This window comes from Streptomyces sp. NPDC008092 (assembly GCF_042957285.1).
Taxonomy (GTDB): Bacteria; Actinomycetota; Actinomycetes; order Streptomycetales; family Streptomycetaceae; genus Streptomyces.
The window spans coordinates 67240-121851 of the sequence record NZ_JBIBHY010000002.1 but is presented as its reverse complement, the minus strand read 5'-3'; the positions used below and the strand labels follow the sequence as shown (position 1 = coordinate 121851).

Below are 54612 nucleotides of genomic sequence, written 5' to 3'. Positions count from 1 at the left end.
GCGCAGCGTGCGCAGCCGTCCGGTGAGCCGGTGGACCTCGATGTCCCGGTCCATCGCGGCCCGGCCGGTGCCGCCCGGCGCTCTGAGTTCGGCGTCGAGGCGGTCGGACAGTTCGGCGACCGTCTGCGCGAGGCACTCGCCGACGGCGGCCAGGTGCCGCTCGTCGTCGGCGATCAGGGCCGGGTCGGCCTTGGCGGAGAGCCGTTCGGGCAGGTCGAAGGCGCTGGTGGTCAGGGGGTTCACAGCATCAGCTCCGTGGGGAGGCCGTGCGGCCGCGGGCACGCACGGCAGGACGTCCGAGGGGGGACGCGACGAACATGGGGGGCGGGGACGGCGGCCGCCGTCCGGGGTCGTTGCGGGGTGCGGTTCGTGCGGCACCACGGGGCCGCCGTGGCTGGTCGCGCCCACGCGGCGGATCCGCACCGTCGTGCGGCGGGCCCGCGCAGGGGGCGCCGCGGTGGCCGTGGGCGCGGCTCAGGCGCCGTCGAGGAGCAGCCGCGCGGCCTCGGCGGCTCCGTCGGTGCGCATCGTGCCGGCCACGGCGGCCGCACGGGCCCGGGTGGCGGGGGTGAGGGCGGTCGCGAGCGCGGCCGCGAGCGAGTCGGCGGTCGGGACCGGGCCGTCGTGGGCCGCGCCGATGCCGAGTGCGGCCACCCGGGCGGCCCAGTGCGGCTGGTCCACGAGCTGGGGGACGATCACCTGGGGCACACCGGCCACGGCGGCCGTCGTCGTGGTGCCCGCGCCCCCGTGGTGGACGACGGCGGCGACCCGGCGGAACAGCGCCTGGTGGTTGACCTCGCCGACGGCGAAGCAGTCGGCGCCGTCGCCCGGGGCGAGGTCCGCCCAGCCGCGGCCGATCAGCACGCGCCGTCCCTGGGCGCGTACCGCCTCGACGGCCACCCGGGCGGTGTCCGGCGCGCCGCGCATGGCCATGCTGCCGAAGCCGACGTACACCGGCGGTGGGCCGGCCTCCAGGAACGCCACCAGGTCGGCAGGCAGCGGGCGGGTGTCCGGCAGCAGCCACGCGCCGGTCTGCACGAGGTCGAGGTCCGTCATCTCCTGCCACGGGGCGAACCCCGGCTCGGCCGCCAGCCACGGCCGGCCGGTGAGGACGTGGTCACGGACGTTGTCCACCGGGGGCAGGCCGAGCGCGGCCCGGTGGGTGTTGAGCGCCTCCCCGTACAGGGCGTTCACCCGCTCGGCGTCCACCTTCCACAGCGTCGGCAGGTCGGCGTCGGCCGGGGCCGGGCGGCCGGGCCGGCCCGCGGGCGGGAAGCGCGAGGACGGCAGCCCGGCCGTGTGGAAGCAGGCCAGCACGTAGCGGATGCCCAGCTTCTCGGCCACCGACCGCGCGCCGGCCGGCATCAGACCGCTCGCCACCAGCACGTCGCATCCCGCGGCCGCCGGGCCGACCGTGTCGAAGTGCGCGGCGACCAGCTCGGGCGCGAGCTTGAACGGGTCCTCCGGCGCCGGGTTCGGCCGGGTCACCAGCGCGCGCACGGACGGCCCGAACGGCACGTGCGGCACGCCCGCACGGGCCAGCAGCTCCGCGAACTCCTCGTCCGGCGGGGCGCACACCCGCGCCTCGGCACCGAGCTCCCGCAGCGCCGCCGCGAGTCCCGCCAGCGGTTCCACGTCACCGCGAGACCCATATCCCATCAACAGCACACGCATGTCGCGTATCCCCCAAATACCGCAGTTCCTGGCTTCGGCCTGCGATTCTGCGGGACGAGGGGGGCCTTGCCGCAAGCCCCCCGGTGCGCTATACGTTAAGAAGGGCAAGGAGAAGAACTCCTCGCCCTGTCTTCCGGGGCCGCCGATGTGCGGCCCTTTCTGCTGTCACGGCGCGCTCAGCCAGGGCCGGACCTGCTTGCGGGCCTCGTGCAGCCGGGACTTCAGGGTGCCCAGCGGGATCCCCACCCGCTCGGCGACCTCGGCGTAGTCCAGCTGGCAGATGTCCCGGTAGACCAGCGGCGCGACCAGCTGCGGGTGCTCCCGCTCCAGCCGGTCCAGCGCCTCAAGGAGATCGATGCGGGACCCGGCGATCACGCTCGTCGTGCGCGGGTCGACGTGCTCGGCCGGTTCGATGGTCGCCGGCTGCTCCGCGGCCCGCCGCTTCAGGTCCCGGTACTTCTGCCGGGAGCAGTTGGCGACGACCGTGTACAGCCAGGTACTGAAGCGGCTGCGGCCCTCGAACGTGGAGATCTTCCGGGAGATCTGGAGCAGCACGTCCTGGGCCGCCTCCTCGGCGTCCTCCCGGCACGGCAGGAACCGTCCGCAGCGCCGTACGACGTCGGGCCAGACCTCGGACAGCAGCTGGTTCAGGGCCACCTGGTCGCCGCCGGCGGCCCGCCGGGCGAGGTCTTCGGTCAGCGCGGCGTCCGGCACGGGAGGTCCCCCTCGAAGTCGATCTCAGGACAGGCATGATAGTCGTATGCAACCCCTGGAGCGGATCGGCCGCTATCGCCTCGAACAGCGCCTGGGCACCGGTGCCTTCGGGACGGTCTGGCTCGCTTACGACGACCAGCTGGACGCCCCGGTCGCGGTGAAGGTGCTCGCCGACAACTGGTCCCACCGCCTCGACATCCACGACCGCTTCCTGTCCGAGGCCCGGCTGCTGCGGCGGGCCGACTCCAAGCGCGTGGTGCAGGTCTACGACATCGGCGAACTCCCCGACGGGCGGCCGTACTTCGTGATGGAGTACGCCGACGCGGGCACCCTGGCCGACCTGCTCGGCGGCGGCCCGCTCCCGGTTCCCGACGCGCTGCGGCTGACCGCGCTGGCGGCGCGCGGCGCGGCGGACCTGCACGGGGCGGGGATCGTGCACCGGGACATCAAGCCGACCAACGTGCTGCTGCGCACCGCGCAGGACGGCACCCGGCGGGTGCTCCTCGCCGACCTGGGGCTGGCCAAGAGCCTGGCCCAGGCGTCGGGGCTGACCCTGGCGGCCGGTTCGGCGGGGTACCAGCCGCCGGAGCAGGCCCGGCCCGGCGAGGGCATCGACGCCCGCGCCGACGTCTACGCGCTGGGCGCGGTGGGCTACGAGCTGGTCACCGGCACGGTGCCCGGGGCGCCCGGGCAGGTCGTGCGGCCGGAGCGGCTGCGGCCGGGCCTCGGGGACGACGTGCAGCGGGCGCTGATGCGCGCCCTGGAGCCGGACCGGCAGCGGCGCTGGCCGTCGGCGCAGGCCTTCGCGGACGAGCTGGACCGGCTGGCGGCGGCCGCGGCGGCCCGCCGGCCCCGGCGTCTGGACGGTGTCCGCAGGCGGCTCAACGCGGTCACGCTGACCGTCGCCGCGGTCCTCGCGGCCGGGGGCACGGCTCTCGCGGTCACGATGGTCGACCGGAACGGGTCGTCCGGGGACGAGACGCGGGTCGCCGACTCCACCGGGCGGGTGGTGGCCGAGGTGCCCTCCGGGTGGGCGGGCGAGCTGCGGAACTCCGGCTGGAACCCGCAGGCCCTGGGGCTGGCCTCCGGGCACGAGCCGGGTCTGGAGGTCGCCGACGACGTCTCCGAGTGGCAGGACCTGACGACCGCGGTGAACGGCGTGTTCATCGGCGTGAGCGAGAAGGGTGACGTCGCCGCCAAGGTGAACGCCCTCTCCCACTCCGGCTGCCACTACGACGGCAGCCGTGCCTTCACCGGCACCGACTGGAAGGGCCGCGTCCGCAGCTGGAGCGGCTGTTCCGGCGCGGGCGGCTCGATCCAGGAGGCGGCGCTGCGCCCGGCCGGCGGGGAGAGCGGGCCCCAGGTGTACGTGCAGGTGCGGCAGAAGGGCGCCGTCGACGAGAGCACCACGGACGGCATCCTCCGGTCCCTTCGGGTCACCTGACCCGGGGAATTCCGGCGTGCCCCCGAACTTTTCCGCCGTTTCTCGCATCGGATGGGAGTGACGGCGCACGGAGCGCCTCCGGCACGCCTCGCAGGCGTGCCACGACACATCCAGGAGTGGTGAGACACATGGCGCACACGTACCGGTCCGTGCGGCGCGGGGCGGCCCTGCTGGCGAGCACGGTCGCCGCCCTGGGCCTGCTGACCGCTTGCGGCAACGGCGGTCAGGGCAAGTCCCCGGAGTCGGTGTCGGGCACGGCGGCGCCCGCGACCGGCAACGCGTCGAGCACGGACAGCTCGGGCACCTCAGCCGTCCCGTCCGGCACCGGGTCCTCGTCCGGGTCGCAGACCGGCAACTCGGCGACCGGCGGCGGTTCGCCGACCGGCGGCACGACGACGAGCAGCGCCGCCGGGACCCGCTGCCACACCTCGGAGCTGACCGCCTCGGTGGGCGGCAACAACCCGGGGGCCGGCCAGGAGAACTTCCCGATCGTGCTGACCAACAAGTCGGGCCGCACCTGCACCGTGCGCGGCTACCCGGGCGCCGCGTTCGTGGACGCCGCCGGCACCCAGCTCGGCCCCGACCCGCAGCGCGAGTCCGGCAGCACCGCCGCGACGGTCACGCTCAAGCCGGGCCAGAGCGCCTGGGCCGGGCTGACCTTCTCCAGTCCGGAGATCAGCGGCGCGAAGACGGCGACGCCGGCCGCCCTGCTGGTCACCCCGCCGGACGAGAAGGACTCGCTGAAGGTCACCTGGAAGAACGGCGCCGTCCCGGTCTCCGGGAACGCCTCCTCGGTACGCCTGAACGTGTTCAGCGCCGGTACCGGCGCCTGATCACCTCCTGACCCGGACCCCGCTGCCCACTCCCCCGGGCAGCGGGGTTCGTCATGTCCGGGCCACGACTGTCACAGGAGTGCAACACGCACGGCCGGCTCCGATCTTTTCCGCCGGACCGCCCATCGAACCCGTCGACCACACAGCAACGGGGCTCCGCGAGGGGCCGGGACGACGGAATCGGGGACGGACATGAGCGGCATCTCTCGCAGGCGGGTGCTGACGGCGGGCGCGACGGCGGGGGCCCTCGGCGCCCTCGGCGCGGTCTCGGGGTGCTCGAACGGCAACTGGACGCTGGGCGGCAGCAGTTCGGGCGACGGCGTCAAGGACGGCGGCGGCAACGGCGCGCCCGCCAAGCCGCTGAAGCTCATCGGCGACGGCTCCACCGCCGACACCGGCGCCCAGCCGCACCAGCCGAAGGCGGCCCGGATGGCGCCCGGCAGCAAGCCGCCGCAGTTCGTGGTGTTCTCCTGGGACGGGGCGGGCGAGCTCAGCAACAAGCTGTTCTCCCGCTTCCGCAAGGTGGCCGCGGACCACGGCGCGAAGATGACCTTCTTCCTCTCCGGCATCTACACCCTGCCCGAGTCCAAGAAGGACCTCTACCGCCCCCCGCAGCACCAGGTCGGCGCCTCCGCGATCGGCTACCTCTCCGACCGGCACATCCACAACACGCTCCAGCAGGTGCGCGCCGCCTGGCTGGAGGGCCACGAGATCGGCACCCACTTCAACGGGCACTTCTGCGGCAGCGACGGTGTGCGCAACTGGTCCCCCGCCGAGTGGCGCAGCGAGATCGACCAGGCGATGGACTTCGTCACCAAGTGGAAGACGAACACCGGCTTCACCGACCTGGAGCCGCTGCCCTTCGACTACCGCAAGGAGCTGATCGGCGGCCGCACCCCGTGCCTGGAGGGCCAGGCCAACCTGCTGCCCACCGCGGCCGCGCTCGGCTGGAAGTACGACGCCTCCTCCCCCGGCGGCCTGCAGATCTGGCCGGGCAAGGTGCAGGGCAACCGCATCTGGGACTTCCCCCTGCAGTCCATACCGTTCCCCGGGCACTCCTTCCAGGTCCTGTCGATGGACTACAACATGATGTACAACCAGTCCGCCGGCAATCCGCTGGGCGACAAGACCCAGTACGACGCCTGGCGCACCCAGGCCCGGGACAGCTACGTGGCGGGCTTCGAGCGGGCGTACACCACCAACCGGGCGCCGTTCTTCATCGGCAACCACTTCGAGCGCTGGAACGGCGGCATCTACATGGACGCCGTCGAGGAGGCGATCGGCAAGATGGCCGAGTACGACGACGTGCGCTTCGTGTCCTTCAAGCAGCTGGTGGCGTGGCTGGAGGCGCAGGACCCGGCGGTGCTGCGGACGCTGCGCACGCTCAACCCGGGGCAGGAGCCGACCGGCGGATGGGGAGAGTTCCTGGGCGCGGCGGGTACCCGGTCCTCGTAACCGGGCCCGTCCGCCTCCGTCTGCTTTCATGGGCGGGCCGTACTTGATCACGCCTCCGAGGGACACACCCTGAACACCCCGCTCGCCGAGACCCTGTCCGTCCTCCTGCTCGCCGCCGTCCTGGCCTGGGCCGTGGTCCGGCCGCGCGGCTGGCCGGAGGCGGTGCTCGCCGTACCGGCGGCGGGGATCGTCGTCGCCACCGGGGCGATCTCCCTCGACCACGCGCGGGCGGAGGCCGAGCAGCTGGGGCCGGTCGTCGGTTTCCTCGCCGCCGTCCTGGTGCTGGCCCACTTCTGCGACGTGGAGGGCCTGTTCCAGGCCTGCGGGGCGTGGATGGCCCGGTGGTCGGGCGGGCGGCCGGTGCGGCTGCTGACCGCGGTGTTCGCGCTGGCGTCGGTGATCACGGCCGTGCTCAGCCTCGACGCCACGGTGGTGCTGCTGACGCCGGTGGTGTTCGCGACGGCCGCCCGGTCCGGGGTACGGGCGAAACCGCATGTCTACGCCTGCACGCACCTGTCGAACACCGCCTCGCTGCTGCTGCCGGTGTCGAATCTGACGAACCTGCTGGCGTTCGCGGCGAGCGGGCTGAGCTTCACCCGGTTCGCGGCGCTGATGGTGCTGCCCTGGCTGGTGGCGATCGGCGCCGAGTACCTGGTGTTCCGGCGGTTCTTCGCCCGTGACCTGTCCTCGGCGGCCCCGGGCTCCGCGGATCCCGGCGAGCCGCCCCGGCTGCCGCTGTTCGCGCTGGTGACGGTGGGCTGCACGCTCGCCGGGTTCGTGCTCACCTCGGCGGTCGGCATCGACCCGGCGTGGGCCGCGTGCGCGGGCGCCCTGGTCCTGGCCGGGCGGGCGCTGCTGCGGCGGCAGGCGACCCCGCTGACGGTGGTGAAGGCGGCCGCGCCCGCGTTCCTGGCGTTCGTGCTGGCGCTCGGGATCGTGGTGCGGGCGGTCGTCGACAACGGGCTCGCGGACGCCCTCGGCCAGGTGCTGCCGGGCGGGACCGGGCTGCCGGCACTGCTCGGCATCGCCGCGCTCGCCGCCGTCCTGGCGAACATCGTGAACAACCTGCCGGCGGTGCTGGTGCTGCTGCCGCTCGCGGCACCGGCCGGGCCGGGCGCGGTGCTGGCGGTGCTGCTCGGGGTGAACATCGGACCGAACCTCACCTACGCCGGGTCGCTCGCGACGCTGTTGTGGCGCAGGATCGTGCACCAGCACGACCACGGGGTGGACCTCGGGGAGTTCACCCGGCTGGGGCTGCTCGCGGTGCCGGCCGCGCTGTGCGGGGCGGTGGTGGCGCTGTGGGGGGCGCTGCAGGTGGTCGGGGTCTAGTCGGGCATCCGGCCGGGATCTGGACAGGAGGCCCAGGAGGCCATGGAGATGCGGGTGATCGTCTGGCTGGTCGAGGGGACCTGGCCGGCCTGTGTGGACGCGGCGCGCGGTCATGCGCCGGAGGCGTCCGAGGTGGTGCTGCTGCACGTGGCCGAGCCGGGGGTGGCCGGGCTCGCGCACGGCGCCTTCGCGGGGCTGCTGGGCCGGGCCGGCTCGGAACCGGACCCGGAGTCGCGGCTGGTCGAGCTGGGCGGGACGTCGGCGGCGGAGCTGCTGGCCGCGGCCGCGGACCGGCTGGGGCGGCCGTGCACCAGGCTGGAGCGGGTCGGCCGGGTCGAGCGGGAGGTGGTGGCGGCCGCCGCCGACGCCGGTCTGCTGGTCCTGGCCCGGGACGGCGACCGGTCCCGGCCAGGGCCGCACAGCCTGGGCAGGGCGGCGCGGTTCGTCGTCGACCACGCGCCCTGCCCGGTGCTGCTGGTGTGGCCGGAGGGTGCGCCGGAGCTGACGACGATGCCGCCCCCGCCGCCGCACCCCTGAGCCCGTGCGGGCTCAGTGCCCGTGGTGGCCCCCGCCGCCGTAGCCACCGCCGTAACCGCCGCCGTAGCCACCGCCGCCGTACTGGCCGTCCCCGGAGCCGTAGCAGTAGCCGGGGTACTCGACGCACGGGTCGTAGCCGGGGGTGCTCGACGGCGTCGGCTGCGCGGTCGTCCGGGACGCCGACGGGGTCGGCGTCGGCGTGGCGGGCCTGGCCGCCTTGGTGGTCGGGGTGGCGGACGCGGTCGGGGTCGGCGTCGGGGTGGTGTCGGCGTCCCAGTTGACGATCTGCATCTGCAGGTCGGGCTGGGAGGTGTCCATCACCCAGCGCTGGGCGCCGGCGTTGGTCCGGTTCTTGACCACCAGCGCGCCACCGCCGTCGGTGGCGGCCGGGGCGAGGGCCAGGTCCTGGTCCCAGCGGGGCACCAGCGCGCCCTGGAGGGTGAAGTCGTAGTGGACGCTCTTGGCCTTGGTCCCGGCGGTCGCCGCGCACGGGGAGAGCTGGACCGAGTAGCCGAGGTGCGAGTCGAGGCACAGGTCGGGGGCGGCGGCGTTGCGCAGCAGTCCGTCGCCCTCGTACGTCCACTGCTGGCTGGCGGTGGAGGAGCACTCGGCGAGTTCGGTCTCGGCGCCCTTGACGGCCTTCTTCCCCACCACGCCGATGCACAGGCCGGAGGCGATGTTGTGCAGGCGGCCGCGCAGGGTGCCCTGGGTGGTCCGGCTGGTGCCGATCCAGGACGGGCCCGAGCTGGCGGAGCCGGCCGGGGTGGCGGACGGCTTGGCGGTGGCCGAGGTGCTGTCGTCGCCGGAGCCGAGCACCGACCACAGCACCAGCGGCAGCACGACCAGGCCGCTCACCGTGCCCACGGCCACGGCGAGGTTGCGGCGGCGGACCCGGCGGGCCTCGCGCTGCTTGGCACGGCGGGAGGCGGCCGGGTGCACGATCAGGTCCTTGCCGGGGGCGGCGGGCGGCACGAACGCCTCGCCGCCCGTGAACCCGCCGACGGGCGTGGTCCCGGGCCCGACGGGCTCCTCGGCCGGGCGGGCCCGGTGCTCCATGTAGGCGCGGGCGCCCCAGCCGAGCACGGCCTCGGCGAGGGCGGTACCGAGGCCGCCGTTGAACTGGTGGAGCTGGTCGGCGGTGTACCGGCAGTGCTTGCAGCCGTTCAGGTGCTGCTGGAGGTCCCGGTCGACGTCGATCCCGCCGCGCCGGAAGGTCACGTCGATCATCCGGACGTAGCGCTGGCACTCGTCCTCGTGGGCGAGTTCGCGGTGCACCTGGAGGCATTCCTCGCGCATCCGCTCGCGGGCCCGGCGCAGCTCGACGTGCGCGTCCTGCTCGTCCAGGCCGAGCAGTGCGGCGGGCGCCGCCAGGGGCTCCGACTCGACCTCGGTGTGCCACAGCACGGTCCGCGAGGACGGGGTGAGGCGCTGGAAGGCGCGGGAGAGCAGCCGCCGGTTCGCGGGCGGGAGCAGCCGGGAGGCGGCCCGCTCGCCCTTGCCGACGCGCAGTTCGGGGTGGAGCAGTTCGCCGCGGCCGTCGTTGTCCCATTCGGCGGCGATACGGCGGACGGTGACCAGGAGCTGGGGGCGCCAGGCAGCGGTCGGCCCGGCCTGGCGGAGGGATTCACCGAAAAGTCTGGTGAATGCGGCGGTGGTGAGCATTCCCGCGCCGCGCGTCCCGTCGGTGCACAGACGGGCGTAGGCGAAGGCCGCTTCCCAGTGCCGGTCGAGAAGTTCACCGACGGGGTGCAGGGCGGGTGCCGTACCCGTCCACTGCTTGAGCTCGGCGCTGAGCTGCTCGTCGGTGACGTCGAACGGCCGGGCGGGGGTAGGGGAATTCCCCAGGCCTGCGTCATTCACGGCTGCATTCCTTCCAGACGCAACGCGGGATCCGGTCCATACCGACTGGTATGCGACCGGTATGCGGCCCGGCCGACACCAAGGCCGGATGGGCTTGCAAGGGGGGTTCGGCTCGCGGGGGCGGCCTCGTGCACGCGGCGGTCGAAAACAATTGCCCGCATGCCGACACGGCACACCTTTGCACAGGCCAGCAGGGCAGAACAAGGGATTCCAGGGTTTTGCGCATTGCCCGTAGGCCGCGGTAATTTGACGATTCGTCAATGACGGAGCCCGCGCTTTGTCGCCGTATCGACATCGCAATTGCCGCGGGGAATCGGGGCCGACCGCCCCGGTATCGTCACCAACCATTGAACCACGGCCCGACCTGCACAACCCGCCGGGCCGCCGGCGCCCGTGAACCAATGGCCGGGTACATTACGGCCGTTCACCGGAGCGGTAGGCGCCGGGCGGAACACCGTACCTTTCTCGGAAAACCCGGTTGAAGTGGAGCGGGCTGGGAAATCCGGACGCGGCGGCGACCCGCTCGACGGTCAGGTCGGTGCTCTCCAGCAGCCGGGCCGCGTGCCGCAGCCGCGCCTCGCGCAGTGCGCGCATCGGCGGCACGCCGGTCTGACCGGTGAAAAGGTGGGCGAACCGGGACGGCGACAGCGCGACACGCCCGGCGAGCGAGCGGACCGTGTGCGGGGCGCCCGGGTCGGCGGCGATCAGGTTCTCGGCGCGGCGCACCCGCGCGTCCCCGGCGTCCCGGCCGGGCGCCGCGGGGTGCGCGCCGGCGGTCGCGAGCAGGACGGCCTCCTCCAGCGCGCACAGGGCGAGTTCGCGTGCGGCGGTGCCGTGCGCGACGGCGACGGGGGCGTCGCCCGGTGCCGGGGCCGGCGGCGCGCCGGTACCGGTCCAGCGGGAGTCGGCGAGCACGCGGTGGAACACCGCCTCGATGCGGGCGTGGGTGCCGTCCGGGGCGGCGACGGCGTACACGCCGTCGCCGAGGGCGCCGGGACCCAGCCACGGCATCCAGTGGGGGCGGACCTGGCAGTGGGCCCACCAGAACCGCCAGCGTCGGGCCCCGGGCCCGACGCCGTAGCCGTGCGGGACACCGGGGGCGAGGACGACGAGGTCGCCGGGGCGGGCCGGGGTCTCCACCGCCCCCTGCCGGAGCAGGCCCCGGCCGTCCGTGGTCCAGGTGAGCAGCCAGCTGCCGGATCCTTCCGGACGGTTGACCCGGTAGCCGGGGCCTTCGTCGTAGCGGCCGGTGACGACCATGCCCGGCGGCGGGGCCGGGTCGGCAGTGCCGGGCAACTCCGCAGCGCTCATGGGCATCCTCTCCGGGAGTGCGTCGGCCTAGCGTGACAGGTCCAGGGCACCGGACCGAGGAGGGCGGGCATGACAGCCACGGGCATCGACGCGACCATCCGGCGGCAGTTCGAGGCGGACGGGTTCACCGTCGTGAGGAGGTTGTTCGGGTACGACGAGATCGACGGGCTGTGCGCGGAGTTCGCGGCCCTGCACACGGCGGGGCGGGTCGTGCCGGGGCACTTCGAACCGAGGCCGACGGCGGATCCGCTGCACCGGTATCCGCGGGTGATGCAGCCCCACGAGATCAGCCCGCTCGCACGCCGGTTCCTGCTGGACGCGCGGCTCCGGGTGGTCCTGGAGGCGCTGTTCGGGGAGGAGGTGCTGGCCGCGCAGAGCATGTTCTACTTCAAGCCGCCGGGGGCCCGGGGGCAGGCGCTGCATCAGGACAACTTCTATCTGCGGGTGGAGCCGGGGACGTGCGTCGCCGCGTGGGTCGCCTGTGAGGCGATCGACCGGGAGAACGGCGGCCTCGAAGTGGTGCCGGGGACGCACCGGATGGACCTGTTCTGCCCGGAGGAGTCGGATGCGGGGCTGTCGTTCGCGCGGGAGTACGTGGCACCGCCGGAGGGGCTCGCGGCGGTGCCGGTCGATATGGGGCCGGGGGATGTGCTGTTCTTCAACGGAAGTCTGGTGCACGGGTCCCAGCCCAATCGCTCCGCCGGGCGGTTCCGGCGGTCGTTCATCGGCCACTACGTGGGGAGGTCGGCGGAGCGGATCGGGGGGTACTACCGGACGTTGTCCATGGGTGGGGAACCGGTTCCCCTGCTGGAGAGCGAAGGGGGTGGTCCGTGCGGGACGGAGCGGTTGTGATTCAGGGGCGGCCGGGTCGGGATTGATCGCACAGTTCCTCCCCCAGCCTTCGGCCGGGGGTACCCCCAGCGCCCCTGAAGGGGCTTCTCAGTGGCCGGAGACGGGATGGGGGCCGTAGGGCTCCTGGAGTTCTTCCAGTTCCTTGTCGCTGAGCTCCAGTTCCACCGCGGCCACCGCGTCCTCGATGTGGTTCGGCTTCGACGCGCCGATGATCGGGGCCGTCACCGTGTCCTGGTGGAGGAGCCAGGACAGGGCCACCTGGGCGCGCGGGACGCCGCGGTCGCCGGCGATGCGGGTGACCGCCTCCACGATCGTGCGGTCGCCTTCCTGGTAGAGGCGGTTGCCGAAGTTGTCCGTGGAGCTGCGCTCGGTGACCGCGCCCCAGTCGCGGGTGAGGCGGCCGCGGGCCAGCGGGCTCCACGGCAGCACGCCCACGCCCTGGTCGGCGCAGAGCGGCAGCATCTCGCGCTCCTCCTCGCGGTAGAGGAGGTTGTAGTGGTTCTGCATGGAGACGAACTTGGTCCAGCCGTTCCGCTCGGCCGTGTACTGGGCCTTGGAGAACTCCCAGGCGTACATCGAACTCGCGCCGATGTAGCGGGCCTTGCCCGCCTTGACGACGTCGTGCAGCGCCTCCATCGTCTCCTCGACCGGCGTGGCGTGATCGTAGCGGTGGATCTGGTAGAGGTCGACGTAGTCGGTGCCGAGACGGCCGAGGCTGTGGTCGATCTCGGTGAGGATCGCCTTGCGGGACAGTCCGCCGCCGTTGGGGCCGGGGCGCATGCGGCCGTGCACCTTGGTGGCGAGGACGATCTCGTCGCGGCGGGCGAAGTCGCGCAGCGCCTTGCCGACGATCTCCTCGCTGGTGCCGTCGGAGTAGACGTTGGCGGTGTCGAAGAAGTTGATGCCGGCCTCCAGCGCCTGCCGGATCAGCGGGCGGGACGCCTCCTCGTCGAGGGTCCACTCGTGGGTGCCGCGGTCGGGCAGGCCGTAGGTCATGCAGCCGAGGCAGATCCGGGACACGTCCAGACCGGTGCGGCCGAGCTTCACGTACTCCATCGTTGTCTCCCGCCGTCGAGATCACGTCGTACACAGGCGAGCGTACGTCGGCCGGTCGTCCGGTCTCCTGCGGTGGCGGTGGTTATCGGACGCCGTCGGGCAGCTCCAGCAGGTCCAGCGCGCGTTCCCAGGTGAACTCGGGGCGCGGGCCGTCCGCTTCGGTCTCGCCGGCGTACGGGTCGCCGAAGCGGACGCCGAGCGCGCGCAGCCGGGTCAGGCTCTCCTGGTAGGCGGGGTGGGCGGCCAGCGCGCCGGCGACGCAGGGCAGGACGGCGATCGGGACGCCGAGCCCGAGGGCCTCGCAGAGGGTTCCGACCGCGAGGGTGTCGGCGAGCCCGGCGGCCCACTTGTTGACGGTGTTGAAGGTGGCGGGGGCGACGACGACGGCGTCCGGCGCCGGGAAGGGGCGCGGGTCGGAGGGGCGCCGCCAGGCCGACCGGATCGGGCGGCCGGTGCGCCCCTCGGCCTCGGCGGTGTCGAAGAACCCGTTCATGGCGACGGGCGTGGCGATGACCCCGACCTCCCAGCCGCGCTCCTGGGCCGCGGCGATGAGCCTGCCGACGCCCGCGGCGACGCCGGCGGCGCAGACGACCAGGTAGAGGAAGGGCTTGCGGGGCTCGTCGGTCATCCGGGAACCCTATGCGGGCGCTACCGGAGCGGGAAGGACAGGCCCCGCTCGGACTCCGGGCGCGGACCGTGGATCCGGCGCTCGTGCTCCTCGATCGGCACGTCGTTGATGCTGGCCTCGCGCCGGGTCATGAGTCCGTGCCCGTCGAACTCCCACAGCTCGTTGCCGTACGACCGCCACCACCGGCCGTCCGCGTCGTGGCACTCGTACTGGAAGCGGACGGCGATGCGGTCGCCGTCGAAGGACCACAGGTCCTTGCGGAGCGCGTAGTCGAGTTCCCGGGCCCACTTGGCGGTGAGGAACTCGACGATCGCGGCGCGGCCGGTGACGAAGGTGCCGCGGTTGCGCCACACCGAGTCCTCGGAGTAGGCGAGCGCCACCCGTTCGGGATCGCGGGTGTTCCAGGCGTCCTCGGCGGCCTGGACCTTCTGGACGGCGGTCTCCCGGGTGAAGGGCGGCAGGGGCGGGCGGTCGGCCATGGTCTCCTCCTCGACAGTGGGAGAACGTGCGTTCTCCGGGTCGCTGCTACCGTATGAGAACGCACGTTCTCTCGTCAAGGAGTGGCCCATGGACAGCGCGGTCGCACGTGAGCAGGCCCTGGACGCAGCCGAGCGGCTGTTCTACGGGCGCGGGGTGCAGTCCGTCGGCATGGACGACATACGCGGTGCCTCCGGCGTCTCCCTCAAGCGGCTCTACCAGCTCTTCCCCGCGAAGGAGGAGCTCGTGACGGCCTATCTGGACCGGCGCGACGTGCGCTGGCGGCAGCGGCTCGCCGAGCACGTCCGGCGGCACGAGGACCCCCGGGAGCGGCTGCTCGCGGTCTTCGACTGGCTGGAGGAGTGGTTCGGGGGGGCGGACTTCCGCGGGTGCGCCTGGATCAACGCGTACGGCGAGCTGGGCGCCACCTCCCCGCGGGTGGTGGACCGGGTGCGGGGCCACAAGCAGGCCTTCCGGGACTACCTCGCGGAGCTGGTGGCCGACGCCGGGCTGGACGCCGCGCTCACCGGGCCGCTGTTCCTGCTCGCCGAGGGGGCGATGGTCACCGCGGGCGTCACCGGGAGCACGGAGCCCGCGGCGGAGGCCCGCGCGGCGGCCCGGGTGCTGCTGCGCGCCGGGTGAGGTCAGCCCAGGGCGGCGAGCCGCGAGAGGGCGGTGCGGGCCCCGGCGAGGGAGGCGGCGGCGGCTTCCTCCTGGCCGGCCAGGAAGGGCAGCAGGTCGACGCGGGTCAGCTCGGCGGCGACCGGGTGGAGGTGCTCGGGCCGGACGCCGAGCCGGGCCGTCCAGGCCTTCAGGTACGGCAGCTGGAAGTCCAGGTCCGCACGGCCGGTGTCCGGGCCGTAGCCGCCGCCGCGTGCCAGGACGGCCACCACCCGGGTGCCGGAGAGCAGGCTCTCCCCCGTGTCCGGGTGGGCGAAGGCGCCGGGGAAGGTCACCCGGTCGATCCACGCCTTGAGGGCCGCGGGCACCGCGAAGTTGTACATGGGGACGCCGAGCAGCACCGTCTCCGCGGCGGCCAGCTCGGTGACCAGGGGCAGGGTCGCTTCCCACTCCCGGGCCTCGGCCCGGCTCTCGACCAGTGCGGGCACCTTGGCGGGCGGCACGAAGCCCTCCCGCTCCACCCGGCGGCCCAGGGTGGTGTAGGCGCCGGTGAGCGGGGGCACCGGGGTGGCGGCCAGGTCGCGGTGGCGGTACTCCGCCGCCGGGTGCCCGGCGCGCCAGGCGCGGGCGAAGTCCGCGGTGAGGCGCCTGGTCACGGAGTCGGCGGTCGCGTCGGCGCTGGAGTCGATGTGCAGCAGCATGGGGTGGTCACCTCGGTCGGTCCGGATACGTCGACGGGGTGACGGAGTACGCGGCGGAAAGGTGACCCATGGACCGGCACGACGAGCTGGCGGCGGAGTTCGAGGCGCGGCGCGGGCGGCTGCGGGCCATCGCCTACCGCATGCTCGGCTCGGCCGGGGACGCCGAGGACGCGGTCCAGGAGGCCTGGCTGCGGCTGAGCCGCGCGGGCGGCGCCGACGTCGGGAACCTCACCGCCTGGCTGACGACCGTCGTCTCCCGCATCTGCCTGGACCTGCTGCGCGCCCGCACCGCGCACCGCGAGGAGCCGTACGGCGAGGATCTCCCGGAAATCGCGGCCGGCGACGGCCCCGAGGAGGAGGCCGTGCTCGCCGAGTCGGTGGGGCTCGCCCTGCTGGTGGTGCTGGAGACGCTGAGCCCGGCCGAGCGGGTGGCGTTCGTGCTGCACGACCTGTTCGGGGTGCCGTTCGAGCGGATCGCGGCGATCACCGACCGTTCGCTGCCGGCCGCGAAGAAGCTCGGCAGCCGGGCCCGGCACAAGGTGCGGGGCACGCCCGCGCTGCCGGCCGCCGAGCAGGACCGGCACCGCGGGGTCGTGGAGGCGTTCCTGGCCGCCGCCCGGGGCGGTGACCTGGGCGCGCTGCTCGGCCTGCTCGCCCCGGACGTGGTCCGGCACGCCGACCCCGCGACCCTGCCGCCGGGGGTGGCGGCGGAGCTGCGGGGCGCGCGGGCGGTCGCGGAGGGCACGGTGCTGCTCCGCGAGCGCGCCCGGTTCGCCGGGCCGGCCCTGGTGGACGGCCGGGTCGGCCTCGTCGTCGCCCCGCGGGGACGGCTGCGGTACGTCCTGCGGGTCACCGTCGAGGGCGACCGGGTGGCGGCGTACGAGGTGGTCGCCGACCCGGTGCGGCTGCGCGGCCTCGAACTGGCGGTGCTCGACGTGCCGGCGGCTGCCTAACCCGTCGGCTCCTCGACCGTGATGGCGTGCACCGGGCAGGCCCGGGCCGCCTCCCTGACCAGCGGGTCGCCGCCGCCGTCTTCCATGCCGGGGAGCAGGGTGCTGAAGCCGTCGTCGTCCTGGGTGAAGACGTTCGGGGCGGTCAGGGCGCACTGCCCGGCGCCGATGCAGACGTCACTGTCGATCTCGATGTGCATGGCAGGAGCCTCTTACCAGGTCACGGGGAGTTCCAGCATCCCCTGGATCGTGTCGCCGGGTTTGAAGGGGATCTCCTCCGGCGGTGCGGCGAGCCGCAGGTCCGGGAGCCGCTCCCACAGGGTGCGCAGGGCGATCTCCAGCTCGGTGCGGGCCAGGTTCTGGCCCAGGCACTGGTGGATCCCGAAGCCGAAGGCCACGTGGTGGCGGGTCGGGCGGTGCCAGTCGAGGGTGTCGGGGTCGTCGTAGACGGACTCGTCGCGGTTGATGACGGAGGTCGCGAAGAGCACGCCGTCGCCCTTGCGGACGGTGGTGGTGCCGTCCACCTCGATGTCCTCCAGGGCGACGCGCAGCAGCCCGTCGGCGATGGACAGCATCCGCATCAGTTCCTCGACGGCGGCCGGCACCAGTGCGGGGTCGGCACGCAGTTCGGCGAGCCGCTCGGGCTGCTGGAGCAGGGTGAAGGTGCCGAGCGAGATCATGTTGGCGGTGGTCTCGTGCCCGGCGACCAGCAGGATGAGGGCGAGCGAGACGACCTCGGCGCGGTCCAGGGCGCCGTCCCGCAGCCGCTCGTGGACGAGGTCGTCGAGGACGCCGTCACCGGGGACCGCGTCCCGGCTCTTGCGGTCGGCCAGGTCGCCGAGATAGGCCTCCAGCTTCTCGCGCGCGTCCAGGGAGTCGGCGGGCTCCGGACCGCGCAGCAGCCGCCGGGACTGCGCCTCGAAGAACTCGTGGTCGGCGTAGGGCACACCGAGCAGGTCGCAGATCACCATGGACGGCACGGGCAGCGCGAAGGCGCTCACCAGGTCGGCGGGCGGCCCCGCGGCGATCATCCGGTCGAGCAGGTCGTCGACGATCCGCTGGATGGCCGGCCGCATCACGGTCGCCCGCTTGAGGGTGAAGTCCGGGATCAGCATCCGGCGCTGGATCTGGTGCTCGGGGTCGTCGAGGCCGAGCAGGGCGAGCCGGCGGCGCTCCCGGGCCACCGCGAACCGGGCGTTCGGCATCGGGAAGTCCGCGCGCCGGCGGTCGCTGGAGAGCCGGGGGTCGGAGAGCAGCGCCCGGGCCGCGCCGTGACCGGTGACGGCCCAGACGGTGCGGCCGTCGTAGAGGGTGACGCGGGACAGCGGGGTGCCGTCGCGCAGCGGGTCGTAGCCGGTGGGCGGGTGGTAGGGGCACGTGCGGTCCTGCGGCCAGGCCACGGGGTCGGCCCGGCCGGCGGGAGAAGTGGGTTCCGTCAGGTCCGTCAGTTCTTTCATGGAAGACCTCGCAGACGAGTGTCGTACGTCGTGCCGATCTTCATTAGATGCTTGGGGCACCTATGGGGCGACCTGAAGTTCGGCCAGATCGCTGCATCGGGTGATCTGGCCGAACCACGTCCGGTCGGGGGACGGTTCCGCGCCGAAATTCGCTTGCCGGTGCGGCGCCGCGGGCCCCAGGATCTGCGCATGAACACTCCTGACGCCGTTGTGCCGCTGACCACCGCGACCTTCCGTCGGGTGCGGGTCCAGCAGCAGCCGGGGCGTCCCTGGAGGCCCGAGCCCGCACGCGCGTGACGGCCGCGCTCGTCGCCGGCCTGCTCGCCGGGTACGGGATCGCCGTCCCGGTCGGCGCGGTCGGCACGTATCTAGTGTCCCTCACGGCTCGCACGTCACTGCGGACCGGCGCCTGCGCCGCGCTCGGCGTGGCCAGCGCCGACGGCCTGTACGCCCTGCTGGCGACCGTCGGCGGCGCCGCGCTGGCGGCGGCGCTGGTACCGGTGCTCGGACCGCTGCGGCTGGTGTCGGCGCTGGTGCTGGTGGGGCTCGCCGTGCGCGGTGCGGCGGACGCGCTGCGCCACTACCGGGAGCGGCGGCTCGCGACCCGGGAGGAGCGGCCGGTACCCGGCCCCGGACGTGCCTATCTCGGCCTCCTCGGGATCACGCTGCTCAACCCCACGACGGTGGTCTACTTCGCCGCCCTGGTGGTCGGCACGCGCACGGCCGAGGCGGTACGGCCGCCGGAGCAGGGTGTCTTCGTCCTCGCGGCCTTCGCCGCGTCCGCGAGCTGGCAGCTCCTGCTGGCGGGCGGCGGGGCGCTCCTCGGCCGCGGCCTGACCGGCCACCGGGGCCGCCTGGTCACGGCGCTGCTGTCGAGCTGCGTGATGCTGGGGCTGGCGGCCCGGATGGTGCTGTCGCCCGGCTGACGTCCGGTGCCACCGGGGCAGGGGCGAGATCCCGTCACGGGCGGTGTCGTACGGATGATCCGGAGCACTTCACGTGTTGAATCGTGCTGTCAGTCTTGGAACCGACGAGGGGACGGACCTCATGCCTCTTGAGGGCGAGTACGAGCCCAGCCCGACCGCCTGGGTGCGCGAGCAGGTCGAGTTGTACGAGAACTCGGGCGGGAAGGAGGGCACGACCCTGATGGACACCGGGATGCCCGTCATCCTGCTCACCACCCTGGGGGTGAAGAGCGGGAAGATCCGCAAGACGCCGCTGATGCGGGTGGAGCACGACGGGACGTACGCCGTGGTCGCCTCGCAGGGCGGCGCGCCCAAGCATCCGGTGTGGTACTTCAACGTCAAGTCGCACCCGGCCGTCGAGCTCCAGGACGGGCCGGTCAAGCAGGACATGACCGCACGCGAGGTCACCGGCGCGGAGAAGGACGAGTGGTGGGAGCGGGCCGTCGCGGCGTACCCGCCGTACGCCGACTACCAGAAGAAGACCAGCCGGGAGATCCCGGTGTTCGTGCTGGAACCGAAGTAACCGGAACCGATGTGGCCGGAACCCGAGGCGCCGGAACCCGAGCCGGGGAACTGACGGTTCCGGGAATTCATTCCGGCCGGGAACCGGCGGAATTTAGAAAAATCTGTTTCGGGGAGGCATGAACCGGCTTCCGGCCGGGCAGCCGAATATCAGGCCCCGCCGCGTTCCCCCGTCGCGGCGGGGCTTTCATGTGCCCCCTCCTGCACGGAGCGCGCGGCCCTCTCGTCCGGACCGTCTCCCGTCCGGCCGTTTTCCGATCCGGCTGCTTCCGGCGCGACGGAAACCGGGGAACGCATTCCGCAGGGCTCCCGGTCGGCCGTAGGGCGGCCCCCCCCTGACGAGGAGGACGCATGAGCAGCGACGACGGCAACAGCGCACTGGGACACAAGGCATTCGACCGGTCCCCCAGCCACTTCACGGACCGGATCACCGCGGACGGACGGGACGGCTGGCCGGTGGCACCCGGACGCTACCGGCTGGTGGTCAGCCGCGCCTGCCCGTGGGCGAGCCGGGCGGTGATCTCGCGGCGGCTGCTCGGCCTGGAGGACGCCCTGTCGCTCGCCGTCACCGACCCGGTCCAGGACGACCGCAGCTGGAGGTTCACCCTCGATCCGGGCGGCCGCGACCCGGTGCTCGGCATCAGGTACCTCAGCGAGGCCTACGACCGCCGGGAGACCGGCTACCCGGGCGGGGTGAGCGTGCCGGCGGTCGTGGACGTGCCGAGCGGGCGACTGGTCACCAACGACTACCAGCGGCTGACCCTGGACCTGGCCACCGAGTGGACGGCACTGCACCGGGCCGGGGCGCCGGACCTCTACCCGGCACGGCACCGGGACGAGATCGACGCGGTGATGGCGGAGGTGTACGAGGACGTCAACAACGGGGTCTACCGGGCCGGGTTCGCACACGAGCAGAAGACGTACGACGAGGCCTGCGCCGGCGTGTTCCGGCGGCTTGAGCTGCTCGCCGAGCGGCTGGCGGGGCGGCGCTACCTGGTCGGGGACACGATCACGGAGGCCGACATCCGGCTGTTCACCACGCTGGTGCGGTTCGACGCCGTCTACCACGGCCACTTCAAGTGCAACCGCTTCAAACTCACGGAGAGCCCGGTGCTGTGGGCGTACGCCAGGGACCTCTACCAGACACCGGGATTCGGTGACACCGTCGACTTCGACCACATCAAGCGGCACTACTACCAGGTCCACACCGGGATCAACCCGACCCGTGTCGTGCCCCTCGGCCCGGATCTCGCCGGGTGGCTGACGCCCCATCACCGGCAGGAACTCGGCGGCCTGCCCTTCGGGGACGGGACGCCGCCCGGCCGGGTGCGGACGGCCGAGGAGGTCGCGGTCGCGGGGCGGCCCTGAGAACGCGGAGGCAGGCATGGCCAGGCGCACGAAGAAGCTGAAACTCCCGCTCGTCTACGCACCCCTCGGCTTCCTCCTGAGCTGGGCCGGCGGGGCGCTGGGCGCACTCGCCTTCCGCCGGACCTGGCTGGCGCTGCGCGGCGAGGAGCACGCGCCGGACGCCCTGGACCGGGACCGCGGCTGGGGCGAGGTGCTGCTGGCCGCGGCGGTCCAGGGCGCCGTCTTCGCGGTGGTGCGCAGCGCCGTGGACCGCACCGGCGCGACGGCCATAGAGCGCTCCACCGGGGTGTGGCCGACGGCCGGCAAGGAAGGCCGGGACCGGGTCGGCCCTCCGGGAGCGGGGCCGGACGCGGCGTGACGCGGTGCCCGGTAGGGCCGGCGTGACCGCGCTGCTCGTACGGCCCGGCCGTGCCCCGCTGCCCGGTATGCGGATTCAGCCGTCCGCCGGGCCCTTCCCGGTGCACAGGTGTGCCAGCCGGGCCTCGGCCGCCGTCAGCAGCAGGTCGAGGGCGGCCGGATAGGAGCTGCCCCGCATCGAGGCCACGAGGTGGCGGGCGGTGGCCGCGATGTTCGGGTGGCTGGTGGCCGGCAGCCGGGCGTAGGTCGCCCGCCACACGTCCGCCTCGGCGTCCCGGGCGGGTCTGGGCAGGGCGGTGTTGGCGGAGTCGAGGGCGCCGTAGGCGAGGGCCTGGTCGACGAAGGCGTGGTAGACGCGGACCGCCTCGGCGTCCGGGAAACCGGCGGTGCGGAGTATCCCGAGGATGGTCTCGACGGCCTGGATCTCGTACGTCCGCCCGGTCACCCGGTGGGCGCTGAGCACCGCCGCCCGGGGGTGGGCGAGGGCGCCGGCGTGCATCCGCAGGCCGAGGTCGCGCAGGTCGGCGCGCCAGTCGCCGGTGGGCCGCCAGACCCGCAGGGTACGGCCGATCAGCTCGTCCGCGACGGCGAGCATCAGGTCGTCGGTGTGCCGGAAGTAGCGGTAGAGGGAGCTGGGATCGGCGCCCAGGGCACGGCCGAGGCGGCGCACCGACAGGGCGTCCGCGCCGTGCTCCTCGATCAGCCGCATCGCGGTCTCGACGATCAGCTCCTCGGAGAGGACCACGCCCTGTTTGGTGGGGCGCCGGCGCCGCCGGGCGGCGGCCGGGACGACACGTTCGCTCAACGGACCTCCTGATGACGTGCGGGCACCTTATGACAACACCGTTGACCTGTGAAGGGCGCCGGCAGTTTCATGTCCCGTCACCGGGGCCGACCAGTCCGGCCCCCAGGTGCGAGCGGAGTGTGCCGGCCATGACCGACCAGCCCTACACAGCGGACCCCCCCGAGTTGCGCAGATCCCTCGGCGTCCTGGACGGCGTCGCGGTCGCCGCCTCCAGTACGGCGGCCACCACCAGCATCGGCATCGGCCTGGGGGTGACGGCCGGGGTGGTCGGGCTGCACCTGCCGGCCATCATGCTGCTGGCGTTCCTGCCGGTCCTCGGCATCGCGGGCGCCTACTCCCGGCTGAACCGGGTGGAGCCGAACGCGGGCAACGGCTACGTGTGGGTGGGCCGTTCGCTCAACCCGTGGCTCGGCTTCCTGGTCGGCTGGGTGAACATCGTGGCGACGGTGGCGTTCCTCGCGTACACCACGGCGGTCACGGGATCCGCGCTGCTGCAACTGGCGGGCGAGGCCGGCGTGCACCGCATCGGCTCGCTCGCCCTCGACCCCGGTTCGACGGCGCAGACCACGGCCCTCGGCATCGTCGCCCTGGCCGCCGTCACCCTCACCGCCGTGACCGGCATCCGCACCGCCGCCCGCCTGCAGACCGGGCTGCTGGTCTTCGAGTACGTGGTCCTGCTCGGGTTCTGCGGCTACGGCATCGTCAAGGGGCCGCACCCCTTCAGCCTGAGCTGGTTCGACCCGTTCGCGATCCCGTCGGCGACCGCGCTCGCCCAGGGCCTGCTGCTCTCGGTGTTCTGCTACTGGGGTTTCGAGGCCGCGTTCAGCGTCAACGAGGAGGTCCGCGACCCCCGGGACGCCTCCCGGGCCGGGCTGATCACCCTGGTGACCATGCTGGGACTGTTCCTGCTCGGCTCGGTGGCCTTCCAGCGGGTGCTGTCGGAAAAGGAGCTGGCCGGGCACGGGGCCGAGGGGCTGGCGTTCTTCGGCGACCGGCTGGCCGCGCAGCCGTGGGCCGCGCTGCCGCTGGTGGCGCTGATGTTCTCGGCGGTGGCCTCGCTGCAGGCCGGGGTGATCCCGACGGCGCGGGGCATGTTCGCGATGAGCCGGGACCGCACCCTCGGGCCGGTGTGGTCCAGGGTCAGTGCCCGGTACGGCACCCCGGCGGCCGGCACCCTGCTGATCGGCGCGCTGGCCATGGCGGTCGCCGGGCTGGCCCTGGTGATCCCGCGCCTCGCCGACATGATCATGGCGACGGTGAACGCGGTCGGCATCGTCGTCGCCCTGTCGTACGCGCTCACCGCGCTCGCCGCCGCCGCGCGCTTCCGCTCCCTGCTGCGCGAGGACTGGCGCCAGGGGGTGCGGGCCGTGGTGCTCCCGGCGCTGAGCGCCCTCGCCCTGCTGGGCCTCGGCGGCTATCTCGGCTGGTCCTTCTACACCTCCGCCGACCACTTCGAGGTCAGCGCGGACAACGGGTGGTTCCTGCTGGCCACCCCGCTGGCGATGATCGTCTCCGGGTTCGTCGCGGCCGGCTGGGCGAAGTACGTGCGCCGCTCGCCGTACTTCCGCACCGGCCGGGGCACCGATGCCGACGCACCCCAGCTGCTCACGACCCCCAACTGAGGAACAGGAAACATGCACGCAGATCTGCTCTTCACCGGCGGCCCCGTCCTCACCCCCGAGGGCGCCACGGCGAGCGCCGTCGCCGTCACCGGTGAGCGCATCACCGCCGTCGGCTCCGCCGGGGAGCTGCGGGAGCTCGCCGGGCCGCGCACCGAGGTGGTCGACCTCGCCGGGCGGCTGCTGCTGCCCGGGTTCCAGGACGCGCACGTCCATCCGGTCCCGGCGGGCCTCGAACTGACCCAGTGCGACCTGACCGGGCTGCGGACCGCCGAGGAGACCGTGGCCGCCGTACGCGCCTACGCCGACGCGCATCCGGAGCGGGCGTGGATCCTGGGCGGCGGCTGGTCCATGGAGGCGTTCGAGGGCGGCACGCCCACGAAGGAGCTGCTGGACGCCGCCGTACCGGACCGGCCGGTGTACCTGCCCAACCGGGACCACCACGGGGCGTGGGTCAACAGCCGGGCGCTGGAGCTGGCCGGGATCGGCCGCGACACGCCCGACCCGGCCGACGGGCGGATCGAGCGGGACGCCTCCGGCGCACCGAGCGGCACGCTCCAGGAGGGCGCGATGCAGCTGGTCGGCCGGCTCGCCCCGCCGGCCGGCCCGGCGGACCGGCTGGCGGCCCTGCTGCACGCGCAGCGCCATCTGCACGCGCTGGGCATCACGGCCTGGCAGGACGCGCTGATCGGGGACTTCCTCGGCATGGACGACCCCGCGTCGGCGTATCTGGCGGCGGCCCGGGACGGTTCACTGACCGCGCGGGTGGTCGGCGCGCTGTGGTGGGACCGGGCGCGCGGGGCCGAGCAGATCCCCGAACTCGTCGAGAAGCGGACCGCGTTGAGCCACGGCAGGTTCCGGGCGGGCACGGTGAAGCTGATGCTGGACGGGGTCGCCGAGAACGGCACGGCCGCACTGCTCGACCCCTACCTGGACAAATGCGGCTGCGCGACGCGCAATCGGGGCAAGAGCTTCATCGATCCGGCGCAACTCCCGAAATACGTGACCGAGTTGGACGCCCTCGGCTTCCAGTGCCACTTCCACGCGCTGGGCGACCGGGCCGTACGGGACGCGCTGGACGCGGTCGAGGCGGCGCGAGCGGCCAACGGCATGAGCGACACGCGGCCCCACCTGGCGCATCTCCAGGTCGTGCACCCCGCCGACGTGCCGCGCTTCGCGCGGCTCGGCGCCACCGCGAACATCCAGGCGCTGTGGGCCGCGCACGAGCCGCAGATGGACGAGCTGACGATCCCCTTCCTGGGCCCGGAACGGGCCGGACAGCAGTACCCGTTCGGGTCGCTGCTGCGCGCCGGGGCCCGGCTCGCGGGCGGCAGCGACTGGCCGGTGAGCAGCCCGGACCCCCTCCAGGGCATCCATGTCGCCGTGAACCGTGTCGAACCGGGCGGCGACGCGCCGGTGTTCCTGCCGGCGGAACGGCTGGAACTCGCGGCGGCGATCAGCGCGTACACCGCCGGCTCGGCCTACGTGAACCACCTCGACGACACCGGGCGGGTGGCGGTCGGCGCGCTCGCGGATCTGGTGGTCCTGGACCGCGACCCGTTCGCCGGGCCCCCGGAGCGCATCGCGGACACGCGCGTCGCGCACACATACGTGGGGGGCGCGCGAGTGTACTCAGCTCAGGAGGCATGAGCAGTAACACACATCACGGCCAGGTCACGCGTAGATCATTTACGCTCTGGGCAGCCTCGTAGCGCTTCACGGCTCAACTTTCGAGCCACGAAGGCCAGTTCGAGTGCACGGGTGGCCGACAGGCCACCCGTCCGCAGAGACGGGGGGACTCTGCGCACTGTCGCCCGAAAGGAAACACATGCCTCAGGACGTCACCTTCGACCTGCCCTTCGGATCCCCCCGCAGTGAGCATCCGGAGTTCGCGCGCCCGTCATCCGCGCCGGCTCCGGGACACGGACCTGGTGCGCTGCCTCATCTCCACGGCTGAGGCAGCGCCCCAGGTCCTCGTCCTGTAGCGAGAACGCTTCGACGGGAGCGGGCCGTTCACGCAAGCCCGGCGGTACCGGGGGCGCATCCGCCGTGGACCGGCGCCCCGCCGGGCGACCCGCTCCGCCTCCCCGCCCGTCGACACAGCAGTGGCGCCCCTCGCGGTCGTCCCCGGCACGAGCCGGAGCCGGTCGCGCGAGTCCGGCTGTCCGGCGAGGACGGCCGGGACAGCGAGGACGGCGCGGACGGGGCGCGGAAGCTGCCCGGACCCGACCGGCCGACGACCGCAGTCGGCCGATTCCATTGTCATGGCCACAACTTGAAGGAGACCGGTGTGAATTCCCGAGGCGCAGGTGCTGTTCCGAAGGCGTCCGCCGACAGCCTGCTCCCGGCGCGGCCGAGCGCCCAGTTCCAGCCCACGGAGGCCGGGAACACCCTGGCCGGCCTCTTCGTGACACGCACGAACGGGCGCACGGAGCAGTACCGGAGCTTCCAGAACGCCGCTCAGCAGCGCCTCGACGCGCTCGGATCCGGTCGCTCCGGCACCACGCTGCATCTGCCGGGAGCCCTCCACCAGGCGCCGCGCGAGTTCCTCCCGCCCGACGAGGAGGGCTACGCCAGGCTGAGGCGCCTCGACACCAGCCTGCGCATGATCGAGGCGGCCTTCCCCGAAGTCGGCACCGACATCGAGATCTGCCGGCTGACCTGCACGATGCTGGAAGGGGCCTGGCGGAGCCGGGCCCTCACCCCGCCGCGCGAGGAGGAGGGCACGGCCGCCTGCGCCTGCCCGCTCTGCAGTCACCTGCCCACGCCCCCCGCCCGCACCCTGGACGACTACCGCTGGCGGCAGAGCGCCGGCCGCCCCCTCGCCGTCAAGACCTGGCCGTACCGCCGGGAACTCGACAGCGTCCTGACCGGTGGCTGGTCCTGGACCCGTCAGATGAACGACCTCGAACAAGACCTCGGCCACCGCCACCGCTTCGAGGACGACATCCTCGTCTTCCACGAGTACAAGCGCGTGATCGACACCATCGACACCACCCGCCTCACCCAGCACGTCGAAGACCGCCTGGCCGCGAGTTTCAGCACCAACAGCGCACGGGCCCTGGTCTCCGGACTCTTCGCGGCCCACAAGCGATCCGTCGACGAGTACTGGCTCCAGCAGCACGACGCGGGCAGCGTCACGCTCCCCCAGACCAGTCCGCTCGGCCACGGCTCCTACTCGGCCCTGCAGATGCTGGACTGCCTGTTCTGGCACGTCGCACCCGACACCGAACTGTGGCAGGAGGAGAACCTCGCCTCCCTGCTGCTGTGCCGCGTCATCGACGACATGGCCGACGTCCGGGCCGACGCCCTCACCGGCGAGATCAGCAACTTCTGGCTCGCCGAGATGCCCACCCACACCAAGGCCTTCTACGCCGCCTGCGCGATAGCCCTCGTCAAGTACGGCTGCACGCCCGAAGCACACCGTCCGATGTGGAACACCTGGCTGCTCACGACCACCATCGTCTGGATGGGCCTGACGGGACGGCACGCCCTGTGGTTCGACGGCATCACCCAGGGCCTTCCCCCGGCCGAGGGGTGCCCGCTGTGCGACCTGCAGCCCAACGCGTGCACCGGCATCCTCACCGAGGGCACGACCCTCACCATCGCCCCACGGCCCACCGTTCCGGCGCTGAGCGCCCGGACCGCCGAGCTGTCCGCACGCTGCCGGGCCGAGCACCCCGGGGCATGGCCCCTGTTCGACGCCGAGCTCCATGCCTTCGAGGCCGTGCACGGCCCCTGGCACGGCAACACCGACAGCACCTGGGAGATCCTGCGCCGCACCTACGTCGCCGCCGTGGAGGCGTCCGCCACCGATCCGTCCCCGGACCGCGCCCGTCAGGTCCAGCAGGACGCCGGCGTGGTCGGATCGGAAAGGTTCCACACCCTGCACGACCCGCTGACCGGGCGGGAGGACACCACCCTGCTCGCCTACATGTTCGGCTGCGCCCACCCGCACTTCCTCTGGAACGCCACGGGCTACCGTCCCACGGGCGTCGCGGGCGACTGGCTCGACGGCTGACGCCTCAACGCCCGCTGCCCGGCCGGGTGACCCGACCGGGCAGCAGCGTGTACGGGCCTATACCGCGAACTCGACCGGCAGGCTGTCCAGCACGGACATCCACGTGGACGCGGTCGAGGTGAGCTCCTCCGCCGGCACGGCCAGGCGCAGGCCCGGCAGCCGGTGCAGCAGGACGTCCACCGCGATCTGGATGATGGACAGCCCGATGCTCTGCCCCGGGCACTCGTGCGGTCCGGCGCTGAAGGCCAGGTGGGACTCGTTGCCCTGCACCGAGACGTCCGGGTCCGGCCGGACCTCGGGGTCGAGGTTGCCCGGTGCGAGTCCGAGGACGAGCAGGTCGCCCTCCTCGATGCGGTGCCCGCCCAGTTCGACGTCGCTGACGGCGAAGCGGCCCGGCAGGACGGACAGCGGCGGGGAGTTCCACATGACCTCCTCCACCAGCGCGGTGATGGTCAGCTGACCGCTGGTCAGCCCGGAGAGCCGCGAGGAGTCCGTGAGGACGAGCTGCAGCACGCGGGCCAGCAGATTGCTGGTCGTGCTGTGCCCGGCCATCAGGACCAGGCGCAGATGGCTCACGACCTCGTCGTGGTCGAGGGCCGCGTGGTGCTCCAGCAGGCCGGTGGTGAAGTCGGAGCCCGGCTCGGCCCGCTTGCGGTCGACGAGTTCGCCGAGGATCTCCCGGATGATGCCGTCGTGCAGGATCGCTTCCTCGCCGCCCAGGAACACCATGGCGTTGGACTCGACGAGCCGGCGGCCCTCCGTCTCGGTGAGGCCCAGGACGCGGGCGAGGATCAGCATCGGCAGGTAGCCGGCGTAGTCCGCCACCAGATCGGCGCGGCCCTTGTCCGCGAACGCGTCGATCTGCTTGTTGGCGAAGTACGTGGCATGGCGCCGGATACCGCGGCCCACGGCGGCCTGGAGCCCGTCGTTGACGGCACCGCGCAGCCTGCGGTGCGCCTCGCCGTCCTGGGACACGCAGTCGGGGCGCCAGGCGACCATCGGGACCAGCGGATGGTTCTCCGCGACCCGGCCCTCCCGCCAGTCCCGCCAGATCCGCGCGTCCCGGGCGAACTGGCGCGGGTTGTCGAGCACCCGGCGACCGTCCCGGTAGCCCAGCACCAGCCAGGCGTTGATGTCGCCCTCCAGCAGCACCGGCGCGACGGAGCCGTGCTCCTTGCGCAGCCGTTCGTAGATGCCGAACGGGTCGGTCGCCGCCTCGGGCCCGTACAGACGGGTCAGTTCGGCCGAACCGTGCGCGACCGGGCAGCCGCGCGGGGCGTCGGAGCTGTCGGGGCTCTGGTCGTTCATCGGGGCTCCAGGGCGAGGGCGGAGCGTTCCTTCAAATGACGTATCAAGGCGATCAGTACATCACGGCTGGAGGCCCGGTCACGGGCGTCACAGGCCACGATCGGGGTGTGCGGGGAGATGTCCAGGGCGTCCCGGATCTCCTCGACGGGGTGCTCCTTGCAGTCCGGGAAGACGTTCAGGGCGATGACGAAGGGCACGTTCTGCCGCTCCATCTCCTCGATCGCCCGGAAGCTGGAGGCCAGCCGACGCGTGTCCACCAGGACGATCGCCCCGAGCGCGCCCTTGAACAGGCCGTTCCACAGGAACCAGAACCGTTCCTGTCCGGGGGTGCCGAACAGGTACAGCATCAGGTTCTCGTTGATGCTGATCTTGCCGAAGTCGAGGCTGACCGTGGTCTCGGCCTTGTCCGCGACGCCGATGAGGTTGTCGACGCCCACGGTCGCCTGGGTGAGGGTCTCCTCGGTGGTGAGCGGCTTGATGTCGCTGACGGAGCGGACCATGGTGGTCTTCCCGGTGCCGAACCCCCCGGCGATCATCACCTTGACCGAGCGGGTCCCCCCGGCACCGGGGTCGCCGGGATGGTCAAAGCCTTTCAAGTCCACTGAGTACCTCCTGGAGGAGCGCGAGGTCAGGCCCGCGTCCGGCGTGGTGCGCCGGAATGGGATCACGGGCTTCAATACGGCCTGCGTCCAGCAGATCCGCCAACAGCACCGCGAGAATGTTGAAGGGCAATCCGAGATGGGCGGTGAGTTCGGCCACCGACAGCGGATCACGGCAGCGCCGGACTATCTCCTCGTACTCGTGCTGCATCCCCGGGACGGGGGCGGTGCGGGAGACGACGAGGGTGGCCACGTCGAGGCTCGACGCCGACCCGCCCGGTCCGCTGCGTCCCCCGGTGAGGACGTAGTAACGCTCGAGACCGGACGGATCCGAGGGCCCGCGGGGAGCACTCATCCAGAGTGCTCCTCCAGGCGCGGAGAGGTGCCGAGCAGCTCGCCCATCCGCCGTGACAGGTCCCTCATCTGGTGGCCGAGCAGCCCCTGGTCGAGTCCTTCGCGGGCGAGGACCCCGAGATACGTCTCCACACCGGCCCGTACGACGAAGAGGTGACCGCCGTCGACCTCGATCATCGCCAGCCGCAGCTGCCCCGCGTACTTGGGGAACTGCTCGGCGACCGGCTGGGCCAGGGCCTGCAGCCCCGCCACCACGGCCGCGAAGCGGTCCACGTCGTCGGGGTCCTCGGCACCAAAGGAGGTGATGGCCTTGCCGTCGCTGGAGGCCACGAGGGCGAAACGGATCTCCGGGATGCTCTCCACCAGATCACGGAGCGCCCAGCTCACGTCGGTTCCCTGTTGCGTCATGTGGACTAGTCGCTCTCTTCAGTGCGGTGCTCGGCGGACTCGCGTCCGGCGGCGGCGTCATCGGCGCCGGCCGGGGTCGCGGGTACCGCGTCGTCTTCGTCTCCGGTCAACTCGGCCTCGCTGTCCGCCGCTTCGTCCGCGGCGGGCACGCGGCCCGCGGTGGCGAAGGCGGCCAGGCCCGCGAAGGACTCCTCGGGCGGGACCGCGGGGAACGCGGTGCCCTGCGTGCGGGCGGTGCGCTCCTCGGGCTGCTCCTCCTCGCGGCGCCGGCTGCGCCGCCTGGGCAGTCCGCCCGGGGTGGTGTCCGGGGCCTCGCCGGACTCCGGCTGAGTGACGGTTTCGACGGCGACCGGGCCGTGCGCCTGCACCGGGGACGCGGCGGCCGGGGCGGCCGTCACGGGGACCGGGCCGGCGGGGGCCGCGGGCAGCGGGCTGAAGTACTTGTGCGGGACCACGACGACCACCGAGGTACCGAGCCAGGGCGAGTCCGCGAAGGTGACCCGGATTCCGTACCGGCGGGCGAGGATGCCGACGACCCGCAGGCCGATGTTGGCGTCCTCGGAGATGCCCCCGATACCGGGTCCGGCGTCGGTGCCCGCCAGGGAGTGCTCGGCCTCGCGCTTCTTCTCCTCGCTCAGGCCCTTGCCGGAGTCCTGGATCTCGATGCCGACGCCGTTCGGTACCTCCTTGCCCGAGACCACGACCGGCTCGGTGGGCGGCGAGTAGCGGGCCGCGTTGTCCAGCAGGTGGGCGAAGATCAGCGTGAGGTGGTCCACCAGACCGCCGTCGACGCCGAGTTCGGGCAGGTGCCGGACCTCGACGCGGTGGAAGTCCTTGATCCGGCCGATGCCGCCGCGCACCACGCTGAGCAGGCGCTGAGGCTCCTGCCACTGGCGGCCGGGGCGGTCCGAGCCGCCCAGCACGCCGATGCTGCCGGCGAGCGAGTCGGCGGGGCCGAGTTCCTGGTCCAGCTCCATGAGACCGCGGGCCACGGCGGGCAGCCGGCCGTGCTCGCCCTGCATCTCGTGCAGCCGGCCGCGCAGCTTGCTGGTCAGGACGTGGATGCGGTTGCCGATGCTGATCACGGCCTGCTCGGCGGAGGTGGAGCGGTTGAACTCCTCCTCCACACCGATCAGCGAGGTGCGCAGAATGCGGCGCAGGTCGGCGCGGACGTCCTTGTCGACCTTGGCGCACTGCTCGGTGACGGGCAGCAGGTCGTCGATGGCGTCGCCGTCGCGCAGCCGCTTGAGCGCGTCGGGCAGCTGCTCGGCGGCGAGCCGGGAGATCGCGGACCGCTGGTGCGTGAGCTGCTCCTGCCAGACCTCGGCCTGGTCGGTGAGCTGCGCCTCGGAAGACTTCACCTGGTCGGCGAGCCGCTCCTCGAACGCCCGCACCTGCTCGGCGAGCTGGGCGTCGTAGTGGGCGGTCCGGTCGGCGAGCCGGCTCTCGAAGGCGGACGCCTGCTCGGCGAGCTGGGCGTCGAACGCGGCCGCCTGCTCGTCGAGCCGGCCCTCCAGCGTGGCGCGCTCGGCGGAGAACTTGCGCTCCAGTCCCGAGACATGCTGCTGCCACTGCTGGGAGTGCTCGGCCTGGGAGCTGCGGAACGACCCTTCGGTGCTGCGCAGCTGGCGCTGCGAGCGGATCAGCAGTCGCACGCAGACCGAGCTCGCGACGGTGGCCGCGGCACCGGCCACGGCCGCGGTTATTCGCTCCGAGCTCATGAACGTGGCGGCGACCGTCCCTCCCCCTAAGGCCAGCGGCATCAGCCACCAGCTGTACCAGGCGACAGGGGCCCGCGCCGCCGGCGGCGGAGTGGCGAGTTCCATCTGCATCCCTCGAAGCAACACGATCGAACAACAGCGAACAGGGGCGGTGTGCGAAGGCCGCACTCACGAGTACACACGGCGGCACGGACCCACCCTGGGGTGCGTCAACTCGCCGTGACGGAAGGGAGCTTATCGGGTTTGAACCCGAAAGGATCAACCTCGGCGGACCGAGGAAGTGAGGGTTCCGTCACGCTCTGCCAGGTGGCGGCAAATCAACAAATACCCATTCTCGCCCGCGACTTCCGGACATCACCCCCACGCCTCGATCGAAAGATCCCGGGATCTCATGGACACCTGTCCAGCTATAGTGGACACCTGTTCAAGAGATGGGGAGGATCCACCGATCATGGAAACCCTGGCGAACGTGCTGGTCGGGCTGGTGGCCGCGCTGCACGCGTACATCCTGGTGATGGAGATGTTCCTGTGGCAGAAGGGCCCCGGGATGCGCTTCCACGGCTTCGACGCGGAACTGGCCCGGCGAACCGCACCGCTCGCCGCCAACCAGGGCCTCTACAACGGCTTCCTGGCGGCCGGCCTGGTGTGGGGACTCGTGGCCGCCGACCCGACCGGCTTCCGGGCCCAGGTGTTCTTCCTGTCGTGCGTGGTGGTGGCGGGGGTGTACGGCGCCGTCACGGCCAACCGGCGGATCCTGTTCGCGCAGGCGCTGCCCGGCGCGCTCGCCCTGGCCGCCGTCCTCGCCGCCCGGTGACCGGCCGCCCGGCCGCCGAGGACCCGCGGGCCGCCCGCACCCGGGCGCGGCTGCGGCAGGCCCTGCTCGACGAGTGCGCCGAACGCCCGCTCGCCGAGGCCGGGGTGGCCGCGGTCGTGCGCCGGGCCGGGGTGGGCCGGGCCACCTTCTACGTCCACTACGACGGCCTGGAGGCGCTGGCGGTCGACGCCTGCGCGGACGTCGTCCGGGAGGCCGTGGACGCGCTGCACGCCTGGCGCGGCCGGCCGGACCCGGTGCACGCGCCGCCGGCGCTGCGGGAGTTCTTCGCCGGGCTGGTCCCGCACGCGGCCCTGTACCGGGAGTTGCTCGCGCCCGGCGGCGGGGGTCCGCTGGGCCGGGTGCTGCACCGGGACCTGCGGGCGCGCAGCCTGGCCGAGCGGGAGCTGGTGGGCGCGGCGGACGCCCCGCTGGTGGCCTCGGCGGTGGCCGCCACCTTCGCCGGGGTGCTGGCCGACTGGCTGCACGGCCTGCTCGACACCGGACCGGACGAAGTGGCGGACCAGGTCTGGCAGTTGCTGGTCGCCCTGCACATGAGCCGCTGAGCCGTCAGTCACAGGCGAAGCCGCGCCGCTCCCTGGGCCAGGCCTCCACGCCGTGCGCGGTGCGCACGTAGGCCGTGCCGCGGTCGTCCGTCAGCCACAGCCGCCAGTCGCGGAAGCGGTAGCCGGTGTCGTGCGCGTCGGCGGGCAGCGTGCTGTCACCGTGGTAGCGCCCGGCGAGCACGTCGTCCCCGGCGAACACGCCGTGGGGATCGCGGACGTAGGTCCTCTCGCCGAACCTCAGGAAGTGCGCCGACTGCCAGCCGCAGTGCTCGGCGCCGGCGGAGCTGGTGATCTTCGAGACCGGGACCCGGCGGCCGACGGCGTCGGTCCAGATCTCGGGCCATCCGGCTCCCGTCGTCACGCTCGCCGGGAGCTCGGACGGATCGCAGGCCGCGTTGGTCTCCGGCCCCCAGCCGGGCCTGCCCTGCTGGTCCCTGGCGACCACGACGGCCGCTTTCGTGCGCCCGCCGACGTCGTAGGAGTAGAGCACCCGGTCCGCCTCCCGGCGCTCCACGCGGTAGCCGGAGCGCGGCACCTCCGGGTCGAACATGTGGAAGAAGAGCCGCAGGCCGTCCTCGGGCGAGTCGCCGCCGTCGTCCTCGCTCCAGCCGTCGGGCCCGGTGCCCCAGTAGATCTCCCCGTCGCACTCCAGCGCGCGGCCGGCCGCGCCGGAGGCGGTGCGCATGGCCCGCGGGGTGCTCGCGTCGACCTCCTTCGTGGGGATGTCCAGCGGCCCGCGGTACGGCGTCGCCGGCGGCGTCCCCTCGACCACGACGGCCGGCCCGCCCGCGCCGCCGCAGCCCACCGCCGCGGCCGCCACCAGTACCGTCGCCGCCGCCAGCCCTCTGCGCATGCCCGCCCCCGCCGCTCGTCACCGTTGCCGCCCTTCGACGCCGGAGCGGGCCGGAACGTTCACACCCGCCCGGAGCGCGCGCTGGCACGATTCCATCGAAGCTTGGCCATCGTGCCATTTTCCCGCCGGGCATGTCCCGGCAGGCTGGGTGACCATGAACGATGTGAACACGATGCGTGCGATCAGCCAGGACGTCCTCGGCGGCCCCGAGGTGCTGAAGGTGGTCGAGGTGGAGCGGCCGAAGCCGCGCCCCAACGAGGTGCTGGTCCGGGTGCGGGCGGCCGGCCTCAACCCGACCGACTGGAAGCACCGGGAGACCGGCGGCTTCCTGGGCAGGCCGCCCTTCGTCCTCGGCTGGGACGTCTCCGGGACCGTCGAGGAGGCCGGTATCGGCGTCGCCGCCTTCGCGCCCGGCGACGAGGTCTTCGGCATGGCGTCCTACCCGTACGGCCACGGCACGCACGCCGAGTACGTGACCCTGCCCGCCCGTGCCCTGGTGCCGAAGCCGGCCGGGATCGACCACGTCCAGGCGGCCGCGCTGCCGCTGGTGTCGCTGACGGCCTGGCAGGCGCTGGTGGAGAACGCCGACGTCCAGGCGGGTCAGCGGGTGCTGGTCCACGCGGCGGCCGGCGGGGTCGGGCATGTGGCGGTGCAGATCGCCAAGGCGCGCGGCGCGTACGTGATCGGCACGGCGAGCGCCGGCAAGCACGGCTTCCTGCGGGAGATCGGCGTGGACGAGCCGGTGGACTACCGGTCCGTGGACGTCACGGAGACGGTACGGGACGTCGACGTCGTCCTGGACACGATCGGCGGCGACACCTCGGTGGCCTCGCTGCGGGTGCTGCGGCCGGGCGGGGTCGTGGTGTCGATCCTGCCGGTGGGCAGCCCGCGGTTCCACGAGGAGGCCGAGCGGCTGGGCGTACGGTCGGTGCGCATGCTGGTGGACGCCGACCGCGCCGGGATGCGGGCGATCGCGGAGCTGGTGGAGGCGGGGAAGCTGCGGGCGACCGTCGCGGGGACCTTCCCGCTGGCCGATGCCGCCAAGGCGCACGAGCTGGGCGGCACCGGCCGGACCACCGGGAAGCTGGTCCTGGTCGTCGACTGACCTGCGCGGTCGGAAGGTCAGAAGGTGAGCACGGGCTTGACCACCTTGCCCGTGCTCATGTCCCGCACGGCCCGGTCGATCTCGGCGAACGGGTAGGTGCTGATCAGCCGGTGCAGCGGCAGCCGCCCCTCGCGGACCAGGCGGACCAGGGCCGGTATGAAGGCCTGGGTCTCGCTGTCGCCGAGGGTCAGGCCGACGATCCGCTTGCCGGCCAGCAGCCCGTTGACGTCCAGCGGGACCTCGGTGCCGAAGGGCGGGGCGCCGACGACGACCAGGGTGCCGCGGGCGGCGAGCGCGTCGACGCCCTGGCGGAGGACGCCGACGTTGCCGGTCGTCTCCACGATGCCGTCGGCGCCGGCCCCGCCCGAGATGCGCCGCAGGGCCTCGGGCACGTCCTCCCGGGTCGCGTCCACGGCGTGGGTGGCGCCCACCTCCCTTGCCAGCTCCAGGCGTTCGGCCACCCGGTCGACGGCGACGATCGTGGTGGCGGGGGTGAGGGCGGCGGCCATGACGGCGGAGAGGCCGACCGCTCCGGCGCCGAGGACGACGACGGTGCTTCCGGTGGCCGGCTCCAGGACGTTCCACACGGCGCCGACCCCGGTCTGCACCCCGCAGCCGAGCGGGGCGATCGACTCCAGCGGGACGTCCGGGTCGACCTTGACCAGGCTGCGCTCGTCCACCAGGGCCCGTTCGGCGAAGGAGGACTGGCCGAAGAAGTGGCCGCCGAGCGGCTCGCCGTCCCGGCTGACGGTGGCGGTGCCGTCGGCGCGGCGGCCGCCGATGAGGTTGAGCGGGAGCCAGGTGGTGCAGTAGGCGGGGTGGCCGCCGTGGCAGTTGCGGCAGGTGCCGCAGGAGGTGAAGGACAGGACCACGTGGTCGCCGGGGGCCACGCCGGTGACGGCGGAGCCGACGGCCTCGACGACGCCGGCGCCCTCGTGGCCCAGGACTCCGGGCAGCGGGAAGGGCAGGCCGCCGCTCGCCACGCCGAGGTCGGTGTGGCACAGACCGGCGGCCACCATGCGGACGAGCACCTCGTACGGCCCCGGCGAGTCGAGCTGGACGTCGCCGAGGGTGAAGGGGGCGCCGCCGGACTCGACCACGGCGGCTCGGGTGGTGAGGGACATCGTGCGAACTCCTGGTGTGCGGGGCTCAGTCGAGCGAGACGACGACGGACTTGACCTTGGTGTAGGAGGCGAGGGACTCGGGGCCGTACTCGCGGCCGAAGCCGGAGGCCTTGACGCCGCCGAACGGGACGGCGGGGTCGAGCATCGCCCAGTCGTTGACCCAGACGATCCCGGCCTGCAGGCGGGCGGCGACCCGGTGGGCGCGGGCCAGGCTGCCGGTCTGGATGCCCGAAGCCAGGCCGTACGGCGTGGAGTTGGCGAGGGCGACCGCCTCGTCCTCGGAGTCGAAGGGCTGCACGGTGAGGACCGGGCCGAAGATCTCGTCCTGGATCACCCGGGAGTCGTTCGGCAGGTCGGCGACGACGGTCGGCCGGTAGTAGAAGCCGCCGTTCAGGTCGAGGCGTTCGCCGCCGCAGACGATGCGGGCACCCTCCTTGCGGGCGAGTTCGACGTACTCCTCGACCTTGCGCAGGTGCTTCTCCCCCGCCATCGGTCCGACCACGGTGGCCGGGTCGCGCGGGTCGCCGACCGGGACGCCGGGGACGGCCTCGGCGAGGATGCCGAGCAGGGTGGCGTAGACCGGGCGGGCGACCAGGAGCCGGGGGCCGCCCATGCAGAACTGGCCGGTGTTGAAGACGAAGGCCTTGATGACCGCGCCGACGGCCTTCTCCAGGTCGGCGTCCTCGAAGACCAGGTGGGCCGCGTTGCCGCCGAGTTCCATGGTGACCGGCTTGAGCGCCTCCCCGGCCGTGCTCGCGACGTGCCGCCCGATGGCGGTGGAGCCGGTGAAGGCGACCTTGTCGACGCCCGGGTGGCGCAGCAGGGCCTCGCCCGCGACCGGTCCGGCGCCGGTGACGACGTTGACGACGCCGTCGGGGACACCGGCCTGCTGGAAGAGACGGGCCATGTAGAGGGCGCTGAGCGGGGTCTCGTCGGCGGGCTTGTGGACGACCGTGTTGCCGGCGGCGAGGGCCGGGCCGATCTTCGAACCGGCCAGGATGAGCGGGAAGTTGAACGGAGTGATGGCGGCGACCACGCCGATCGCCTCGCGCCGGGTGTAGGCGAGGGCGTTCATCGGGACGTCGCGGACTGCGCCGTCCAGCGAGTGGGCGAGGGCCGCGAAGTGCTCGTAGTCGTTGGCCGCGTTGGTGACGTCGACGGCTCCGGCGAGCGTGACGGGCTTGCCGACGTCCAGGCTCTCCAGGGCGGCTATGTCCTCGGCGTTCTCCCGGATCAGCTCGGCGACGCGGTGCAGCACCCGGCCGCGCTCCCGGCCGCTGAGTCCGGACCAGTCCCCCGCATCGAAGGTCTCGCGGGCGGCGCGCACGGCGGCGTCGACGTCGGCGGCCCCGGCCTCCGCGACGGTGGTGATCACCTGGCCGGTGGCCGGGTCGGTCACCTCCGTCCTGGCCCCGTCGGCGGCCTCCCGCCACTGCCCGCCGATGAACAGCTGCCCCGGTCCGGTCTCGAAGGTGGTCGTCATTGCCCACTCCCAGCGTCGATCGCTAAGCCTTCAACAAACAGGATTCCTGTTGGTCTCATCCCTGGACCGCAGTCTGGTTACAGACAGGATTCCTGTCAATGGTCTAGGGTGAACGCATGGTCGGTACAAAGACACGCCCCTCGCTGCTGTACATGGTCAAGCAGGTGGAGCTGGTGGTGCGCTCACACCTCGACGAGCTGGTGAAGCCCGCCGGGATCACCGCGCTGCAGTACACGGCCCTGACCGTCCTGGAACGCCATGACGGCCTGTCGGCGGCCCAGCTGGCCCGGGACTCGTTCGTCACCGCCCAGTCGATGGCCGACCTCGTACGGTCGCTGGAGACGCGCGGGCTGATCCGGCGGGAGCGCAATCCGCGCAACCGGCGCGAACTGCTGATCCTGCTGACCGACGCCGCGCGCGAACTGCTCGCCGGGGTCGCCGGGCCGGTGCGGGAGCTGGAGGAGCGGATGGTCCGCGAGCTCACCGCGCACCAGGAGGAGCAGTTCCGCCAGGCGCTGAGCAAGGCGTGGCACGCCCTGTCCTAGCCCGCACTTTCCCCACCGTGTGGCAGCGCTCCCACGTGCCCGTTCGCCGACTGTCGCGCACGCCACAGAAAATGGCGAGCCGAAGCAGCAGACATATGTCAATCGAACATGCTCAAATTCCCTCCATCGAGGGTAACTTGCAGGGCGGGGAACGGAATTGAACCGGCAGGGGTGGGAGGTGATGTCGCCGTGCGCCAGGAACCCCGGCAGGATCCCGCGCCGCTCTCCCGGCACCTGCGCATCCACGAGGACCGCGGCCACACGGTCCTGGAGCTGCGGGGCGAGATCGACATCGCGGCGGCGACGGAGATCGCGCCCCATCTGGACCGGGTGACCGCCCAGGAGAACGCCCGGGTGGTGATCGACCTGCTGCCCGTCGAGTTCTTCGACTGCTCGGGGCTGCGGCTGCTGTACCGGGCGCGCAGCCGGGTGCTGGAGCGCGGCGGACAGCTCCAGCTGGTCTGCACGCACCCGCTGACCCTGCGGGTGCTGAAGGTGACCGGGCTGTCGCGGCTGCTGCCGCCCAGGGCGACGCTGGACGCGGCCCTGGGACAACCCGAGGCCACGTCCGGCACCTTATGACACCGTTGCCACCGTGGTCACTTGAGGATCCTGGTCACCTGGCCGGCGCCGACGGTCCGCCCGCCCTCGCGGATCGCGAACTTCAGGCCCTCCTCCATCGCGATCGGCTGGATCAGCTGGACGTGCACGGTGGTGTTGTCGCCCGGCATCACCATCTCGGTGCCCGGGGGCAGGGTGACCACACCGGTCACGTCGGTGGTGCGGAAGTAGAACTGGGGGCGGTAGTTCTGGAAGAACGGGGTGTGCCGGCCGCCCTCGTCCTTGGAGAGGATGTACGCACGCGCCTCGAACTCCGTGTGCGGGGTGACCGATCCGGGTTTGATGACGACCTGGCCCCGCTCGACGTCGTCCCGTTTGACCCCGCGCAGCAGCAGCCCGACGTTCTCCCCGGCCCGGCCCTCGTCGAGCAGCTTGCGGAACATCTCGACGCCGGTGACCGTGGTCCGCGTCTTCTGCGGATGGATGCCGATGATCTCGACCTCGCTGTTGACCCGCAGCACACCGCGCTCGATCCGGCCGGTGACGACGGTCCCGCGGCCGGTGATGGTGAAGACGTCCTCGATCGGCATCAGGAACGAGCGGTCCACGTCCCGTACCGGCTCGGGCACGAACTCGTCGACGGCGTCGAGGAGTTCGAGCAGGGCCGCGGTCCACTCGGGATCGCCCTCCAGGGCCTTGAGCGCGGAGACCTTGACCACCGGCACGTCGTCGCCCGGGAACTCGTACTCGGTGAGCAGCTCGCGCACCTCCAGCTCGACGAGTTCCAGGATCTCCTCGTCGTCGACCATGTCGGTCTTGTTGAGGGCGACGACGATGTACGGGACGCCCACCTGGCGGGCCAGCAGCACGTGTTCCTTGGTCTGCGGCATCGGCCCGTCGGTGGCGGCGACCACCAGGATCGCCCCGTCCATCTGGGCGGCCCCGGTGATCATGTTCTTGATGTAGTCGGCGTGGCCGGGACAGTCGACGTGCGCGTAGTGCCGGCGTTCGGTCTGGTACTCGACGTGCGCGATGGAGATGGTGATGCCGCGCTGCCGCTCCTCGGGCGCCTTGTCGATCTGGTCGAACGGCGTGAAGGGGTTGAGCTGGGGGAACTTGTCGTGCAGCACCTTGGTGATGGCCGCGGTGAGTGTGGTCTTGCCGTGGTCGATGTGCCCGATGGTGCCGATGTTCACATGTGGTTTCGTCCGCTCGAACCTGGCCTTCGCCACTGGGGCCTCCTGGTCGCGTCGGTGCCGCCGAGCGCGGTCCAGCGCTGCGACTCCTCCTTCCTGTCTAGAGGTTGCGCGGCTCGTCGAACAGGGCGCTCACGGACTCACCGTTGTGAATACGGCGTACGGCCTCCGCCAGCGCCGGGGCGATGGACAGGATCCGCAGCTTGTCGGTGTGCTCCTCGGCGGGCACCGGCACGGTGTTGGTGCAGACGATCTCCAGCACGTCGGGCTGCTCGCTCAGCCGCTTGAGCGCCCCGGCCGCGAACAGCCCGTGCGTGCAGGCGATCCGGATCGAGCGGGGCCCCGACTCCCGCAGCCGCTCCAGCAGTTCGATGACCGTGCTGCCCTTGGCGATCTCGTCGTCGAGGACGATGACGTCCCGGTCGGCCACATCGCCGATCACCGAACTGATGGTGACCCGGTCGTCCGGGTAGCGCTGCTTGGCGCCGGCCGCCACCTGGGCGCCGATCAGCCGGGCGAAGGCGGCGGCCTCCTTGGCGTTGCCGAGGTCGGGCGAGACGACGGTGGTGCGCGACAGGTCGTACCGCCGGAAGTGCGCCGCCAGCTCGCGCAGCGCGTGCAGGTGGTCGACCGGCACCGAGAAGAAGCCGTGCACCTGCGGGGCGTGCAGGGTCATGGCGAGGACCCGGCTCGCCCCGGCGGCCACCAGCAGGTCGGCGACCAGCCGGCCGCCGAGCGAGATGCGCGGGGCGTCCTTCTTGTCGGAGCGGGCGTAGGAGTAGTGCGGCATGACGACGGTGATCCGGCCGGCGGAGGCGCCGCGGGCCGCGTCGCACATCAGCAGCAGCTCCACCAGGTGCTCCTGCACCGGCCGGACCAGGGGCTGGATCAGGAAGACGTCCCGCTCCCGGCAGTTGGCCTGGAGCTGCACCTCCAGGCAGTCGTTGGCGAACCGGCTGACCCGGATCGGACTGAGCGGCACCCCGAGGTGCGCGCAGACCTCCTCGGCCAGCTCGGGGTGGGCGCTGCCGCTGAAGACGGCGATGTCTCGCACGATCCGCTCCTCGCATGATCAATACGGGCTACGGGCTCATGCTACGGACCGTCCCCCTCTCACCACGGCACGGGTGTGCCGTCCCAGGAGAAGAACCCGCCGGTCGGGCCGTCGTCGGGCAGCAGCGCCAGCCGTACGGCACCCCGTGCGCCCTCGGCCGGATCCCCGCCCCCGGCGGCGGCACCGGGCACCAGGCCGGTGGCGCGCCGCCCGGGGGCGAGGGCGTTCACCTTGATCCCGTCCCCGGCCAGCTCCTGGGCGTACAGGACGGTCAGCGCGTTCAGCGCGGCCTTGGCGGAGCGGTAGGCGGCGGACCTGGGGACACCCTCGGTGAACTGCGGATTCGGCCCGGTACTCCAGGTGAGGGACGCGGTGCCGCTGGAGACGTTCACGACGCGCGGGCGGGCGGAGCGGCGCAGGGCCGGCAGGAAGGCGTTGGTGACCGCGGCGACGCCGAAGACGTTCGTCTCGTAGGTCTGCCGGAAGCCCTCGACGCCGGTCTCGGACGGGGTGCCGGTCACGGGCTGGACGCCCGCGTTGTTGACCAGGACGTCGAGGCGGTCGACGGAGGCCGCGGCCCGCTCGATGCTGCCGGGATCGGTGACGTCCAGCACCAGCAGCCGCGCGTCCCCGCCGATCTCCGCCACGGCCCGCTCGCCGCGCTCGGCCACCCGGGAACCGACGTGGACCTGGAACCCCTGCTCGGCGAGCAGCCTGGCGACATGGAAGCCGATGCCCTTGTTGGCACCGGTGACGAGTGCTGTGCGATCGTTCATGGCAGCCACCGTCCCCCGGCCGCGTCCGCCCTGCCAGGGACCACCTGCACCAGGCGGACCGAGGAGGCGACGACGGCATGGCGAGGCAGGAACTGGCCCGCTTCCTGCGCGAGCGCCGCGCGGGGCTGCGCCCGCAGACGGTGGGCCTGCCGCCGGGCACCGACCGACGCACCCCCGGGCTGCGCCGCGAGGAGGTCGCCGAGCTGGCCCATATCAGCGTCGACTACTACATCCGCCTGGAGCAGGCCCGCGGCCCCCGCCCCTCCCCGCGCGTCCTGGACGCCCTGGCCGGAGCCCTGCGGCTGGCCCCCGCCGAGCGCAGCCACCTCTTCCGGCTGGCCGGCTCGGCGGCGCCGCCACCCGGCACGGCGGCGCCGCGGCGGGTACGGCCGCACGTGGCCCGCCTGCTGGAGCGGTTCCCCGGCACCGCGGCGATCGTCACCGACGCGGCCTACGGCCTGGTGGCCTGGAACCCCCTCGCCCAGCTGCTGCTCGGCGGCGATCTCGGACACGGCACGACCAACCTGGCGCGGCGGCGCTTCCTCGGCCAGGGGCGGCCGCACGGGAGCTCCAGTGCCGAGGAGTTCGGACACATCGTGGTGGCCCGGCTGCGGCGGGCCGCCGAACGCTATCCGCACGACGCGCAACTCGCCGCGCTGCTGGACGAGTTGCGGGCGGACAGCGCGGACTTCCGGCGGATCTGGGCGACCCATCCGGTGCACGCCCCGGGACACCGCACCAAGGTCCTCGACCATCCCGAGCTGGGGCGGCTGCGCCTGAACTGCGACGTCCTGCTGGTGCCCGAGGACGACCAGGAGATCGTGCTCGTCACCGCGGACCCGGGTTCGGCGTCGGCCCGCCGGATCGCCGAACTGGCCGCCCGGACCTGACTTTTCCTCCGGACGGAGAAGACGCGAAGATCGCGCTGAGGCATCGCATGTATCAGTCCCGCCTCAGCTGTCTCAATCAGCCGACAACGCGGTCTGACAAGGCTGTTGGCGGGCATTCGTGTCGTTGGAAAGGAGGACCGTCACATGGCGAGTTCCACCAAGGAGAGCAAGGCGAGCTCCACTCAGGAGGCTCCCGTCACGGCCCGGCCCCGGCGCATGCCCGGCTGGGCGAAACTGGTCACCGCGCTGGTGCTGGTGCTCGTGGTGCTGTTCGCCGGGATCAAACTGGCGGTGCTGCCCGGGATCAAGGACCTGTTCGGCACGGAGACCCGCGACAACACCGGACCGGCGTTGCTCAAGTCCATCCAGGACATGAGCCGTTACGAGGCGGCCTCCGGCAACTTCCAGGTCGTCGTGGACCTGGAGAAGGACGCCAAGTACCTGCCCAGCGCGATCCGCGGCACCCGCACCCTGTACGTCGGCGCGGGCACCGTCGACTCCTATGTCGACCTCGGCAAGATCGCCCAGAAGGACGTGACGGTCAACGCCGACCGGACCGAGGCCACCATCCGGCTGCCGCACGCGCAGCTGGGCAAGGCCACCCTCGACGCCGACCACTCGTACGCCGTCTCCAAGCAGCGAGGTCTGCTGGACCGGATCGGCGACCTGTTCTCGGACAACCCGAACAGCGAGCAGGCGGTGCAGAAGCTCGCGGTGAAGCACATCTCGGACGCGGCCAAGGACAGCGGGCTGACCACCCGCGCCGAGACCAACACCACCGGCATGCTGGAGGGCCTGCTGCACTCCCTCGGCTTCACGGAGGTGCACGTGTCCTACGGGACGGTCTGACCGGCGCCGGGTGCGCTGCCGACCGCGAACGCGGGCGGCGAGCGCACCCGGAAACCCGCGAAGCGCTCCAGGAACCGCCCGAACGGCGGCATCTCCGGGCGCTTCGCGGGTAACAGCGTTACCACGCCGCCGAGTTCACGAGTGGAGGACCGCATGGCCAGCGCCGCCTCGCGCCCGCGCACCGCCAAGGGCAAAGCTGAGGAGACGAAGAAGAACGGGGGTTCCGGCAGGAGCGCCGGACCGTTCACGAAAGCCGCACGCCTGGTCACGGTGCGCCGCACCGCGGCCGGGGCCGCCCCGAAGAAGGGCGGTGCTGCCACGAAGAAGGGCGGAGCTGCCGCCAAGGCCGGTGCCAAGGCCGCCGCCAAGGCCGGTGCCGAGCGGCGTCCGCTTCCCCTCCCGCTGCGGCTGCTGGCCATGCTGTGCGCCTTCGCCGCGATGGTGGCGTTCGCGGTCGTCCTGGCCAAGCTGACGCTCGATCCCTCCCCCGCCTCGGTGTCGATCGCCCACACCAACCTGCACCCCGGCGCCACGCTCAGGATCTATCTGGACCAGCCCGCCTTCCGCGACGCCGTGAAACAGGTCGGCGGGAACGTCCTGCTCGGCGTCCCGTTCGGGATCCTGGTGCCGGTCCTCGCCCCGGGCGCCCGGGGCGTCCTGCGGGTGCTGCTGCTCACCGCGACCGTGATGCTGCTGGTGGAGCTGGCGCAGGGCGCGCTGGTCACCGGCCGGGCCTTCGACGTGGACGACGTCATCCTCAACACCACCGGGGCGCTGGTCGGTTGGCTGCTGCTGGGCCGCCGGCTCGGTCGCGCGGTGCACGCCCGCAAGCGCAAGGCCTGACGGCCCGGCGGGCGTCCGGAACCAGCCACCGGATCGTCCTGCACTGGTCCGTACCAAGGTATTGACGCACCACTTATCTCACTCCTTAAATCAACAGGCGTAACCCTTACCCCCCACCCCGGCCGGACGCCTCCCCGCGCCCGGCCGCCGTACGGAAGGGAGCGCCATGGCCTCGCCACGCCTGCTCCGCAGATGTCTGTTCGCCGCGCTGTCCGCCGCGCTGATCGGGTCCGTCGCGGTCGGTCCCGCGCACCGGGCCGAGGCCGCCGACGCGAGCGCGGCCGCCGTCACCTTCTCCGACACCTTCGACGGGGCGGCCGGTTCGCCGGTCAACTCCTCGAAGTGGACGCTGGAGACCGGCGACAACGTCAACAACCACGAGCGCGAGTACTACACCTCGGGCACCAACAACGCGGCCCTGGACGGCCAGGGGCACCTGGTCATCACGGCCAAGAAGGAGAACCCCGCCAACTACCAGTGCTGGTACGGCACCTGCCAGTACACCTCGGCCCGGATGAACACCTCCGGGAAGTTCAGCGCGCAGTACGGGCATGTCGAGGCCCGGATGAAGATCCCGCGCGGGCAGGGCATGTGGCCGGCGTTCTGGATGCTCGGCACCGACATCGGGTCGGTCGGCTGGCCGAACTCCGGTGAGATCGACGTCATGGAGAACGTGGGCTACGAGCCGTCCACGATCCACGGCACCATCCACGGCCCGGGCTACTCCGGCTCCAACGGGATAGGCGCCGCCTACTCCCTGTCGAACGGGCAGGCCTTCGCGGACGCGTTCCACACGTTCGCCGTCGACTGGGCACCCAACTCGATCAAGTGGTCGGTCGACGGCGTCGTCTACCAGACGCGCACCCCCGCCGACGTGGGCGGCAACACCTGGGCCTTCAACAAGCCGTTCTTCCTGATCCTGAACCTGGCCGTGGGCGGCTACTGGCCGGGGGACCCGGACGGCTCGACCGCCTTCCCGGCGCAGCTGGTCGTGGACTCGGTGTCGGTGACGACGAGTGACACCGCGACCGGGGTCGCGATCAAGGGCCTGGCCGGCAAGTGCGTGGACGTGGCGGGGGCGAACACCGCCAACGGCACGCCCGTCGACCTCTACGACTGCAACGGCACCGCCGCCCAGCAGTGGACGGTCGGCAGCGACGGCACCGTCCGCGCGCTGGGCAAGTGCCTCGACGTCACCAGCGGCGGCACGGCGGACGGCACGACGGTCCAGCTCTACGACTGCAACGGCACGGCCGCCCAGAAGTGGGCCGTCTCGTCGGCGAACGACATCGTGAACCCGCAGGCGAACAAGTGCCTGGACGTCACCGGCAACAACTCGGCCAACGGCACCCGGCTGCAGATCTGGACCTGCACGGGCGGCGCCAACCAGAAGTGGACGGTCGGCTGAGCACAGCGCGCGCCGCGGGCTAGCGGTGCGCCGGGCGGGGCGTCCAGGTGAACTTGTCCCCGCCCACCCAGCAGACCACGTCCGGATCGTCCAGGTCGTGGACCTTGATGCCGTAGGACGCGGCGACCTCCAGCACGTCCGTGACGGCGCGTGCCTGGCAGACCACCTCACCGTCGATCTCCACGATGCGGAAGGGCGGGGTGCCGGGCTTGCCGGTCATGACCCCGAGCACCAGGATCCGCGGCTGTGAGATGAACGGGCTCGCTATCTCGGTCATGCAATCGAGGGTAGATCTCCCTGGCCGGAAGTGACCGGTCCGAATCACCCTCCCGGGCGGCCCAGGAGCCGCGCCGGCCGGATATTTGCCCGGACATTTGCACACGCTTGAGGAAGCGGCGGGCAAACCCGCGACCAGTCCTGGTCCCCCGCGGACGCCGGGCACACCCCGCCGTCCGCGGGGTGACACGCATCACCCATGGGCCCGGAACAGCCAGGGGTGGTTGTCCGTTGAACCAGCCGTGGGTGCGGATGGGACAGTGTCCCCGGGCCTCACCTTTTGCCCACAGGGACGATCGTTCGGCTGAAGCCCTGTGGAGCGTTCCGCCGAGAGGCGACCGCCATCCGTGCCCACCACCTGGCCGCCCCGGCCGCGAATCCCCCGTCGCGGCCGGGGCTTTCCGCTGTTCGGAGCCGCTCGGGACCGCCGGGGCGGCCAGGGCGGCCGCTTGACTTCGAGAGCACTCCAATTCGTAGCGTTCGAGTCATGAGCGCTACGACACCTCAGCACAAGATCGGTTCCGGATTCGGCGCGGCCAGCACGGCCGACGAGGTCCTGGCGGGCCTCGACCTCGACGGCAGGCTCGCGATCGTCACCGGCGGCTACTCCGGGATCGGGCTGGAGACCACCAGGGCCCTCACCGGGGCCGGTGCCCACGTCGTCGTCCCCGCGCGGCGCGCCGAGACCGCCCGTGAGGCGCTGGCGGGCCTCGACGGGGTCGAGGTGGACGAGCTGGACCTCGGTGACCTGGAGAGCGTGCGCGGCTTCGCGGAGCGGTTCCTGGCCTCCGGACGGACCGTCGACTTCATGATCGACAGCGCGGGGATCATGGCCTGCCCGGAGACCCGGGTCGGGCCCGGCTGGGAGGCCCAGTTCGCCACCAACCACCTCGGGCACTTCGCCCTGGTCAACCGGCTCTGGCCGGCCGTCGAGCCCGGCGGCGCGCGGGTCGTGTCGGTCTCCTCGCGCGCCCACCACTTCTCCGGGATCCGCTGGGACGACGTCCAGTGGCGGCACGGCTACGACAAGTGGGAGGCGTACGGCCAGGCCAAGACCGCGAACGTGCTCTTCGCCGTCCACCTCGACCGGCTCGGCCGGGACTCCGGCGTACGGGCCTTCGCCCTGCACCCCGGCGGCATCATGACCCCGCTGCAGCGGCACATCCCCCTCGCGGAGAAGATCGAGCGGGGCTGGGTGGACGAGCAGGGGAACCTGCTGGAGGTCGCGGGCCTGAAGACGCCGGAACAGGGGGCGGCCACCCAGACCTGGGCGGCCACCTCCCCGCAGCTGGACGGCATGGGCGGGGTGTACCTGGAGGACTGCGACATCGCCGAGCCCGCCGCGGACGGCGAACCGGCCGGTGTGCGGGCCTGGGCGGTCGACCCGGAACAGGCCGCCCGGCTGTGGGACCTGTCGGCGGAGCTCACGGGCGTCAACGCGTTCGCCTGAGCAGCCCGGCCCGCCGGTCCCGGGCACCCGGCCGGCGGGTGCCAGGGCCGCTCTCCCGCTCCCCCGCTCCCCCGCTCTCTCGCGCTCAGGCCGACGGTTCGTCGGGCACCGGGTCCTCGGGGTGCACCGCCCCCGAGCGCACTGCGCCCCGAGGGCCGGTGCCGGCCTCGTCGGGGTCGGGAAGGCCGTCGTCGCCGTCCTTCGGCCGCCGGATCTCCGCGGCCTCCCAGGGGTCCCGGCCGGCCCCGGCCTGCTGGTCCGGCAGATCCCGGGGAACCGGCCTGCCACCCTGCTTCTCGCCCACGGCACACTCCCCTCGCGTCGTTCCGACCGTCAGGCGAGTACCTCGCCCGGACGCGGCGAAACGCGCGGGTCAGCGCGGACTGCGCTCCTCCAGGGCCGCGCGCCAGGCGGGGAGCCGGTCCTCGGTGACCGGTTCGGCACGGCGGCCGCCGCGGCTGAAGAAGTCGGCGAGGGGCAGGATCGCGGCGCCGACGGTGACCGCGTCCGGGCCGAGCCGGCCGAGGTCGATGGTGACCTGCTCGGCGGGGTGGCGCAGCGCGTACGTGGTCGCGTACCGGCGTACGGCGGGCAGGAAGCGGGCACCCAGCTCCAGGCCGGCCCAGCCGCCGATCAGGATCCGCTCGGGCTGGAAGAGGTTGATCAGGTCGGAGAGGCCGGCGCCCAGGTACTCGGCGGTCTCCTCCAGGACGGCGAGCGCGACCGGGTCGGGCTCGGTGCCCTCGGAGGGGTAGGCGGCGGCGAGCATCGCGGTGAGCGCGGTCTCCTCGTCGATGCCCTCGTCCGGCCGGCCGCCCTCCTCGCGCCAGCGGGCCAGCAACGACTCGGCGCCGGCATAGGCCTCCAGACAGCCGAGCGCCCCGCAGCGGCAGCGGCGGCCCCGCACCCGTACGGTCAGATGTCCCCATTCCACGGCCCGGCCGTTCTCCACGTCGGCGGTGACCAGGCAGGCGCCGACGCCGGAGCCGAAGAGCACCACGACCGCGTTGTCCGCGCCGCGACCGGCACCGAACCACATCTCGGCCTGGCCCAGGGTCTTGGCGCCGTTGTCGATGAAGTACCGCACCGAGTCCGGGAGCCGGCAGCCGGAGCGGAGCAGTTCCTCCAGCGGGACGGCGTCCCAGCCGATGGTCTGGCCGTGCACGACGGCGCCCCGGTCCCCGGTGTGCTCGATGATGCCGGGGACGCCGACGCCGACGCCGAGGAGCAGCTCGGGCGAGGCGCCCTCGGTGGCGAGGACCTCGTCGATGCCGTCCCGGATGTGGCCGACGATCACCTCGACGTCGTAGCCCTGCTGCTCCAACGGACGCTCGACGCGGGCCAGTTCGGTGAGGTTGAGGTCGAACAGCTCGACCCGGACCCGGGTCTCGCCGACGTCCACGCCGATCATGTGCCCGCTGTGCGGGGCGACCCGCAGCAGGGTGCGTGGCCGGCCGCCGTCGGAGTCGACGCTGCCGGCCTCCTCGACCAGGCCGTCGGCGACCAGGTCCGCGACCACGTTGCTCACCGAGCCGGAGCTCAGGCCCGTCGCCGGGCCCAGCTCGAAGCGGCTGAGGGGCCCGTCGAAGTAGAGCCGCTGCAGTACGGCCGTGCGGTTGGCCCTCCTGAGGTCGCGTACCGTGCGCCCGTTCCGCCCCGCCATGTGGCTCCGCTCCCTTCACGAACCCTGCCCGACCTGCAACATACTCCTTCGGGGGGCTGGAAGCGATATTTTCCCAACCCTTAGTTCACGCTGTGAGCTAAGGAGGGGTCGATGCCGGGTCGTGCCGTATCGGTCCGGGTCGCGGGCGGGCGGGAGGCCCGTCGTGGTTGCTCGCGCCCACGCGGCAGAGCCGCATATTAGTACAGCCCCGCGCCCCTTTCGGGGCGATCCGGACGAGCGCCGATCAGGACGCCGCGTATACATCCTCCACAAAACGGCCCTCCGCCACCAGGGAGTTCAGCCATTCGTCGGGATTTCCCCCGGGCACGCGGTCACGGAACATCGTGCGGAACGCCTCCCGTACGCCCGGTGCCATGCGGGCGCCGTCGCCGCACACGTACACCCGGGCACCTGCGGCCAGCAGCCCCCACACCTCATCGGACTCGGCGGCGATGCGGTGCTGGACGAACGTGCCCGCGGTGCTGAAAGCCGGGCGCAGGGAGACGGCGCCGGCCGCCTGCGCGGCGTGGAGCTCCTCGGCGTGCAGGTAGTCCGCGTCGGCCGCGTCGCAGCCGAAGTAGCAGAGGGCGGGCGGGAGTTCGGCGCCCGCCGCGAGGGCCGCGGTGCGGTCGGCGACGGCGCCCCGGAAGGGGGCCAGGCCGGTGCCGGCGGCGATCATGACGACCGGTGCGGTGTCGTCGATGCGGAAGGCCTCCCGGCAGGGCTGGACGCGGGCGTGGATCGTGTCGCCGGGGCGCAGGGCGGTCAGGTGGCCGGAGCCGGTGCCCCGGTAGGTGCCCTTGCCGGAGCGGGCGGGGGCTTCCAGTAGGGAGACCATCAGGTCGGCATGGCGGGGGTCGGCGGCCGGGGACGAGGAGACCGAGTAGTGCCGGGGCTTCAGCGGGGTGAGGAGGTCCAGGAGGCGTGGCCAGTCGAGGGCGCCGCGCAGGGCAGGGTGGTCCTCGATGATCTCGACGAGGGTGCGGGGGTCGCCGCTCAGGGCGGCGAGGGCGGCCTTCTCGGGCGGGCAGGGGTTGGCGTCGGCGAGGAGGGCGAGCTGGTCGGCGCTCGGTCGTTCCTGCAACTCGACATGGTGGGTGAGGAGTTGGCGCGCGGTCAGGGGGCGGTCGACGGCGAGGCCGTCGCGGCGCGGGCGGGTGGCGCGGATGTCGAGGACGGTGTCGGGGTCGATACCGAGGGCGGTGGTCGCCCGGGTGACGAGTGCGGGGTCGTTGGCGGGGAGCACGGTGAGGTGGTCGGCAGTGCGGTAGGTGACGTCCTCGGGCAGGGCGATCCGCAGGAAGCGCTTGGTACGGCGGTAGCCCGGAGCGGTGAGGTCGTACGCCTCGGCGACCGTCATCGGGACGAGCCCGTGGCGCTCGGCGAGTGCGTCGAGGGGGCCGCCGGTCAGGGTGCGGACCTCGTACGCGGCGGTGGGCTCCGGCGTGGCGACGGCATCGGGGTCGCCGTAGCGCTCCAGCAGGGCGGTGCGCAGCCGGGCGGTGAACTCGCGGACCGTGCCGCCGAGGTCGCCGGAGGCGTCGGCGGCGGCCCGGTCGGCGAGGCGGCCGGCGCCGAGTTCGGCGAGCCGGGCGTCGAGGCGGGTCGGGAAGTGCTGGTAGGTGGCGGCCCAGTTGCGGTCGCCGACGCCGAGGACGGCGTAGGTCACTCCGGTGAGGTCGGGGCCGCCGTCGAGCCAGTCCGCGAAGGCGGTGGCGTCGTCGGTGGGGCGGCCGTTGTAGGAGGCGGCGGTGATGACGACGGGCCGGTCGGTGGGCAGGCCGCCGGCGTAGGCGTCCAGGGCCGCGACCTCGGTGGCGCAGCCGATGTCGCCCGCCTCGTCGGCGAGTTGGCCGGCGAAGCCCCGGCAGGTGCCGTAGTTGCTGCCGTGCAGGAGGAGGGCGCCGGTGCCGGGGCGGACCCGGGCCGGGAGTGCGGCCGTCTCCTGCGGGTCGGGGGCGGCCGTCGGCCGGGCGCCCGGCAGGGGCTGGTGGACGCGGTCGGCGGGGGTGCGCGGGGTGAGGGTCAGGGTGAAGCCCTCGGGCTTGAGGGTGAGGGTCTCCTTCACGGTGAGCGCGTAGTCGGCATGGTCGTGCGGCCGGTAGCGGTGCACCAGCATGGCCAGCAGCATGGTCGCCTCGTGGAGGGCGAACTGCCGCCCGATGCAGGCGCGTTCACCGGTGCCGAAGGGCTTGAAGGCGTGCACCGGGCGGGCCGCCTCGGCCTCCGGGGCGAACCGCGAGGGGTCGAACAGCTCGGGGTTGTCGCCCCAGACGGGCTGGCGGTGCAGCATCGGGGCGAGCACGGTGACGGCCTGTCCGGCCTTCAGCGGGATGCGGCCGCCGAGCAGGGTGTCCTCCAGGGCGTGCCGGCCGAAGGCGGCGGCGGTCGGCCACAGCCGCAGCGCCTCGTTGAGCACCTGCCGGGTGTAGGCCAGGCGGCCGACCTCGTCGTAGGTCGGCTCCGGGTCGGGCGTGTCGCCCCACAGCGCGTCGGCCTCGCGCTGCACCAGCTGGAGCGCGGTCGGGTGCTTGGCCAGGTAGTACAGGGCGAAGGACATCGCGCCGGAGGTGGTCTCGTGGCCCGCGATGAGGAAGGTGATGACCTGGTTGCGGATGTTGGCGCGGTCCAGGGTGGTGCCGTCCCCGGGGTGCCGGGCGGAGAGCATCAGGCCGAGGAGGTCCTCGGCCGTGCTCTGGTCGGTGCCGGTGCGGGCGGCGATGACGTCGTCGACGACCCGGGCGAGGTGGTCGGCGTCGTCCCGGAAGGCCGCGTCGGCCGCCGAGTGGTCGGCGCCGGGCCGGCGGGCCAGGCGGGTCATGCTCCACTCCAGGCAGCGGACCATGGACTCGACGAAGGGGTGGGGTTCGGCGCGTTCGAAGGAGCCGAAGTCGTAGCCGAAGCCGGCCAGGCCGATGGTGTCGAGGGTCATCCGGGTCATGTCGTCCGGGACGTCGACCGGGCGGCCGTCGCGGGCGGCCCGGTCCCAGGACTCGATGAGCCGGCGGGCGACCCTGACCATCACCGGGTGGTAGGTGCGCATCGAGCCGAGGGCGAAGGCGGGCATCAGGATGTCGTGCGCCTTGGCCCAGTTGGGCTCGTCGTTGTAGGCGGTGAACAGCCCGTCGGCGGCGAAGGCGCGGACGTTCTCCAGGGCCGGTCCGACGTGCTTGGCGAACCGCTGCTCGTCGGCGAGGTCGGCGACCAGGCCGGCGTCGGCGACGAACAGGGTGTCCCGCCCGTGCAGCCGCCGTACGAGGACCGGTCCGTGCTCCCGCATCAGGTCCATGACCTGCTGGACGGGGGTGCGGCCGGGGCCGGTGGCGGTGATGTCGACGACGGGGACGCCGGGCAGGGCGGGTGCGGGGTCGGGGTGCAGCGCGGTGGGGGGCATGGCGCGACAACTGCCTTTCGCGGTACGGAAAGTCCTGTGATCCAGCGTGGTCCGGCACGGGTGGGACGCGGTGCCGTCGCCCTACACGATCGTGCAGTCGAAAGTGCCCGTCGGCTCTTGCGCCGGGCCGGTGGAGTTGCCTCTGACCTGGCTGGTCGCCTTGGATGAGAGGGAAGGGAGCTGCGGTGGGCATGGAGGCGGGCGGGCTCGACGGCGTGGTGTGGCGCAACCGCGCCCTGACGCTGTTCGACCGGGTGGCGGTGCCGGTCGCGGTGTGCGACGTGTACGGGCTGGTGGTGCTGGCCAACCGGGCGATGGCCGCGGAGTGCGGTACGACACCGGGCCGGCTGCGCGGCCGGGACGTGCTGGAGCTGTTCCGCCCGCAGGAGGAGGCCCAGGTGGAGCGGATCGCCGAGGCGCTGCGGCTGCGGCACCGCTCGCGCTACCAGGTGTCGGTGCGGTGGCGGGCGCCCGGCGGGGCCGAGAAGTACGGGGAGCTGACGGCGGATCCGGTGAGCGAGGCGGTGGGCGAGACGCCGTCGCTGCTGGTGATGTTGCGGGTGGCCGGCGAGCGCGCGGCACCGCGGGCCGAGCCCGCGCGGGTCACCCCGGTCGAGGGACGGGTGCTGGCGCTGCTGGCCGGCGGTGCCACCACCGCGCGGGCCGCCCGCGAGCTGGGCCTGACCGGCGACGGTGTCACCTACCACCTGCGCCGCCTGTCGGCCCGCTGGGACGCGGCCAACCGCACCGAACTGGTCGCCCGCGCCTACGCCTTGGGCGTGCTCAGGCCAGGGGTCTGGCCGCCCGTCCCGGCCGAGTAGGCGGTACCCGCGCCGGCCGGTGCGCCGAAGCGGGCCAGGGTGTGCCAGACCATCTTGAGGTCCTGGATCCCGTACCGGCCGGTGCGGGCGGCGGCACCGATGATCCGGGGGTCGACGACGCCCGTCTCCGCGATCTCGGCGCCGAGTTCGGCGTACTCCGGGCCCCGGTAGCCGGCGTGCCGGCGCAGTTCGGGCACGGTGATCCGGTAGCCGGGGTGCCATTCGACCGGGAAGGGCAGCCGGCGGGCGGCCTCCGCCACGGGCGTGTCCCGGTAGCAGGCGTCCAGCACCAGGGCCTCGACGTCCCGGTCGAGCCGTACCCCGCCGTGCACCTGTGCCTCGATGTAGTCGTTGAGGGCGTCCCGCTCGTCGGCCGCGGCCAGGGCGAGCACACGGGTGCCTGCGGCCACGCCGAAGTCCGTCGGCTCGGCCGCGCTGTCCGGGTAGCAGAAGGTGGCGCGGCGGAGTGCGGGTCCGGTCAGGCGGAGGTGCGAGGAACCGAACCGGGGAGCCGCGCCGACCGCCTGGCGGCGGAAGTCGAGTGCTCCGTACACCGGCCGCTCGGCCGGGTGGGCGTCGTCGTAGGCGCCGCCGAAGATGCGGCTCTCCCAGCGCCACCGGTCGCCGCCGGGGTGCGCGGTGAGCCCGCCGTTGCTGGTGCCGGTGACGAACTGGGAGTGGTAGGCGCCGTCCCGGGCCAGCGCCTCCAGGATCGGCAGACCGGCCGAGAGCCGGTCGGGGTGGAAGTTCAGGGTGATGCGCAGGGCGGGGTCGAGGGGCGGTCCCGAGGACAGCGCGGCCACATGGCGCAGCGCCGCGGCGGCCCGTGCCGTGCCGGCGTCCGCGATGTCCATCGGCTTCCCCCTGCGCCGTCGGACGGCGGCCCGTCCGATGTGGCCGGACCGATGTGGCCGGACCGATGTGGCCGGACCGATGTGGCCGGACCGATGTGGCCGGACCGATGTGGCCGGACCGATGTGGCCGGACCGATGTGGCCG

General features: G+C 73.0%; 55 protein-coding genes (1 of these 55 only partly in view). 26 read left to right on the top strand and 29 right to left on the bottom strand.

The genetic code is table 11. The annotated features are described in order from the left end of the window. The 3 genes from helR to ACFZB3_RS05485 all read right to left on the bottom strand — a co-directional run. A protein-coding gene (gene helR, locus ACFZB3_RS05495) for an RNA polymerase recycling motor ATPase HelR (protein WP_391370123.1) crosses the window boundary here: on the bottom strand, positions 1–243 show its beginning. Its footprint begins 1929 nt before the window's first position; only the first 243 of its 2172 coding nucleotides appear in the window; the start codon lies at positions 241–243; its stop codon lies off the left edge, out of view. A gap of 231 nt (positions 244–474) precedes the next feature. Beyond that, positions 475–1674 carry a nucleotide disphospho-sugar-binding domain-containing protein gene (locus tag ACFZB3_RS05490; RefSeq protein WP_391370120.1) on the bottom strand — a complete coding sequence of 400 codons (1200 nt, stop codon included), beginning with the start codon at positions 1672–1674 and terminating at the stop codon, positions 475–477. 165 nt (positions 1675–1839) lie between these two features. After that, the gene (locus ACFZB3_RS05485; protein ID WP_391370118.1) at positions 1840–2388 is read right to left on the bottom strand and encodes a sigma-70 family RNA polymerase sigma factor; all 549 of its coding nucleotides are present in this window, start codon (positions 2386–2388) and stop codon (positions 1840–1842) included. A 46-nt stretch (positions 2389–2434) separates the two neighbouring features. Here ACFZB3_RS05485 and ACFZB3_RS05480 point away from each other — a divergent pair, with 46 nt between their 5' ends. The 5 genes from ACFZB3_RS05480 to ACFZB3_RS05460 all read left to right on the top strand — a co-directional run bounded on the left by ACFZB3_RS05480 (position 2435) and on the right by ACFZB3_RS05460 (position 7986). Further along, positions 2435–3832 carry a protein kinase gene (locus ACFZB3_RS05480; protein WP_391370115.1) on the top strand — a complete coding sequence of 466 codons (1398 nt, stop codon included), beginning with the start codon at positions 2435–2437 and terminating at the stop codon, positions 3830–3832. 128 nt (positions 3833–3960) lie between these two features. Beyond that, positions 3961–4665 (top strand): DUF4232 domain-containing protein, encoded by a 705-nt coding sequence (locus ACFZB3_RS05475; protein WP_391370112.1) that lies wholly within the window; start codon positions 3961–3963, stop codon positions 4663–4665. A 192-nt stretch (positions 4666–4857) separates the two neighbouring features. Continuing rightward, positions 4858–6120 (top strand): hypothetical protein, encoded by a 1263-nt coding sequence (locus ACFZB3_RS05470; RefSeq protein ID WP_391370109.1) that lies wholly within the window; start codon positions 4858–4860, stop codon positions 6118–6120. A 69-nt stretch (positions 6121–6189) separates the two neighbouring features. Beyond that, the gene (locus tag ACFZB3_RS05465; RefSeq protein WP_391372034.1) at positions 6190–7449 is read left to right on the top strand and encodes an SLC13 family permease; all 1260 of its coding nucleotides are present in this window, start codon (positions 6190–6192) and stop codon (positions 7447–7449) included. 48 nt (positions 7450–7497) lie between these two features. Further along, positions 7498–7986, top strand: a complete 489-nt coding sequence (locus ACFZB3_RS05460; RefSeq protein ID WP_391372031.1) for a universal stress protein — start codon at positions 7498–7500, stop codon at positions 7984–7986. A 12-nt stretch (positions 7987–7998) separates the two neighbouring features. Here ACFZB3_RS05460 and ACFZB3_RS05455 read toward each other — a convergent pair whose 3' ends face one another. Beyond that, positions 7999–9846 (bottom strand): ricin-type beta-trefoil lectin domain protein, encoded by a 1848-nt coding sequence (locus ACFZB3_RS05455; RefSeq protein ID WP_391370106.1) that lies wholly within the window; start codon positions 9844–9846, stop codon positions 7999–8001. A 414-nt stretch (positions 9847–10260) separates the two neighbouring features. Beyond that, positions 10261–11157 carry a helix-turn-helix domain-containing protein gene (locus ACFZB3_RS05450; protein WP_391370103.1) on the bottom strand — a complete coding sequence of 299 codons (897 nt, stop codon included), beginning with the start codon at positions 11155–11157 and terminating at the stop codon, positions 10261–10263. A 69-nt stretch (positions 11158–11226) separates the two neighbouring features. Between ACFZB3_RS05450 and ACFZB3_RS05445 the strand changes: the two genes are divergently transcribed. Beyond that, on the top strand, positions 11227–12009 hold the full coding sequence (locus ACFZB3_RS05445) for a phytanoyl-CoA dioxygenase family protein (RefSeq protein WP_391370100.1): 783 nt from the start codon (positions 11227–11229) through the stop codon (positions 12007–12009). Between the two features lie 87 nt (positions 12010–12096). Here the strand turns inward: ACFZB3_RS05445 and ACFZB3_RS05440 are convergent, their stop codons facing one another. The 3 genes from ACFZB3_RS05440 to ACFZB3_RS05430 all read right to left on the bottom strand — a co-directional run bounded on the left by ACFZB3_RS05440 (position 12097) and on the right by ACFZB3_RS05430 (position 14172). Beyond that, a complete protein-coding gene (locus tag ACFZB3_RS05440; RefSeq protein ID WP_391370098.1) occupies positions 12097–13065 on the bottom strand; it encodes an aldo/keto reductase in 969 nt (322 codons plus the stop codon). An 82-nt stretch (positions 13066–13147) separates the two neighbouring features. Further along, positions 13148–13693 (bottom strand): flavoprotein, encoded by a 546-nt coding sequence (locus tag ACFZB3_RS05435; protein WP_391370095.1) that lies wholly within the window; start codon positions 13691–13693, stop codon positions 13148–13150. A gap of 20 nt (positions 13694–13713) precedes the next feature. Then, positions 13714–14172, bottom strand: coding sequence for a DUF1348 family protein (locus ACFZB3_RS05430; protein WP_391370092.1), 459 nt, complete (start codon positions 14170–14172; stop codon positions 13714–13716). An 88-nt stretch (positions 14173–14260) separates the two neighbouring features. Between ACFZB3_RS05430 and ACFZB3_RS05425 the strand changes: the two genes are divergently transcribed. Next, on the top strand, positions 14261–14812 hold the full coding sequence (locus tag ACFZB3_RS05425) for a TetR family transcriptional regulator (RefSeq protein ID WP_391370089.1): 552 nt from the start codon (positions 14261–14263) through the stop codon (positions 14810–14812). Between the two features lie 2 nt (positions 14813–14814). Here the strand turns inward: ACFZB3_RS05425 and ACFZB3_RS05420 are convergent, their stop codons facing one another. After that, positions 14815–15492: an NAD(P)H-dependent oxidoreductase gene (locus tag ACFZB3_RS05420; RefSeq protein ID WP_391370086.1), complete on the bottom strand. Its 678-nt coding sequence runs from the start codon at positions 15490–15492 to the stop codon at positions 14815–14817. A gap of 68 nt (positions 15493–15560) precedes the next feature. Here ACFZB3_RS05420 and ACFZB3_RS05415 point away from each other — a divergent pair, with 68 nt between their 5' ends. Continuing rightward, positions 15561–16445 carry a sigma-70 family RNA polymerase sigma factor gene (locus ACFZB3_RS05415; protein WP_391370084.1) on the top strand — a complete coding sequence of 295 codons (885 nt, stop codon included), beginning with the start codon at positions 15561–15563 and terminating at the stop codon, positions 16443–16445. On the opposite strand, the gene ACFZB3_RS05410 is transcribed toward ACFZB3_RS05415, so the two are convergent. Next, a complete protein-coding gene (locus ACFZB3_RS05410; RefSeq protein WP_391370081.1) occupies positions 16442–16642 on the bottom strand; it encodes a ferredoxin in 201 nt (66 codons plus the stop codon). The two genes, ACFZB3_RS05415 and ACFZB3_RS05410, sit on opposite strands and share 4 nt — an antisense overlap. 12 nt (positions 16643–16654) lie before the next feature. Next, the gene (locus ACFZB3_RS05405) at positions 16655–17899 is read right to left on the bottom strand and encodes a cytochrome P450 (protein ID WP_391370078.1); all 1245 of its coding nucleotides are present in this window, start codon (positions 17897–17899) and stop codon (positions 16655–16657) included. 293 nt (positions 17900–18192) lie between these two features. Between ACFZB3_RS05405 and ACFZB3_RS05400 the strand changes: the two genes are divergently transcribed. The 4 genes from ACFZB3_RS05400 to ACFZB3_RS05385 all read left to right on the top strand — a co-directional run bounded on the left by ACFZB3_RS05400 (position 18193) and on the right by ACFZB3_RS05385 (position 21112). After that, positions 18193–18825, top strand: a complete 633-nt coding sequence (locus tag ACFZB3_RS05400; protein WP_391370075.1) for a LysE family transporter — start codon at positions 18193–18195, stop codon at positions 18823–18825. Between the two features lie 121 nt (positions 18826–18946). Further along, positions 18947–19387: a nitroreductase/quinone reductase family protein gene (locus ACFZB3_RS05395; RefSeq protein ID WP_391370072.1), complete on the top strand. Its 441-nt coding sequence runs from the start codon at positions 18947–18949 to the stop codon at positions 19385–19387. Between the two features lie 350 nt (positions 19388–19737). Continuing rightward, positions 19738–20754, top strand: a complete 1017-nt coding sequence (locus ACFZB3_RS05390; RefSeq protein WP_391370069.1) for a glutathione S-transferase C-terminal domain-containing protein — start codon at positions 19738–19740, stop codon at positions 20752–20754. Positions 20755–20770: 16 nt separating this feature from the next. Continuing rightward, positions 20771–21112 carry a DUF4235 domain-containing protein gene (locus ACFZB3_RS05385; protein WP_391370066.1) on the top strand — a complete coding sequence of 114 codons (342 nt, stop codon included), beginning with the start codon at positions 20771–20773 and terminating at the stop codon, positions 21110–21112. A 75-nt stretch (positions 21113–21187) separates the two neighbouring features. On the opposite strand, the gene ACFZB3_RS05380 is transcribed toward ACFZB3_RS05385, so the two are convergent. Continuing rightward, positions 21188–21916, bottom strand: a complete 729-nt coding sequence (locus tag ACFZB3_RS05380) for a TetR family transcriptional regulator (protein WP_391370063.1) — start codon at positions 21914–21916, stop codon at positions 21188–21190. A 128-nt stretch (positions 21917–22044) separates the two neighbouring features. Between ACFZB3_RS05380 and ACFZB3_RS05375 the strand changes: the two genes are divergently transcribed. The 3 genes from ACFZB3_RS05375 to ACFZB3_RS05365 all read left to right on the top strand — a co-directional run bounded on the left by ACFZB3_RS05375 (position 22045) and on the right by ACFZB3_RS05365 (position 27556). Further along, positions 22045–23538 carry an amino acid permease gene (locus ACFZB3_RS05375; RefSeq protein ID WP_391370060.1) on the top strand — a complete coding sequence of 498 codons (1494 nt, stop codon included), beginning with the start codon at positions 22045–22047 and terminating at the stop codon, positions 23536–23538. Between the two features lie 12 nt (positions 23539–23550). After that, entirely contained in the window at positions 23551–25185 is a 1635-nt protein-coding gene (locus ACFZB3_RS05370; RefSeq protein WP_391370058.1) for an amidohydrolase family protein, read from the top strand. Positions 25186–25825: 640 nt separating this feature from the next. After that, positions 25826–27556, top strand: a complete 1731-nt coding sequence (locus ACFZB3_RS05365; protein ID WP_391370055.1) for a hypothetical protein — start codon at positions 25826–25828, stop codon at positions 27554–27556. A gap of 57 nt (positions 27557–27613) precedes the next feature. Here ACFZB3_RS05365 and ACFZB3_RS05360 read toward each other — a convergent pair whose 3' ends face one another. From ACFZB3_RS05360 to ACFZB3_RS05340, 5 genes are read right to left on the bottom strand one after another with little or no spacing between them, the layout of a single operon-like run. Continuing rightward, a complete protein-coding gene (locus tag ACFZB3_RS05360; RefSeq protein ID WP_391370052.1) occupies positions 27614–28864 on the bottom strand; it encodes a cytochrome P450 in 1251 nt (416 codons plus the stop codon). Continuing rightward, on the bottom strand, positions 28861–29466 hold the full coding sequence (locus tag ACFZB3_RS05355) for an ATP/GTP-binding protein (RefSeq protein ID WP_351955181.1): 606 nt from the start codon (positions 29464–29466) through the stop codon (positions 28861–28863). Before ACFZB3_RS05355 ends, ACFZB3_RS05360 begins: the two co-directional genes overlap by 4 nt. Further along, positions 29447–29818: a DUF742 domain-containing protein gene (locus ACFZB3_RS05350; protein WP_362595324.1), complete on the bottom strand. Its 372-nt coding sequence runs from the start codon at positions 29816–29818 to the stop codon at positions 29447–29449. Before ACFZB3_RS05350 ends, ACFZB3_RS05355 begins: the two co-directional genes overlap by 20 nt. Next, a complete protein-coding gene (locus tag ACFZB3_RS05345) occupies positions 29815–30225 on the bottom strand; it encodes a roadblock/LC7 domain-containing protein (RefSeq protein ID WP_046733906.1) in 411 nt (136 codons plus the stop codon). Before ACFZB3_RS05345 ends, ACFZB3_RS05350 begins: the two co-directional genes overlap by 4 nt. Positions 30226–30230: 5 nt before the next feature. Beyond that, positions 30231–32051 carry an ATP-binding protein gene (locus ACFZB3_RS05340; protein ID WP_391372028.1) on the bottom strand — a complete coding sequence of 607 codons (1821 nt, stop codon included), beginning with the start codon at positions 32049–32051 and terminating at the stop codon, positions 30231–30233. A 346-nt stretch (positions 32052–32397) separates the two neighbouring features. Here ACFZB3_RS05340 and ACFZB3_RS05335 point away from each other — a divergent pair, with 346 nt between their 5' ends. Further along, positions 32398–32760 (top strand): DUF1304 domain-containing protein, encoded by a 363-nt coding sequence (locus ACFZB3_RS05335; RefSeq protein ID WP_351711924.1) that lies wholly within the window; start codon positions 32398–32400, stop codon positions 32758–32760. Beyond that, positions 32757–33323 carry a TetR family transcriptional regulator gene (locus ACFZB3_RS05330; protein ID WP_391370047.1) on the top strand — a complete coding sequence of 189 codons (567 nt, stop codon included), beginning with the start codon at positions 32757–32759 and terminating at the stop codon, positions 33321–33323. Before ACFZB3_RS05335 ends, ACFZB3_RS05330 begins: the two co-directional genes overlap by 4 nt. 4 nt (positions 33324–33327) lie before the next feature. Here ACFZB3_RS05330 and ACFZB3_RS05325 read toward each other — a convergent pair whose 3' ends face one another. Beyond that, positions 33328–34176: a hypothetical protein gene (locus ACFZB3_RS05325; protein WP_391370044.1), complete on the bottom strand. Its 849-nt coding sequence runs from the start codon at positions 34174–34176 to the stop codon at positions 33328–33330. Positions 34177–34330: 154 nt separating this feature from the next. Between ACFZB3_RS05325 and ACFZB3_RS05320 the strand changes: the two genes are divergently transcribed. Then, positions 34331–35281 carry a zinc-binding dehydrogenase gene (locus ACFZB3_RS05320; protein ID WP_391370041.1) on the top strand — a complete coding sequence of 317 codons (951 nt, stop codon included), beginning with the start codon at positions 34331–34333 and terminating at the stop codon, positions 35279–35281. A gap of 17 nt (positions 35282–35298) precedes the next feature. On the opposite strand, the gene ACFZB3_RS05315 is transcribed toward ACFZB3_RS05320, so the two are convergent. After that, positions 35299–36405: an alcohol dehydrogenase catalytic domain-containing protein gene (locus ACFZB3_RS05315; protein ID WP_391370038.1), complete on the bottom strand. Its 1107-nt coding sequence runs from the start codon at positions 36403–36405 to the stop codon at positions 35299–35301. Positions 36406–36430: 25 nt separating this feature from the next. After that, positions 36431–37888 (bottom strand): aldehyde dehydrogenase family protein, encoded by a 1458-nt coding sequence (locus ACFZB3_RS05310; protein WP_391370036.1) that lies wholly within the window; start codon positions 37886–37888, stop codon positions 36431–36433. A gap of 116 nt (positions 37889–38004) precedes the next feature. Here ACFZB3_RS05310 and ACFZB3_RS05305 point away from each other — a divergent pair, with 116 nt between their 5' ends. Then, positions 38005–38433 carry a MarR family transcriptional regulator gene (locus ACFZB3_RS05305; RefSeq protein WP_391370033.1) on the top strand — a complete coding sequence of 143 codons (429 nt, stop codon included), beginning with the start codon at positions 38005–38007 and terminating at the stop codon, positions 38431–38433. 189 nt (positions 38434–38622) lie between these two features. Then, positions 38623–39015 (top strand): anti-sigma factor antagonist, encoded by a 393-nt coding sequence (locus tag ACFZB3_RS05300; protein WP_391370030.1) that lies wholly within the window; start codon positions 38623–38625, stop codon positions 39013–39015. Positions 39016–39032: 17 nt separating this feature from the next. On the opposite strand, the gene tuf is transcribed toward ACFZB3_RS05300, so the two are convergent. From tuf to ACFZB3_RS05285, 3 genes are all read right to left on the bottom strand, one after another. Further along, positions 39033–40226, bottom strand: a complete 1194-nt coding sequence (gene tuf, locus ACFZB3_RS05295) for an elongation factor Tu (RefSeq protein WP_391370027.1) — start codon at positions 40224–40226, stop codon at positions 39033–39035. Between the two features lie 64 nt (positions 40227–40290). Then, on the bottom strand, positions 40291–41244 hold the full coding sequence (locus ACFZB3_RS05290; RefSeq protein ID WP_391370024.1) for a ribose-phosphate diphosphokinase: 954 nt from the start codon (positions 41242–41244) through the stop codon (positions 40291–40293). 59 nt (positions 41245–41303) lie between these two features. Then, complete coding sequence (locus tag ACFZB3_RS05285; protein ID WP_391370022.1) at positions 41304–42020, bottom strand: SDR family NAD(P)-dependent oxidoreductase; 717 nt, start codon at positions 42018–42020, stop codon at positions 41304–41306. A 77-nt stretch (positions 42021–42097) separates the two neighbouring features. On the opposite strand from ACFZB3_RS05285, the gene ACFZB3_RS05280 reads away from it, so the two are divergent. Continuing rightward, the gene (locus tag ACFZB3_RS05280) at positions 42098–42910 is read left to right on the top strand and encodes a helix-turn-helix domain-containing protein (protein ID WP_391370019.1); all 813 of its coding nucleotides are present in this window, start codon (positions 42098–42100) and stop codon (positions 42908–42910) included. Positions 42911–43126: 216 nt separating this feature from the next. Continuing rightward, positions 43127–43759 (top strand): DUF4230 domain-containing protein, encoded by a 633-nt coding sequence (locus ACFZB3_RS05275; protein WP_391372025.1) that lies wholly within the window; start codon positions 43127–43129, stop codon positions 43757–43759. Here the strand turns inward: ACFZB3_RS05275 and ACFZB3_RS05270 are convergent. After that, positions 43744–43914: a hypothetical protein gene (locus tag ACFZB3_RS05270; protein ID WP_391370016.1), complete on the bottom strand. Its 171-nt coding sequence runs from the start codon at positions 43912–43914 to the stop codon at positions 43744–43746. The two genes, ACFZB3_RS05275 and ACFZB3_RS05270, sit on opposite strands and share 16 nt — an antisense overlap. Here ACFZB3_RS05270 and ACFZB3_RS05265 point away from each other — a divergent pair. Then, on the top strand, positions 43913–44602 hold the full coding sequence (locus ACFZB3_RS05265; RefSeq protein WP_391370013.1) for a VanZ family protein: 690 nt from the start codon (positions 43913–43915) through the stop codon (positions 44600–44602). The genes ACFZB3_RS05270 and ACFZB3_RS05265 overlap by 2 nt on opposite strands. Positions 44603–44768: 166 nt before the next feature. Continuing rightward, positions 44769–46010 (top strand): ricin-type beta-trefoil lectin domain protein, encoded by a 1242-nt coding sequence (locus ACFZB3_RS05260; RefSeq protein WP_391370010.1) that lies wholly within the window; start codon positions 44769–44771, stop codon positions 46008–46010. 19 nt (positions 46011–46029) lie between these two features. On the opposite strand, the gene ACFZB3_RS05255 is transcribed toward ACFZB3_RS05260, so the two are convergent. Next, entirely contained in the window at positions 46030–46287 is a 258-nt protein-coding gene (locus ACFZB3_RS05255) for a hypothetical protein (protein ID WP_391370008.1), read from the bottom strand. A gap of 486 nt (positions 46288–46773) precedes the next feature. Between ACFZB3_RS05255 and ACFZB3_RS05250 the strand changes: the two genes are divergently transcribed. Then, on the top strand, positions 46774–47736 hold the full coding sequence (locus ACFZB3_RS05250) for an oxidoreductase (RefSeq protein ID WP_391370005.1): 963 nt from the start codon (positions 46774–46776) through the stop codon (positions 47734–47736). A gap of 85 nt (positions 47737–47821) precedes the next feature. Here the strand turns inward: ACFZB3_RS05250 and ACFZB3_RS05245 are convergent, their stop codons facing one another. The 3 genes from ACFZB3_RS05245 to ACFZB3_RS05235 all read right to left on the bottom strand — a co-directional run bounded on the left by ACFZB3_RS05245 (position 47822) and on the right by ACFZB3_RS05235 (position 52793). Next, on the bottom strand, positions 47822–48040 hold the full coding sequence (locus ACFZB3_RS05245) for a hypothetical protein (protein ID WP_391370002.1): 219 nt from the start codon (positions 48038–48040) through the stop codon (positions 47822–47824). Positions 48041–48109: 69 nt separating this feature from the next. Continuing rightward, positions 48110–49399: an ROK family protein gene (locus ACFZB3_RS05240; protein WP_391370000.1), complete on the bottom strand. Its 1290-nt coding sequence runs from the start codon at positions 49397–49399 to the stop codon at positions 48110–48112. 244 nt (positions 49400–49643) lie between these two features. Then, positions 49644–52793 (bottom strand): cytochrome P450, encoded by a 3150-nt coding sequence (locus tag ACFZB3_RS05235; protein WP_391369997.1) that lies wholly within the window; start codon positions 52791–52793, stop codon positions 49644–49646. A 191-nt stretch (positions 52794–52984) separates the two neighbouring features. Between ACFZB3_RS05235 and ACFZB3_RS05230 the strand changes: the two genes are divergently transcribed. After that, entirely contained in the window at positions 52985–53614 is a 630-nt protein-coding gene (locus tag ACFZB3_RS05230; protein ID WP_391372022.1) for a PAS domain S-box protein, read from the top strand. Here ACFZB3_RS05230 and ACFZB3_RS05225 read toward each other — a convergent pair. Then, positions 53560–54468, bottom strand: a complete 909-nt coding sequence (locus ACFZB3_RS05225) for a DUF3626 domain-containing protein (protein ID WP_391369994.1) — start codon at positions 54466–54468, stop codon at positions 53560–53562. The two genes, ACFZB3_RS05230 and ACFZB3_RS05225, sit on opposite strands and share 55 nt — an antisense overlap. Between the last annotated feature and the right edge of the window lie 144 nt (positions 54469–54612).

Bases quoted from the DNA above. Each gene is read 5' to 3' on its own strand.
- ACFZB3_RS05490 (WP_391370120.1), bottom strand. From the start codon at position 1,674: ATGCGTGTGCTGTTGATGGGATATGGGTCTCGCGGTGACGTGGAACCG.
- ACFZB3_RS05480 (WP_391370115.1), top strand. From the start codon at position 2,435: ATGCAACCCCTGGAGCGGATCGGCCGCTATCGCCTCGAACAGCGCCTG.
- ACFZB3_RS05475 (WP_391370112.1), top strand. From the start codon at position 3,961: ATGGCGCACACGTACCGGTCCGTGCGGCGCGGGGCGGCCCTGCTGGCG.
- ACFZB3_RS05470 (WP_391370109.1), top strand. From the start codon at position 4,858: ATGAGCGGCATCTCTCGCAGGCGGGTGCTGACGGCGGGCGCGACGGCG.
- ACFZB3_RS05460 (WP_391372031.1), top strand. From the start codon at position 7,498: ATGCGGGTGATCGTCTGGCTGGTCGAGGGGACCTGGCCGGCCTGTGTG.
- ACFZB3_RS05450 (WP_391370103.1), bottom strand. From the start codon at position 11,157: ATGAGCGCTGCGGAGTTGCCCGGCACTGCCGACCCGGCCCCGCCGCCG.
- ACFZB3_RS05445 (WP_391370100.1), top strand. From the start codon at position 11,227: ATGACAGCCACGGGCATCGACGCGACCATCCGGCGGCAGTTCGAGGCG.
- ACFZB3_RS05440 (WP_391370098.1), bottom strand. From the start codon at position 13,065: ATGGAGTACGTGAAGCTCGGCCGCACCGGTCTGGACGTGTCCCGGATC.
- ACFZB3_RS05435 (WP_391370095.1), bottom strand. From the start codon at position 13,693: ATGACCGACGAGCCCCGCAAGCCCTTCCTCTACCTGGTCGTCTGCGCC.
- ACFZB3_RS05430 (WP_391370092.1), bottom strand. From the start codon at position 14,172: ATGGCCGACCGCCCGCCCCTGCCGCCCTTCACCCGGGAGACCGCCGTC.
- ACFZB3_RS05425 (WP_391370089.1), top strand. From the start codon at position 14,261: ATGGACAGCGCGGTCGCACGTGAGCAGGCCCTGGACGCAGCCGAGCGG.
- ACFZB3_RS05420 (WP_391370086.1), bottom strand. From the start codon at position 15,492: ATGCTGCTGCACATCGACTCCAGCGCCGACGCGACCGCCGACTCCGTG.
- ACFZB3_RS05415 (WP_391370084.1), top strand. From the start codon at position 15,561: ATGGACCGGCACGACGAGCTGGCGGCGGAGTTCGAGGCGCGGCGCGGG.
- ACFZB3_RS05410 (WP_391370081.1), bottom strand. From the start codon at position 16,642: ATGCACATCGAGATCGACAGTGACGTCTGCATCGGCGCCGGGCAGTGC.
- ACFZB3_RS05405 (WP_391370078.1), bottom strand. From the start codon at position 17,899: ATGAAAGAACTGACGGACCTGACGGAACCCACTTCTCCCGCCGGCCGG.
- ACFZB3_RS05395 (WP_391370072.1), top strand. From the start codon at position 18,947: ATGCCTCTTGAGGGCGAGTACGAGCCCAGCCCGACCGCCTGGGTGCGC.
- ACFZB3_RS05390 (WP_391370069.1), top strand. From the start codon at position 19,738: ATGAGCAGCGACGACGGCAACAGCGCACTGGGACACAAGGCATTCGAC.
- ACFZB3_RS05385 (WP_391370066.1), top strand. From the start codon at position 20,771: ATGGCCAGGCGCACGAAGAAGCTGAAACTCCCGCTCGTCTACGCACCC.
- ACFZB3_RS05375 (WP_391370060.1), top strand. From the start codon at position 22,045: ATGACCGACCAGCCCTACACAGCGGACCCCCCCGAGTTGCGCAGATCC.
- ACFZB3_RS05370 (WP_391370058.1), top strand. From the start codon at position 23,551: ATGCACGCAGATCTGCTCTTCACCGGCGGCCCCGTCCTCACCCCCGAG.
- ACFZB3_RS05360 (WP_391370052.1), bottom strand. From the start codon at position 28,864: ATGAACGACCAGAGCCCCGACAGCTCCGACGCCCCGCGCGGCTGCCCG.
- ACFZB3_RS05350 (WP_362595324.1), bottom strand. From the start codon at position 29,818: ATGAGTGCTCCCCGCGGGCCCTCGGATCCGTCCGGTCTCGAGCGTTAC.
- ACFZB3_RS05345 (WP_046733906.1), bottom strand. From the start codon at position 30,225: ATGACGCAACAGGGAACCGACGTGAGCTGGGCGCTCCGTGATCTGGTG.
- ACFZB3_RS05340 (WP_391372028.1), bottom strand. From the start codon at position 32,051: ATGGAACTCGCCACTCCGCCGCCGGCGGCGCGGGCCCCTGTCGCCTGG.
- ACFZB3_RS05335 (WP_351711924.1), top strand. From the start codon at position 32,398: ATGGAAACCCTGGCGAACGTGCTGGTCGGGCTGGTGGCCGCGCTGCAC.
- ACFZB3_RS05325 (WP_391370044.1), bottom strand. From the start codon at position 34,176: ATGCGCAGAGGGCTGGCGGCGGCGACGGTACTGGTGGCGGCCGCGGCG.
- ACFZB3_RS05320 (WP_391370041.1), top strand. From the start codon at position 34,331: ATGAACGATGTGAACACGATGCGTGCGATCAGCCAGGACGTCCTCGGC.
- ACFZB3_RS05315 (WP_391370038.1), bottom strand. From the start codon at position 36,405: ATGTCCCTCACCACCCGAGCCGCCGTGGTCGAGTCCGGCGGCGCCCCC.
- ACFZB3_RS05310 (WP_391370036.1), bottom strand. From the start codon at position 37,888: ATGACGACCACCTTCGAGACCGGACCGGGGCAGCTGTTCATCGGCGGG.
- ACFZB3_RS05305 (WP_391370033.1), top strand. From the start codon at position 38,005: ATGGTCGGTACAAAGACACGCCCCTCGCTGCTGTACATGGTCAAGCAG.
- ACFZB3_RS05285 (WP_391370022.1), bottom strand. From the start codon at position 42,020: ATGAACGATCGCACAGCACTCGTCACCGGTGCCAACAAGGGCATCGGC.
- ACFZB3_RS05280 (WP_391370019.1), top strand. From the start codon at position 42,098: ATGGCGAGGCAGGAACTGGCCCGCTTCCTGCGCGAGCGCCGCGCGGGG.
- ACFZB3_RS05275 (WP_391372025.1), top strand. From the start codon at position 43,127: ATGCCCGGCTGGGCGAAACTGGTCACCGCGCTGGTGCTGGTGCTCGTG.
- ACFZB3_RS05265 (WP_391370013.1), top strand. From the start codon at position 43,913: ATGGCCAGCGCCGCCTCGCGCCCGCGCACCGCCAAGGGCAAAGCTGAG.
- ACFZB3_RS05270 (WP_391370016.1), bottom strand. From the start codon at position 43,914: ATGCGGTCCTCCACTCGTGAACTCGGCGGCGTGGTAACGCTGTTACCC.
- ACFZB3_RS05260 (WP_391370010.1), top strand. From the start codon at position 44,769: ATGGCCTCGCCACGCCTGCTCCGCAGATGTCTGTTCGCCGCGCTGTCC.
- ACFZB3_RS05255 (WP_391370008.1), bottom strand. From the start codon at position 46,287: ATGACCGAGATAGCGAGCCCGTTCATCTCACAGCCGCGGATCCTGGTG.
- ACFZB3_RS05250 (WP_391370005.1), top strand. From the start codon at position 46,774: ATGAGCGCTACGACACCTCAGCACAAGATCGGTTCCGGATTCGGCGCG.
- ACFZB3_RS05240 (WP_391370000.1), bottom strand. From the start codon at position 49,399: ATGGCGGGGCGGAACGGGCGCACGGTACGCGACCTCAGGAGGGCCAAC.
- ACFZB3_RS05235 (WP_391369997.1), bottom strand. From the start codon at position 52,793: ATGCCCCCCACCGCGCTGCACCCCGACCCCGCACCCGCCCTGCCCGGC.
- ACFZB3_RS05230 (WP_391372022.1), top strand. From the start codon at position 52,985: ATGGAGGCGGGCGGGCTCGACGGCGTGGTGTGGCGCAACCGCGCCCTG.
- ACFZB3_RS05225 (WP_391369994.1), bottom strand. From the start codon at position 54,468: ATGGACATCGCGGACGCCGGCACGGCACGGGCCGCCGCGGCGCTGCGC.